Origin of the sequence: Devosia neptuniae (assembly GCF_025452235.1) — a bacterium.
Lineage (GTDB): Bacteria > Pseudomonadota > Alphaproteobacteria > Rhizobiales > Devosiaceae > Devosia.
On the sequence record NZ_CP104965.1, the window covers coordinates 1,127,765 to 1,182,762 of the forward strand.

At 63.5% G+C, this 54,998-nt stretch carries 55 protein-coding genes, 2 tRNA genes and 3 pseudogenes (1 of these 60 cut by a window edge); 26 read left to right on the forward strand and 34 right to left on the reverse strand.

What is annotated here, in order from left to right; genetic code table 11:
- On the reverse strand, positions 1-270 hold the beginning of the coding sequence (locus N8A98_RS08160) for a hypothetical protein (protein ID WP_262170558.1). Its footprint begins 1,455 nt before the window's first position; 270 of the gene's 1,725 nt are visible here — the first part of the coding sequence; it begins with the start codon at positions 268-270; its stop codon lies off the left edge, out of view.
- Between the two features lie 87 nt (positions 271-357).
- On the opposite strand from N8A98_RS08160, the gene N8A98_RS08165 reads away from it, so the two are divergent.
- Genes N8A98_RS08165 through N8A98_RS08180 form a run of 4 tightly spaced genes read left to right on the forward strand, consistent with a single transcriptional unit; the run spans position 358 to position 3,765 of the window.
- Positions 358-1,461: an inositol-3-phosphate synthase gene (locus N8A98_RS08165; protein WP_262170560.1), complete on the forward strand. Its 1,104-nt coding sequence runs from the start codon at positions 358-360 to the stop codon at positions 1,459-1,461.
- On the forward strand, positions 1,458-2,057 hold the full coding sequence (locus N8A98_RS08170; RefSeq protein ID WP_262170561.1) for a histidine phosphatase family protein: 600 nt from the start codon (positions 1,458-1,460) through the stop codon (positions 2,055-2,057). The genes N8A98_RS08165 and N8A98_RS08170 overlap by 4 nt, the downstream gene beginning before the upstream one ends.
- A 17-nt stretch (positions 2,058-2,074) precedes the next feature.
- The gene (locus tag N8A98_RS08175; RefSeq protein ID WP_262170563.1) at positions 2,075-2,833 is read left to right on the forward strand and encodes a TIGR04290 family methyltransferase; all 759 of its coding nucleotides are present in this window, start codon (positions 2,075-2,077) and stop codon (positions 2,831-2,833) included.
- The gene (locus N8A98_RS08180; protein WP_262170565.1) at positions 2,830-3,765 is read left to right on the forward strand and encodes a glycoside hydrolase 5 family protein; all 936 of its coding nucleotides are present in this window, start codon (positions 2,830-2,832) and stop codon (positions 3,763-3,765) included. Before N8A98_RS08175 ends, N8A98_RS08180 begins: the two co-directional genes overlap by 4 nt.
- On the opposite strand, the gene N8A98_RS08185 is transcribed toward N8A98_RS08180, so the two are convergent.
- The 6 genes from N8A98_RS08185 to N8A98_RS08210 are packed head-to-tail and all read right to left on the reverse strand — an operon-like array spanning position 3,762 to position 9,823.
- The gene (locus N8A98_RS08185) at positions 3,762-5,135 is read right to left on the reverse strand and encodes a Coenzyme F420 hydrogenase/dehydrogenase, beta subunit C-terminal domain (RefSeq protein ID WP_262170566.1); all 1,374 of its coding nucleotides are present in this window, start codon (positions 5,133-5,135) and stop codon (positions 3,762-3,764) included. The two genes, N8A98_RS08180 and N8A98_RS08185, sit on opposite strands and share 4 nt — an antisense overlap.
- On the reverse strand, positions 5,119-6,168 hold the full coding sequence (locus tag N8A98_RS08190) for a polysaccharide pyruvyl transferase family protein (protein WP_262170568.1): 1,050 nt from the start codon (positions 6,166-6,168) through the stop codon (positions 5,119-5,121). Before N8A98_RS08190 ends, N8A98_RS08185 begins: the two co-directional genes overlap by 17 nt.
- Before the next feature lie 5 nt (positions 6,169-6,173).
- Complete coding sequence (locus N8A98_RS08195; protein WP_449240170.1) at positions 6,174-7,187, reverse strand: Gfo/Idh/MocA family protein; 1,014 nt, start codon at positions 7,185-7,187, stop codon at positions 6,174-6,176.
- Positions 7,184-8,170 carry an MDR/zinc-dependent alcohol dehydrogenase-like family protein gene (locus N8A98_RS08200; protein ID WP_262170569.1) on the reverse strand — a complete coding sequence of 329 codons (987 nt, stop codon included), beginning with the start codon at positions 8,168-8,170 and terminating at the stop codon, positions 7,184-7,186. Before N8A98_RS08200 ends, N8A98_RS08195 begins: the two co-directional genes overlap by 4 nt.
- Before the next feature lie 11 nt (positions 8,171-8,181).
- Positions 8,182-8,445: a hypothetical protein gene (locus tag N8A98_RS08205; RefSeq protein ID WP_262170571.1), complete on the reverse strand. Its 264-nt coding sequence runs from the start codon at positions 8,443-8,445 to the stop codon at positions 8,182-8,184.
- 16 nt (positions 8,446-8,461) lie between these two features.
- Positions 8,462-9,823 (reverse strand): UDP-glucose dehydrogenase family protein, encoded by a 1,362-nt coding sequence (locus N8A98_RS08210; RefSeq protein WP_262170572.1) that lies wholly within the window; start codon positions 9,821-9,823, stop codon positions 8,462-8,464.
- 404 nt (positions 9,824-10,227) lie between these two features.
- Between N8A98_RS08210 and N8A98_RS08215 the strand changes: the two genes are divergently transcribed.
- From N8A98_RS08215 to N8A98_RS08250, 8 genes and pseudogenes are all read left to right on the forward strand, one after another.
- On the forward strand, positions 10,228-11,334 hold the full coding sequence (locus tag N8A98_RS08215; RefSeq protein ID WP_262170574.1) for an NAD-dependent epimerase/dehydratase family protein: 1,107 nt from the start codon (positions 10,228-10,230) through the stop codon (positions 11,332-11,334).
- A 5-nt stretch (positions 11,335-11,339) separates the two neighbouring features.
- Positions 11,340-12,404 (forward strand): annotated as a pseudogene (locus N8A98_RS08220) (NAD-dependent epimerase/dehydratase family protein); the annotation flags it as partial.
- Positions 12,401-13,519: a glycosyltransferase family 4 protein gene (locus tag N8A98_RS08225; protein ID WP_262170575.1), complete on the forward strand. Its 1,119-nt coding sequence runs from the start codon at positions 12,401-12,403 to the stop codon at positions 13,517-13,519. The pseudogene N8A98_RS08220 and the gene N8A98_RS08225, both read left to right, overlap by 4 nt.
- Positions 13,520-13,521: 2 nt before the next feature.
- On the forward strand, positions 13,522-14,652 hold the full coding sequence (locus N8A98_RS08230) for a CgeB family protein (RefSeq protein ID WP_262170577.1): 1,131 nt from the start codon (positions 13,522-13,524) through the stop codon (positions 14,650-14,652).
- The gene (locus N8A98_RS08235) at positions 14,649-15,740 is read left to right on the forward strand and encodes a CgeB family protein (protein WP_262170578.1); all 1,092 of its coding nucleotides are present in this window, start codon (positions 14,649-14,651) and stop codon (positions 15,738-15,740) included. Before N8A98_RS08230 ends, N8A98_RS08235 begins: the two co-directional genes overlap by 4 nt.
- On the forward strand, positions 15,737-16,819 hold the full coding sequence (locus tag N8A98_RS08240) for a CgeB family protein (protein WP_262170579.1): 1,083 nt from the start codon (positions 15,737-15,739) through the stop codon (positions 16,817-16,819). The genes N8A98_RS08235 and N8A98_RS08240 overlap by 4 nt, the downstream gene beginning before the upstream one ends.
- Before the next feature lie 12 nt (positions 16,820-16,831).
- Entirely contained in the window at positions 16,832-17,845 is a 1,014-nt protein-coding gene (locus tag N8A98_RS08245; protein ID WP_262170581.1) for a UDP-glucuronic acid decarboxylase family protein, read from the forward strand.
- A 7-nt stretch (positions 17,846-17,852) separates the two neighbouring features.
- On the forward strand, positions 17,853-18,368 hold the full coding sequence (locus tag N8A98_RS08250) for a DUF1003 domain-containing protein (RefSeq protein WP_113120984.1): 516 nt from the start codon (positions 17,853-17,855) through the stop codon (positions 18,366-18,368).
- A gap of 45 nt (positions 18,369-18,413) precedes the next feature.
- On the opposite strand, the gene N8A98_RS08255 is transcribed toward N8A98_RS08250, so the two are convergent.
- Positions 18,414-18,503 (reverse strand) — tRNA-Ser (locus tag N8A98_RS08255).
- Between the two features lie 243 nt (positions 18,504-18,746).
- Here N8A98_RS08255 and N8A98_RS08260 point away from each other — a divergent pair.
- The 3 genes and pseudogenes from N8A98_RS08260 to N8A98_RS08270 all read left to right on the forward strand — a co-directional run bounded on the left by N8A98_RS08260 (position 18,747) and on the right by N8A98_RS08270 (position 20,215).
- On the forward strand, positions 18,747-19,070 hold the full coding sequence (locus tag N8A98_RS08260) for a hypothetical protein (RefSeq protein ID WP_262170582.1): 324 nt from the start codon (positions 18,747-18,749) through the stop codon (positions 19,068-19,070).
- Positions 19,071-19,107: 37 nt separating this feature from the next.
- A pseudogene (msrA, locus tag N8A98_RS08265) lies at positions 19,108-19,769 on the forward strand (peptide-methionine (S)-S-oxide reductase MsrA).
- A gap of 77 nt (positions 19,770-19,846) precedes the next feature.
- On the forward strand, positions 19,847-20,215 hold the full coding sequence (locus N8A98_RS08270; RefSeq protein ID WP_262170584.1) for an MmcQ/YjbR family DNA-binding protein: 369 nt from the start codon (positions 19,847-19,849) through the stop codon (positions 20,213-20,215).
- Between the two features lie 88 nt (positions 20,216-20,303).
- On the opposite strand, the gene N8A98_RS08275 is transcribed toward N8A98_RS08270, so the two are convergent.
- The 11 genes from N8A98_RS08275 to N8A98_RS08330 form a co-directional block, all read right to left on the reverse strand.
- Positions 20,304-20,939: a peroxiredoxin gene (locus tag N8A98_RS08275; RefSeq protein ID WP_262170585.1), complete on the reverse strand. Its 636-nt coding sequence runs from the start codon at positions 20,937-20,939 to the stop codon at positions 20,304-20,306.
- A gap of 455 nt (positions 20,940-21,394) precedes the next feature.
- Entirely contained in the window at positions 21,395-21,919 is a 525-nt protein-coding gene (locus N8A98_RS08280; RefSeq protein WP_262170587.1) for a CreA family protein, read from the reverse strand.
- Positions 21,920-22,077: 158 nt separating this feature from the next.
- On the reverse strand, positions 22,078-22,878 hold the full coding sequence (locus N8A98_RS08285; protein ID WP_262170588.1) for an amino acid ABC transporter permease: 801 nt from the start codon (positions 22,876-22,878) through the stop codon (positions 22,078-22,080).
- Between the two features lie 288 nt (positions 22,879-23,166).
- Positions 23,167-23,970, reverse strand: a complete 804-nt coding sequence (locus tag N8A98_RS08290) for a transporter substrate-binding domain-containing protein (protein ID WP_262170590.1) — start codon at positions 23,968-23,970, stop codon at positions 23,167-23,169.
- A gap of 250 nt (positions 23,971-24,220) precedes the next feature.
- The gene (locus N8A98_RS23375) at positions 24,221-24,589 is read right to left on the reverse strand and encodes a YegP family protein (RefSeq protein ID WP_390888814.1); all 369 of its coding nucleotides are present in this window, start codon (positions 24,587-24,589) and stop codon (positions 24,221-24,223) included.
- Positions 24,590-24,679: 90 nt separating this feature from the next.
- Complete coding sequence (locus N8A98_RS08305) at positions 24,680-24,967, reverse strand: Rdx family protein (protein WP_262170591.1); 288 nt, start codon at positions 24,965-24,967, stop codon at positions 24,680-24,682.
- Entirely contained in the window at positions 24,964-25,425 is a 462-nt protein-coding gene (locus N8A98_RS08310; protein ID WP_113121898.1) for a Crp/Fnr family transcriptional regulator, read from the reverse strand. The genes N8A98_RS08305 and N8A98_RS08310 overlap by 4 nt, the downstream gene beginning before the upstream one ends.
- A 159-nt stretch (positions 25,426-25,584) precedes the next feature.
- Positions 25,585-26,223 (reverse strand): DUF1236 domain-containing protein, encoded by a 639-nt coding sequence (locus N8A98_RS08315; protein WP_262170592.1) that lies wholly within the window; start codon positions 26,221-26,223, stop codon positions 25,585-25,587.
- A 179-nt stretch (positions 26,224-26,402) separates the two neighbouring features.
- Positions 26,403-26,822, reverse strand: coding sequence for a GFA family protein (locus N8A98_RS08320; RefSeq protein ID WP_262170593.1), 420 nt, complete (start codon positions 26,820-26,822; stop codon positions 26,403-26,405).
- A gap of 11 nt (positions 26,823-26,833) precedes the next feature.
- Positions 26,834-27,298, reverse strand: coding sequence for an SRPBCC family protein (locus tag N8A98_RS08325; protein WP_262170594.1), 465 nt, complete (start codon positions 27,296-27,298; stop codon positions 26,834-26,836).
- A complete protein-coding gene (locus N8A98_RS08330) occupies positions 27,282-27,629 on the reverse strand; it encodes an ArsR/SmtB family transcription factor (RefSeq protein ID WP_262170595.1) in 348 nt (115 codons plus the stop codon). Before N8A98_RS08330 ends, N8A98_RS08325 begins: the two co-directional genes overlap by 17 nt.
- 130 nt (positions 27,630-27,759) lie before the next feature.
- Here N8A98_RS08330 and N8A98_RS08335 point away from each other — a divergent pair, with 130 nt between their 5' ends.
- The gene (locus N8A98_RS08335; RefSeq protein ID WP_262170596.1) at positions 27,760-28,863 is read left to right on the forward strand and encodes an NAD(P)-binding domain-containing protein; all 1,104 of its coding nucleotides are present in this window, start codon (positions 27,760-27,762) and stop codon (positions 28,861-28,863) included.
- A gap of 248 nt (positions 28,864-29,111) precedes the next feature.
- Here the strand turns inward: N8A98_RS08335 and N8A98_RS08340 are convergent, their stop codons facing one another.
- Positions 29,112-29,387: a hypothetical protein gene (locus N8A98_RS08340; protein ID WP_052153617.1), complete on the reverse strand. Its 276-nt coding sequence runs from the start codon at positions 29,385-29,387 to the stop codon at positions 29,112-29,114.
- A 147-nt stretch (positions 29,388-29,534) separates the two neighbouring features.
- A tRNA-Gly gene (locus N8A98_RS08345) sits at positions 29,535-29,609 on the reverse strand.
- Between the two features lie 207 nt (positions 29,610-29,816).
- Here N8A98_RS08345 and trxA point away from each other — a divergent pair.
- From trxA to N8A98_RS08360, 3 genes are read left to right on the forward strand one after another with little or no spacing between them, the layout of a single operon-like run.
- Complete coding sequence (gene trxA, locus N8A98_RS08350; RefSeq protein ID WP_262170600.1) at positions 29,817-30,767, forward strand: thioredoxin; 951 nt, start codon at positions 29,817-29,819, stop codon at positions 30,765-30,767.
- Positions 30,768-30,780: 13 nt separating this feature from the next.
- Positions 30,781-31,446, forward strand: coding sequence for an LON peptidase substrate-binding domain-containing protein (locus tag N8A98_RS08355; protein ID WP_113121905.1), 666 nt, complete (start codon positions 30,781-30,783; stop codon positions 31,444-31,446).
- Complete coding sequence (locus tag N8A98_RS08360; protein WP_200877212.1) at positions 31,446-31,676, forward strand: Trm112 family protein; 231 nt, start codon at positions 31,446-31,448, stop codon at positions 31,674-31,676. Before N8A98_RS08355 ends, N8A98_RS08360 begins: the two co-directional genes overlap by 1 nt.
- On the opposite strand, the gene N8A98_RS08365 is transcribed toward N8A98_RS08360, so the two are convergent.
- A complete protein-coding gene (locus N8A98_RS08365) occupies positions 31,673-32,896 on the reverse strand; it encodes an FAD-dependent monooxygenase (RefSeq protein ID WP_262170603.1) in 1,224 nt (407 codons plus the stop codon). The genes N8A98_RS08360 and N8A98_RS08365 overlap by 4 nt on opposite strands.
- A 263-nt stretch (positions 32,897-33,159) precedes the next feature.
- Between N8A98_RS08365 and N8A98_RS08370 the strand changes: the two genes are divergently transcribed.
- The 3 genes from N8A98_RS08370 to N8A98_RS08380 all read left to right on the forward strand — a co-directional run bounded on the left by N8A98_RS08370 (position 33,160) and on the right by N8A98_RS08380 (position 38,162).
- Positions 33,160-33,498 carry a P-II family nitrogen regulator gene (locus N8A98_RS08370; protein ID WP_035101987.1) on the forward strand — a complete coding sequence of 113 codons (339 nt, stop codon included), beginning with the start codon at positions 33,160-33,162 and terminating at the stop codon, positions 33,496-33,498.
- Positions 33,499-33,520: 22 nt separating this feature from the next.
- Entirely contained in the window at positions 33,521-34,885 is a 1,365-nt protein-coding gene (locus N8A98_RS08375; RefSeq protein ID WP_262170605.1) for an ammonium transporter, read from the forward strand.
- Between the two features lie 658 nt (positions 34,886-35,543).
- On the forward strand, positions 35,544-38,162 hold the full coding sequence (locus N8A98_RS08380) for a DNA translocase FtsK (protein WP_262170607.1): 2,619 nt from the start codon (positions 35,544-35,546) through the stop codon (positions 38,160-38,162).
- A gap of 228 nt (positions 38,163-38,390) precedes the next feature.
- Here the strand turns inward: N8A98_RS08380 and N8A98_RS08385 are convergent, their stop codons facing one another.
- On the reverse strand, positions 38,391-38,696 hold the full coding sequence (locus N8A98_RS08385; protein ID WP_262170609.1) for a hypothetical protein: 306 nt from the start codon (positions 38,694-38,696) through the stop codon (positions 38,391-38,393).
- 127 nt (positions 38,697-38,823) lie between these two features.
- Between N8A98_RS08385 and N8A98_RS08390 the strand changes: the two genes are divergently transcribed.
- The 4 genes from N8A98_RS08390 to N8A98_RS08405 all read left to right on the forward strand — a co-directional run bounded on the left by N8A98_RS08390 (position 38,824) and on the right by N8A98_RS08405 (position 41,231).
- A complete protein-coding gene (locus tag N8A98_RS08390; protein WP_262170610.1) occupies positions 38,824-39,456 on the forward strand; it encodes a LolA family protein in 633 nt (210 codons plus the stop codon).
- A 135-nt stretch (positions 39,457-39,591) separates the two neighbouring features.
- Positions 39,592-39,942 carry a hypothetical protein gene (locus N8A98_RS08395; protein ID WP_262170612.1) on the forward strand — a complete coding sequence of 117 codons (351 nt, stop codon included), beginning with the start codon at positions 39,592-39,594 and terminating at the stop codon, positions 39,940-39,942.
- 101 nt (positions 39,943-40,043) lie between these two features.
- On the forward strand, positions 40,044-40,739 hold the full coding sequence (locus N8A98_RS08400) for a L,D-transpeptidase (RefSeq protein ID WP_262170613.1): 696 nt from the start codon (positions 40,044-40,046) through the stop codon (positions 40,737-40,739).
- 96 nt (positions 40,740-40,835) lie between these two features.
- Positions 40,836-41,231, forward strand: a complete 396-nt coding sequence (locus N8A98_RS08405; protein WP_262170615.1) for an ester cyclase — start codon at positions 40,836-40,838, stop codon at positions 41,229-41,231.
- A gap of 59 nt (positions 41,232-41,290) precedes the next feature.
- On the opposite strand, the gene N8A98_RS08410 is transcribed toward N8A98_RS08405, so the two are convergent.
- The 11 genes and pseudogenes from N8A98_RS08410 to rpsT form a co-directional block, all read right to left on the reverse strand.
- A complete protein-coding gene (locus N8A98_RS08410; protein ID WP_262170616.1) occupies positions 41,291-43,831 on the reverse strand; it encodes a transglycosylase domain-containing protein in 2,541 nt (846 codons plus the stop codon).
- A gap of 267 nt (positions 43,832-44,098) precedes the next feature.
- Entirely contained in the window at positions 44,099-44,392 is a 294-nt protein-coding gene (locus tag N8A98_RS08415; RefSeq protein ID WP_262170618.1) for a type II toxin-antitoxin system HicB family antitoxin, read from the reverse strand.
- Positions 44,379-44,582, reverse strand: a complete 204-nt coding sequence (locus N8A98_RS08420; protein ID WP_315974537.1) for a type II toxin-antitoxin system HicA family toxin — start codon at positions 44,580-44,582, stop codon at positions 44,379-44,381. Before N8A98_RS08420 ends, N8A98_RS08415 begins: the two co-directional genes overlap by 14 nt.
- Positions 44,583-44,629: 47 nt before the next feature.
- Positions 44,630-45,652, reverse strand: a complete 1,023-nt coding sequence (locus N8A98_RS08425; protein WP_262170619.1) for an LLM class flavin-dependent oxidoreductase — start codon at positions 45,650-45,652, stop codon at positions 44,630-44,632.
- A 129-nt stretch (positions 45,653-45,781) separates the two neighbouring features.
- Positions 45,782-46,165, reverse strand: coding sequence for a nuclear transport factor 2 family protein (locus N8A98_RS08430; RefSeq protein WP_262170620.1), 384 nt, complete (start codon positions 46,163-46,165; stop codon positions 45,782-45,784).
- A gap of 66 nt (positions 46,166-46,231) precedes the next feature.
- Complete coding sequence (locus tag N8A98_RS08435; RefSeq protein ID WP_262170622.1) at positions 46,232-46,729, reverse strand: GNAT family N-acetyltransferase; 498 nt, start codon at positions 46,727-46,729, stop codon at positions 46,232-46,234.
- 17 nt (positions 46,730-46,746) lie between these two features.
- A pseudogene (gyrB, locus tag N8A98_RS08440) lies at positions 46,747-49,172 on the reverse strand (DNA topoisomerase (ATP-hydrolyzing) subunit B).
- A 249-nt stretch (positions 49,173-49,421) separates the two neighbouring features.
- Positions 49,422-50,534: a DNA replication/repair protein RecF gene (recF, locus tag N8A98_RS08445; RefSeq protein ID WP_262170624.1), complete on the reverse strand. Its 1,113-nt coding sequence runs from the start codon at positions 50,532-50,534 to the stop codon at positions 49,422-49,424.
- Between the two features lie 217 nt (positions 50,535-50,751).
- A complete protein-coding gene (dnaN, locus tag N8A98_RS08450; RefSeq protein WP_262170625.1) occupies positions 50,752-51,873 on the reverse strand; it encodes a DNA polymerase III subunit beta in 1,122 nt (373 codons plus the stop codon).
- Positions 51,874-52,187: 314 nt separating this feature from the next.
- The gene (gene dnaA / locus N8A98_RS08455) at positions 52,188-53,639 is read right to left on the reverse strand and encodes a chromosomal replication initiator protein DnaA (protein WP_262170627.1); all 1,452 of its coding nucleotides are present in this window, start codon (positions 53,637-53,639) and stop codon (positions 52,188-52,190) included.
- 920 nt (positions 53,640-54,559) lie between these two features.
- Positions 54,560-54,823, reverse strand: a complete 264-nt coding sequence (gene rpsT, locus N8A98_RS08460; RefSeq protein WP_113121929.1) for a 30S ribosomal protein S20 — start codon at positions 54,821-54,823, stop codon at positions 54,560-54,562.
- Between the last annotated feature and the right edge of the window lie 175 nt (positions 54,824-54,998).

Sequence of the window (54,998 nt, forward strand, 5' to 3'; positions counted from 1 at the left end):
ATCCCACGATTCCAGCACCATCTGCGCCAGACCGAGAAGCAGCGCGGCGCCTATCTGCCGAGATTGACTGATCTCGTCGGCAGCTAGGGCGGCGAATTCGGCGTCGGCCATGCCCTGCACCAGTTCGCTGGCACGAATGAAAGCCGCAACCAAGGCCTGATGCCGTTCCAGCCCGGCCGGCATGGCCGCATAGGCTGCAAGCCGAGCGCGAATGTCGGCAACCAGCGCTCCGGCGTTCTCGCTCCGCTCGCTATCGCCATAAACCAACATGGATTCCGTCCCGCTCAATGTGTGCGCAGGAACAAAGCTTGGCAGGTGCCGTTGGCCTCATCAGCAAGGTTTGAGCGGAGCATGGCAATGACAGGACGGAAAGTGCGCATCGGGGTGGTCGGCGTGGGAAACTGCGCATCTTCGCTGGTTCAAGGCCTGACCTATTACCGTGATGCCGACGGCAATGAACCCGTGCCCGGGTTGATGCATGTTAATCTGGGCGGCTATCATGTTTCCGACATTGAAGTTGTCGCCGCTTTCGATATTGCCAGCACCAAGGTCGGCCGCGACGTGGCCGAGGCGATCTATGCCGCGCCCAACAATACCAAACGCTTCGCCGATGTGCCGCCCACCGGGGTGATCGTGCAGCGCGGCAATACGCTTGATGGCATCGGCAAGTACCTCAAAGACGAAATCACGGAGGCCGATGCGCCAGTAGCCGATGTGGCAGCCGAATTGCGCGATGCGGAAGTGGATGTGCTGGTTTCCTACCTGCCCGTCGGCTCGGAAATGGCTAGCCAGTTTTACGCCGAAGAGGCGCTCAAGGCCGGTTGCGGCTTCGTCAATTGCATCCCCGCCTTCATCGCCTCCAAGCCGGAATGGGAGCAGCGCTTTGCTGCCGCCGGCCTGCCGATCGTGGGCGACGACATCAAGAGCCAGGTGGGTGCCACCATCATCCACCGCATGCTGGCCAATCTGTTCCGCGACCGTGGCGTGCGGCTCGACCACACCTACCAACTCAATTTCGGCGGCAATACCGACTTCCTCAACATGCTGGAGCGCGAGCGGCTGCAATCCAAGAAGATCAGCAAGACCCAGGCGGTCACCAGCCAATTCGATGTGCCGCTGCCGGCCGATGATGTGCATGTTGGCCCCAGCGATCATGTGCCGTGGCTGACCGACCGCAAATGGGCCTATATCCGGCTCGAGGGCACGACCTTCGGCGGCGTGCCGCTCAATGCCGAGCTCAAGCTCGAGGTCTGGGATTCGCCCAATTCGGCCGGCGTGGTGATCGATGCGGTGCGCTGTGCCAAGCTGGCGCTGGACCGTGGCATTGGCGGCGCGCTGGTCGGGCCCTCGAGCTATTTCATGAAATCGCCGCCCCGCCAGTTTACCGATGACGAGGCCCGCCGGCGCACCGAGGATTTCATTGCCGGGGCGGACGAACCCTTGCTCGGAGCCGCCGAGTGACCAGCACGATCTATCTGCTGCGTCACGCCGCCCATGACCAGGTGGCCAATTATCTGGCCGGCCGCGCACCGGGTGTGCAGCTCGGGCCCGACGGATTGGCGCAGGCCGAGCGGTTGGGTACGCGGCTGGCGCGGGAGCCCTTCGACGCGCTCTTTGCCAGCCCGCGCGAGCGCGCCCAGCAGACCGCTGCCGCCGTGGCAGCAGCGCGGGGCAATTTGCCAATCGAGACGGTGGAAGCGCTGGACGAGGTTAATTTCGGCTCCTGGTCGGGCTGCACCTTTACCGAACTGGGCAAGCGCGAAGACTGGCGCCGCTGGAACGCCTTGCGCAGCATGGCCGAGACGCCAGCCGGGGAAACCATGCTGGATGTGCAGCGCCGCGCCATCGGTTTTATCCGGCACATCACCACCCGCCCCGGCGATGCCCGCTTGGCGCTGGTGAGCCATGCCGACGTGATCCGCGCCATTGTCGGCCACGTACTTGGCCTGCCCATCGATGCCTGGCAGCGCTTCGATATTGCGCCCGCCTCGATCACCACACTGGCGATCGGCGAATGGGGCGCCAAGCTTTTGACGCTCAACGAAATCACCCCGTGATCCCGAAAGGCAATTCCATGACACTGTCCGCTGCCGAAATACGCCAGCAGGTCGAGGCGCTTGGCCCATGGTTCCACAATATCGAGCTGGGTGGTGTGCGCACCGCCCCCGAGCATTTCCTGGGCGATTACCCCAACATGAAGTGGCAGAAATTCGCCCATGCCATTCCGGCTGACCTGAGCGGCAAGAGCGTGCTCGATATCGGCTGCAATGCCGGGTTCTATTCGATCGAAATGAAAAAGCGCGGTGCCGAAAGGGTGCTGGGCGTGGACTTTGACGATGTCTATCTGGAGCAGGCGCGCTTTGCCGCCCAGGTGGCCGAAGCTGACATCGAATTCCGCAAGCTGTCGGTCTACGATGTCGGGGCGCTGGGCGAAAAATTCGACGTCGTGATCTTCATGGGCGTGCTGTATCACCTGCGCCATCCGCTACTGGCGCTGGACCTGATCCGCGAGCATGTCGCGGGTGACCTGCTGGTGTTCCAGTCCATGCAACGCGGCAGTTCCGAGATCTTGCCGCTGGCGGAAAACTATCCGTTTTCGGATGCGGCGCTGTTCGACGAGCCGGGCTTTCCCAAGCTGCATTTCATCGAAAACCGCTATGCCGACGATCCCACCAATTGGTTTGTGCCCAACGCGGCCTGCGCCGAAGCCATGCTGCGCAGTGCCGGTTTCGAGATCACCGCGCATCCCGAAGCCGAGGTCTATATCTGCCGCACGACGGAGCGGCCGGCCCAGGCGTTTCCAATTTATCCAAGCCAGGGAGGCCGGGCATGATCGAAGCGGCAATGATCTGGAACGAGCCCAACAACAAATCGCATTGGGACCCTGAAATCGACCCGGACTGGATGCGCTTCGGCCAGATGGTCAACCTGGCCGCCGAGGCGATTGCCGAGGCCAATCCGGGCGTGACGCGCGTGCTGGGCGGCATTTCCCCGATCGATCCCGGCTTTATGACCCGGATGAAGAGTTATGGCGTGCTGGACCGCGTCAATGCGGTGGCGGTGCATGGCTTTCCGCTCGACTGGAATTTGTGGCAGATTCACGATTGGCCGCAAAAGCTGGAGGAAATCCGCGGCGTGACCGATTTACCGATCTGGGTGAGCGAGGTGGGTGTCTCCACTTTCGGCGCCGAGGAGGTGCAAGTGTGGGGGCTCAGGCGCACGGCCGAATTGCTCAGAGGCAATGCCGCCCGCATCCAGTGGTACAGCCTTTACGACCTGCCGCGCGAATGGGAGGCGACCACCCGCCATCGCGAGGCCGAGGGCTCCTCCTATTACCGGCACTTCTACATGGGGCTGTTGCGCGAGGACGGCACGCCCAAGCCGGCGCTGGAGGAATTTGCCAGGCACGTACCGGAAATGGGCCTCGTGCAATGGTTTCACTACCAGGATCATCGGCTCGACGATGCGGTGGCCTGGATGAAGCGGTTGGGCGTGACGCATCTGCGCACGGGCCTGTCTTGGGCCGACAGTTTCCGGCCGGACGCGCTGGATTGGTTCGACCGGCAAATGCAGGCGCTCGAAGACTTCGACGTCACGGTGACATTCTGCTTCACGCCGGAACATCGCGGCGTCGCCCCGCACCATACCAGCGCGCCGCAAGTGCCCGAGGAATTTGCGGCTTTCTGCGCGCAGATGATCGAGCGCTATGCCCCGGCAACGGCCGTTCGGACATCCCCGCCGGTCGAGACGGGACTGCGGCTCTAGTCGTTGCGGGTGGTCAGCCGCAACCAGCGCGCCACGGCGCCCATTCTGCCCCGGCCATAGGCGAGGCCGTGATAGAGGCGCAAGGCGGCGCGAGCCCAGCTCAGGTAAATCACGGGCGCATGCTGCCAGCGCGCCAGCCGAAACATGGAATGGCTCCAAGCGCTGATGGCGTAGCGCAGCCGGTAGATCAGCTTGCGGCGGAAGGGAAGAGCGTTGCTTGGCGCCACACGTCTGCGCGGCCTTCGGCCTCGGCGGCGCCAGGTCAGGCGATAGGCCAGACCTTCGCGGCGCTGGCGCAGGCCGGCCGCCTGCGTGGCGGCGACATAGTCCGCATCAACCCGGCTCAGCTCCAGCCTGCCTTGGGCAATGCCGGCTTGCACGATGTCGTGCAGTTCGGGCGTGCGAACTACGACCACATTGGTGCCGCGCCAATCCGATGAATAGGGCTCCACCCAGGCATCGCCGAAAGAGATATCGGCGGTTTCCGCCATGACATCGTCGCACCAATTGCAGGCGGAGTTCTGGAAGAAGCCGGCGCCCCAATCGCCGTCGGCAAGGTTAAACCAATCCTGCTGTCGCACTTCGCCATCCCTCAGGGTCAGTTGCGCCGTATACCAATTGGCGGGCCGCTCCGGCCCCTTGAGCCGGAATTCGGGCCGGGCCACCGCTTCGGACACGGTGTGCATCTGCCAGGCAAAGCTCTCCACCAGCCTTGCGCTCTTCATGTGGCCGCAGAACAGGCCCAACGTATAGGCGATGCGCTCGCGCAGGACCGCATCTTCCGCCCGCAGCAGATGGACCGCCTTGATGAAGCAGGGAATGCCGACAATGGCATAGCGCCCCGGCACGGTCCGGATTTCAGCAAGAATGCCCGAGAGCTCGACGGGGTAGTAGCGGGATTTGGCCCCGGCAAGGATATCGTCGGCGGTGCGGGATATCGCATAGCGGAAATGTGGGCCGTCCGTGGCGGGTCGCACATGCGCCACGCCGTCGATCAGGCCGCGCCGCAGCAATTCGGCGGCGACCCAGCTGACCATGCCGCCCGAACTGCCGTGTTGACGGTAACCGCCCTCCGCCACCGCGCCAACATAGGCGGCGGTGAAATGGCCGAGGCGAGCATCGACTTGCGGGGTGGCGGCAAAACGCCGGGAAGCCAACTCATCCTCATTGGACGCAGCAGGCGAAAAGGGGCAAATCCGGCCGAATGCCGCGCTGCGATCCCGTGTGCCGGGCCCAGCGGGCTTGAACTGGCCATAGGCGTCCAGCGTCATGTGAGCGTTCGATCCCGCCGCACAGGCGCCGCAGCCGATGCACATGCCAGACGCGATAATCTGGCGCGGACTGATCGCGATTTCAGGCGAGGACGGCATCTAGATAGGCCTCCGACTCGGCCCGCAGCGAGGCAATGCGGCGCGCGATAAGCGGATCGAGAGGCTGCGTCAGGATATGGTCATAGCGACACTCATCGGCGCTTTCCGACACCATATGCGCCTCGGCCCCCAAAGCCGCGACGAGATCGCGCACCTTGTTGAAACGATAGTCCGAGGGCGCGGTGGCAAAGGGCTTGCCGTTGATCACCGCGAAGACGCAGCCGTGGAAAAAGTTGGTGATGACCGCCGCAGCACCGGCCATCAGGGCAGCGAATTCAAGCGGGCCGGCATCGATGCGCTGCATGTCGGCCCAGGGATTGTCATAGCCCACGCTGAGCAGCTGCAGATCGCGCCGCTGCGCCCAGCCCGTCACCGCCCGTATCAGCCAATCCGGAAAACCATGACCATAGACGAGCGCATAGGGCCGCGCGTCCACAGCCGCCTTCGGCACGAGATGGGCGAACTGCAGAACGGGATCGAGCACGAGGGGCGGCCGCATGCCGAGCGCGGTTTCGACAATGTCCTGCGAATTGCGGTCCCGCACCGATATCGCGTCGAACCGGCTCAATTGCGCGGACCAGTATGGGTCCAACGCGCCCGACTGACTGCCAAAACTTGCCGCATAGGCGGCGAGCCGGCCGGCCCTGAGGCCTTCGCCATAGAACAGCGCCTTGCCCCCATACCAGGGGTGGCTGAGATTCCACACTTCGTCGCTACCCACCAGCACCAGATCGTATGGCTCGCTCTGTTCCGGCCCCTGCAACGGAAAAGGCGGCGACAGCGGCAGCGCCTCGAACGCGGCAAAGAACTTCCGGGTTTTGGCCCGATAGCGGGCGTCCCGCGGCGCCTCGGGAACGGGCCGCAGGGCGCAGCGCCATTCGGCCAGGTTGATGCGGCTCGACTGGTGATCGAGCAGCACTGCGTCATGGCCGCGTTCGCGCAGGCCTTCAACGAGACATCTTGCCTGCCAATAGGAGCCGTAATTGATGCAGCGGTGAAAAGTCAGCACGCCGATGCGCTGGGGCGGGGTCATGCGGATTACCGCGCATAGATGCGGTCGAGCACATCGGCCACGATGGTGAAATCCTCGGCCGCCGCGTCGAAGCGGCCACCAGCACGGAGCTGGCTTGCCCAGGCCGTTGCCGCCCGGCCGGGCCAGGCATCAGGCGGTTCGGATAGCGCCACGCTGCTCGTGCCGCTATGGTGATAGGCGGAAAAATCTAGGAAGGAACCACGCACATTGGCTATGCTGGCGCCGCCTTTGGTGCCGTAAAAATCGGCGCCGATGACCGCGTCGCGGCCCGCATGCAAATGCCATGAGCAGGAGATGCGCACCACCGTCCCGGTCGCCAGGGTAAGCGTGGCGGTGGCGAAATCCTCGACCGTATCGCCGTCACGGGCGATCGGTGCGCCCCGGCTGAACAGGTGGCCGGTGACCGAAGTCACGTCTGGAAAGCCCAGGGTCCACAAAGCCAGATCGACCAGATGCACGCCCAGATCCATGACGCAACCGCCGCCGGACAGCGCCTTGTCGAAGAACCACGGCTTGTCCGGTCCATAGGCGTTGTGGAACACCAGATCGGCCGCGAAGACCTCTCCCAGCGCGCCGGATTGAACCAGATCGCGGATCCGTCGCATGCCCTCGGTATGGCGGTAGGAGAGGTCCACCCCCAATACCCGATTGGCCTGACGCGCGGCAGCCACCACTGACGCCACCTCTGACTGCGTGCGACCGAGCGGCTTCTGGCAGAAGACCGCAAGGCCACGCTCCAGCGCCCGGATAGATTGCTCGGCATGCAGTGCGCTGGGCGTGGCGATGACCAGCCCATCGAGATCATGTTCCAGCATCTCGTCTAGCGACGCCGCGACCAGTGCATCCGGCGCCAGCGCCCGGGCCGCGTCGACCATGGCGGGCGACGGATCGGAAATCATTGCCGGAACGACCAGGCCGTCTTCCACCAGCGAGCGCATGCGGATCAGGCCGATGCGGCCGGTGCCGAGAAAGCCCACACGCGGCGCGCTGGCGCGCATAGAATCTGCAGCCGGCATCATGGATAAAGCACCAGCGCCTTGAGGAAGCCATCGGGCCGGTCCCGCGTGGCATTGAGCGCTGCATCGAGTTGGTCCAGCCCATAACGGTGGGTATAGAGCGGCATCGGATCGATCCGGCCATCGACCACCGCGGCAATCGCCTCGTGCACGCCCTGGGCGTAGATTGCCGGATCGCGTTCATGCGCATTGATCACATCCAGGCCCCGCCAGTTCCACAGCTGCATATTGACCTGGCGCGGACCATCCTGGTGATAGCCGGCAATGACCAGCCGGCCGCGTTCGCGTGTGAGTTCGGCGGCAAGATCGAGTGGCCATTGCTTGCCGGTGGCCTCGATGACCCGGTCGCAGAACTGCCCGCCGGTCAGCTCCTTGACCTGTTCGATGATCTGCCAGTGATCCTGCATGGCAATGGTGTGCTCGGCGCCCAGTCTGTCGGCCAGATCCAGCGCGAACGGCCGGCGGGCAATGGCAATGACGCGGGCGCCGGCAGCAATTGCCAATTGCGTCAGCAGCGCGCCCAAAAAGCCGATGCCGACAATAGCCACGGTCTGGCCGGGGGAAATTCCGGCGCGCTTGAAGATATTCATCGCGCAGCCCAGCGGCTCGCCGGGAAACGGCATATCGTCCAGCTCGGGCGGCAGTTTGACCACGGCATCGGCCTCGGCAATGTCGTGGCTGGCATAGCTGTGATAAGACAGCGTGGCGACGCGATCGCCGATAGCCAGATCAGTCACGCCCGCTCCCACGGCGTCGATAATGCCCCAGCCTTCGTGACCCAGCCCGCCCGGTTCGGTGGGAAATTTCATCCAGTCCGGTCCTGCCCATGGGGTGAGATTGGACGCGCAAACGCCACAGCCTTCGAGCCGGATGCGAACCTGGTCAGGCCCCGGCAGGGGCAGGTCATGGGTCTCGATCCGGAACAGGCCTGGTCCGGTCACCACGGCGGCCTGCAGCTGTTCGGCGGGGAAAATGGCACGGTTCATGGCGCCGCCCCTCAATCGCGGTTGACAAATTTATTGAAGCGGCTCTTGCCGCCGTCGCTGGTCTGGTCCTGGTAGAGAAAGGCCAGCTTGTTCTCGTCGAAAATCTGAAAGAATTCGTCCCAGGAGATTTCTTCCAGATTATCTTCGGGCTCGCCAAAATCGATGCGCAGGATGCCGCCCTTGCCACCGGTATCCACCTTGGCCGGGTGGCCGTCGCGCGCTTCGGCCCATTTGCGGATCTCGTCGTGGCTGGTCGTGGTGTTGGAACTGCTCATGATAATGCTCCTTCGGTCATGCGGGTGAGGCGGCGACGCGCAGGCTGCCTGCGGCGCCCTGCCCGCGCCTGATCTGGGCGGATGGCGCCGCGGGAAGGCCAAGGCCCTGGTAATCCAGCCCCGCGCGGGCGGCCTCCTGCGCTACAACGATATTGCGGAAATCGAGCAGCAACCGGCCGCGCATCGCCCGGGCAAGCTGCGTCAGATCGAGCGTGCGGTATTCGTCCCATTCGGTGAGGATCACCGCGACATCGGCGTCGCGGGTCGCGGCCAGCGCAGTATCATGCCAATGGGCAGCGGCCAGCAGGCGCTTGGCGGCCCCAGGTTGGGGATCGTGGGCATGTACCTCCAATCCCGCCTCGATCAGTCGCGGCACGATGGTCAGCGCCGCTGCCTCACGGACATCGTCGGTATTCGCCTTGAAACTGGTGCCCAGAATAGCCACGCGGCCATGCCGGGGCGCGGCGTGGATGATCCTTTGGGCCAACGCACCCTTGCGCGCTTCATTGCCTTCGATAAGCGCTTCGATCAGGGGCTGGGGCCGGCCATATCGCCGCCCGGTGCTGGCAAAGGCGCGGGTATCCTTGGGAAAGCACGAACCGCCAAAACCGGGGCCGGCGGCCAGAAAGGCGGTGCCGATCCGGTGATCGCGGCCGATACCGTCGGCCACGGCCTTTACATCCCCGCCCAGCGCCTCGCACAGGTCGGCCACGTCATTGATGAAGCCGATCTTGAGCGCTAGCATGGCGTTGGCGGCATATTTGATCAGTTCGGCATTGACGGTGCGCGTGGCCAGCAATGGCACCCCGGCCCGGGTCAGGGGGCGATAGAGCGTGCGCAGCAATGCCTCGGACTGCGCATCATCGACGCCGATAATGATGCGGTCGGCATGCAGGAAATCCTCGATGGCCGAGCCTTCGCGCAGGAATTCGGGATTGGAGGCCACCGCAATATCGTCACGGCCGCGCCGCGTATCGACCAGTCGTTTCAGCCGCTGCGCCGTTCCGGCGACCACGGTGGATTTGACCACAAGGACCGCACCCTCCGGCAGGTAAGGCGCAATCTCGGTAGCGGCGGCCTCGACATAGGAGAGATCGATATCGCCATCTTCGCTCGAGGGCGTGCCTACCGCGAGGAACACCGCGTTTGCCGTGCCGACCGCCTGTTTGGCGTCGCATGCAAAGGCCAACCTTCCGGCCTGCATCTGGGCCTTGATGAGATCGCCCAAGCCCGGCTCGTAGATCGGGGTTTCGGCGCGGTTCAGCGCGGCCACCCGGCCGGCATCGATATCGCAACACGTCACCTGATGGCCGAGTTCGGCCAGACAGGCACTGGTGGTCAAACCGACATAACCCGCGCCCAAAATTACGATTTTCATAGGTATCGCCTTCGATCCAGTCTGTGACAAACGCCTGGAGCAGCAATTCACCACGCGAAAGCTTTGTTCCTTGGCGCGGCGGGCAGGAACACTGGCTGATCGGACAAGCAGAGGCAGCGATTTTGCCATGGGGCCACACAGCAAGGGACTCCATGGCCGGCGGAGGTGGTTTGCGCCCTGAGCGGGGAGCAGGGTGCGGTTTAACTCAGGATAAAACCCCGCCCGCTGCGGCTTTGCGCCTGCCGATTGCCGGCAAACAGCCATGAGAAGGGGCGGGCAACGGATTCACTGCGCTTTGCGGCGATTGCTGGCGCCGGGGCCGGGCTGCAGCGCCGGGCCGAGCCGGAACCCTGCTCCCGCACGCAAGCTTACTACCGCAGCTACTTACCTTTGCAGTGGGCATCATGAAACAGATTTTGATCACCGGCGGCTGCGGTTTTATCGGGCGCCATGTCACAGAAGAATTGCGCGAACGGGGCTATGGCGTTCGCATTCTCGATAGCCTGATTGACCAGGTACACAGCGATGCCGCCGCCGCAGCGCCCGAGGGTGTCGACCTCATCCGCGCCGATGTCCGGGACAAGGCGGCGCTGGTCGAGGCGCTGGAGGGCATTGATGGCGTGATCCATCTGGCGGCCGAAGTCGGGGTCGGCCAATCCATGTACGAGATCGCCCGCTATGTCGGGGGCAATGATCTGGGCACTGCCGTCCTGCTCGAAGCCATGATCGACATGCCTGTGCGTCGCATCGTGGTTGCCTCCTCGATGAGCGTTTACGGCGAGGGGCTCTATCACACCAGCGCCGGCGACAGCATCGACTCCGTGCGGCGGCGCAGCGTCGATATCAAGGCGGGCCGCTGGGATCCGGTGGGGCCCGATGGATCTGGGCTGGTTCCCGCGCCTACCGACGAGCAAAAGTCGGTCGATCTCGCCTCCATCTACGCGCTTACCAAATATGCGCAGGAGCGCGCGGTGCTGATCTTCGGGGAGGCCTATGGCGTGGACGCCGTAGCGCTGCGCCTGTTCAACGTCTTCGGCCCCGGCCAGGCGCTCTCCAATCCCTATACCGGCGTGCTGGCCAATTTCGCCTCCCGGCTGATCAACGGCCAGCGGCCGATGATCTTCGAGGACGGCAGGCAAAGGCGAGATTTCGTGCATGTCCGCGACGTGGCCCGCGCCTTCCGGCTGGCGCTGGAACAACGCGAGGCGGCCGGGCATGTCATCAATATCGGCAGCGGCAATGCCTATGCCATTGCCGACGTGGCCACCATGCTGGCCCGCGCCATGGGCGTACCCCAGCTCGAGCCCGACATCATGGGCAAGGCGCGATCTGGCGATATCCGCAACTGCTTTGCCGACATTTCCAAGGCGCGCGACCTGTTGGGGTTCGAGCCGCGCTTCCGCCTCGAAGACTGCCTGGACGAGCTGGCCGATTGGGTGCGACAGGCGCAGGCAGTGGATCGCGGTGCGGAGATGAAGCGGCAACTCGAAGAGCGAGGCCTGGTTTCATGACCAAAGCAACACCAACAAAATTCGACGGTCCGATCGTCATCACCGGCGGCGCGGGCTTTATCGGCAGCAATTTGGCCGATGCGCTGCTCAGCGATGGCGACGCGGTGACGGTGCTCGACAATTTGAGCCGTGCCGGGGTCAGCGAGAACCTGGATTGGTTGCGCCGCCGGCACGGCGATCGCGTGCAGGTGGCCATTGCCGATATCCGCGATCCAGCGGCCATCGATCCAGTGCTTGCCGGTGCCAGCGCGGTTTTTCATCTGGCAGCGCAGACTGCCGTGACCACCAGCCTGCACGACCCGATTGAGGATTTCGACGTCAATGCGCGGGGCACGCTCAATGTACTCGAAGCGGTTCGCAAGGCCGGAAGGCACGCGCCGGTGATCTTTTCGAGCACCAACAAGGTCTATGGCGGGTTGGACGATCTGCGCCTGTTCGAGCTGGATGGGCGGCATGCTCCGGCCGACGAATTGATCCGCGTGCGCGGCATCAATGAGGACCGGCGCCTCGAGCTGTGCACGCCCTATGGCTGCTCCAAGGGCGTCGCCGACCAATATGTGCTCGATTACCAGCGCTCCTACGGCATTCCCACCGCGGTGCTAAGGATGAGCTGCATCTATGGGCCGCGCCAGTTCGGCACCGAGGACCAGGGCTGGGTGGCGCATTTTCTCATCCGCGCGCTGCGGGGCGAACCGATCACCATTTACGGCGACGGCAAGCAGGTGCGCGATATCCTGCATGTCAGCGACGCGGTGGCCGCCTATCGCGCGGTGTTGGCCAGCATCGCCAAGGTGCATGGCCGCGCCTTCAACCTGGGCGGCGGTCCGCGCAATGCGGTCAGCCTCAATATGGTGCTGGCCGAAATCCAGCAGCTTACCGGCACGCCGCTGACGCTGCACCACGAGGCCTGGCGCGAGGGCGACCAGCTTTATTTCGTGGCTGAAACCAGCCGGCTAAAGGCCGAACTGGGCTGGCGGCAGCGCATCGGCTGGCGCGATGGGCTGCGCGATCTCGCCGCTTGGCTCGGCCACCGCGAAGGGCGCCCGACGGCGCAACAGGTGCGGGCATGAGCGCGGCCCTGTCTCCCGCCGTATCGGCGACGCCGCCGCATATCCTGATGACCCTCGATGCCGTTGGCGGCGTGTGGCGCTATGCGATGGACCTTGCCGCAGGCATGGTGCGGCACGGTTTTACCTTCACCTTTGCCGGCCTGGGCCCCGCGCCCACGCCAGCCCAGCGCGCCGAAGCGGAGCGGATCGGTCAATTGATCTGGCTCGACGCGCCGCTCGATTGGCTGGCCGAGACGGAGGCTCAGCTCGACCGCATCCCGGACGTGCTGGCCGCCCTGGTCGAGCAGCAGCGCATCGATCTCGTTCATCTCAACCTGCCCTCGCAAGCCTGTGGGCTGGCGCTGCCGGTACCCACAATCGTCGTGTCGCATTCCTGCGTCGTCACCTGGTTTGCGGCCGTGCGGCAAGTCCCCCTGCCCGCCGATTGGCAATGGCAATTGCGCCGCAATCGGGCCGGCTTTGACGCCGCCGATATGGTGCTGGCGCCCAGCCAGGCCCATGCCGACCTATTGAGCCTGAGCTATGGCCCGATCGAGAACCTGTCCGTCGTCCACAATGCTTCGCGCGCGAGCATTGCGCCCACCCGCAAGCACGCAAAGATCTTTGCCGCCGGCCGCTGGTGGGACGAGGGCAAGAATGGCGCATTGCTCGACAAGGCGGCGCGCTGCTCGGTATGGCCGGTCGCCATGGCGGGCGCCTGCGCCGGTCCCAATGGCCAACAATTCCATCCCCGCAATGCGCGTAGTTTGGGCGAGTTGCCCCATGCGGCGGTAGCGCAAGCCATGGCCGAGGCGGCGATCGTTGCCTCGCCATCGCGCTACGAACCCTTCGGGCTGGCGGCGCTTGAAGGCGCCAAGGCTGGTGCGGCGCTGGTCCTTGCCGATATTCCGACCTATCGCGAATTGTGGGACGGGGCGGCGCTGTTTGCCGCGCCGGATGATGCCGCAGGCTTTGCCCATGCACTCAATCGGCTGGCGGGCGACGATGCGCTGCGGCACGAATTTGCGGCGCTGGCTCGCCAGCGATCAGCCCGTTTCGCCCCCGAGGCGCAATGCGCCGCCATGCGCGCGGTCTATGGGCGCCTGTTGCAATCACCCTCGGCATTGGAGGCGTGAATATGCATTTCGTGTTCTATACCCATTCGCTGGTCTCGGACTGGAACCATGGCAATGCCCATTTCCTGCGCGGCGTCATGCGCGACCTGTTGCGGCGCGGCCATTCGGCCATTGCCCTCGAGCCGGCGGATGCGTGGAGCCGACAGAACCTGGTCGAAAGCCAGGGGCGCCAGGCCGTGGAGCGGTTCGCCGCAGACTTTCCGGGCCTGCAATCGCAACAATATGGCGCGGACTTCGACCATGCCGCCGTGATCGGCGACGCCGATGTGGTCATCGTCCACGAATGGACCGATCCGGCGCTGGTGGCCCGCCTGGGACAGATCCGCCGTAACGGCGCCCGCTTCACCCTGCTGTTCCACGATACCCATCACCGAGCCGTCTCGGCCCGGCAGGACATAGCGGGCCTGATGCTGCAAGATTACGATGGCGTGCTGGCCTTCGGGGAAACGCTGCGGCAGCGCTATCGCGAGGCCGGCTGGGGCCGCCAGGTGTTTACCTGGCACGAGGCGGCGGATGATGCGCTGTTCCATCCCCTCCCCGATATCGAGCGGACCAAAGACCTGATCTGGATCGGCAATTGGGGCGATGGCGAGCGCAGTGCCGAGATCGATGAATTCCTGATCCGGCCGGCGGCGGCGCTTGGCCTGTCCGGTACGGTGCGCGGCGTGCGTTATCCCGACCATGCCCTGGCGGCCGTGCGGAAGGCGGGCCTCAACTATGGCGGCTGGATCGCCAATGCCGATGTGCCGCCGGCCTTTGCGCGGCACAGGGTGACCCTCCATATCCCGCGCCGGCCCTATGTGGAATCGCTGCCTGGCATTCCCACCATCAGGGTATTCGAGGCGCTGGCCGCCGGCATTCCCCTGCTCTCGGCGCCCTGGGACGATGCCGAGGGCCTGTTCCGTCCGGGCCAGGACTTCCTCTTCGCCAGAACCGGGTGGCAGATGCAGGACCTGCTGCGAGAGGTCATTTCCGACCCCAGCCTGGGCCGTCAACTCGCCGCCAATGGGCTCGAAACCATTCGTGCCCGCCATACCTGCCGGCACCGCGTCGATCAATTGCTGGCCATTCTCACCCGGACCGGCAGTGCCCGCACCGTCAGCAAGGCCGGCGCCCTGGAGACCATGTCATGAAAATCGCATTCTATGGATCGAGCCTTCTTTCGGCCTATTGGAACGGCGCTGCCACCTATTATCGTGGCATGCTGCGGGCACTGGCCGAGAAGGGTTACGACATCACCTTCTACGAGCCCGATGTCTATGAACGGCAGCAGAACCGCGATATCGAGCCGCCCGATTGGTGCCGCGTCGTGGTCTACCAAGGTAATGTCGAGGCCCTGATGCAGGTGACCGCCGAAGCGCGGCAGGCCGATATCGTCATCAAGGCCAGCGGCGTCGGCTTCGAGGATGACCTGTTGCTCGAACTGGTGCTGCAGCACGCCGCGCCGGACGCGCTACGCATTTTCTGGGACGTGGACGCGCCGGCCACCCTGGCCGAATTGCGCAGCGATCCCAACCATCCCCTGCGCCAGGCGCTGCAATCGATCGACCTGGTGCTCACCTATGGCGGCGGCGAGCCGGTGATTGCCGCCTATCGCGAAATGGGGGCACAGGATTGCGTGCCGATCTACAATGGTCTCGATCCACACACCCATCACCCCGTCGCGGCTGATCCGCGCTTTGCCGGCGATCTGGGATTTCTGGGCAATCGCCTGCCCGATCGCGAAGCGCGGGTGGAGGAATTCTTCCTTATCCCCGCGGTGCGCATGCCCTCGCAGCGCTTCCTGCTGGGCGGATCGGGCTGGGCCGACAAGGCCATGCCCACCAATATCACCTATCTCGGCCATGTCGGCACGGCCGAGCACAATGCCTTCAACGTCTCGCCCAAGGCGGTGCTCAACATTTCGCGCGCCAGCATGGCCGAAACGGGTTTTTCTCCGGCCACCAGGGTGTTCGAGGCAGCCGGGGCCGGGGCCTGCATCATCACCGATTATTGGGAGGGGATCGAATTGTTCCTCTCGCCCGATGACGAGATCCTGGTGGCGCGCGACGGGCAGGATGTCAGCGCGATCCTGGGCGAACTCACGCCAGAGCGGGCCCGCCAGATCGGCGCAGCGGCCATGGAGCGGGTGCTGCGCGAACACACCTACGCCCATCGTGCCGAGGAGGTGGACCGCGTGTTCCGCTCGGCCGCGCGCCGGCAGGTGGAGGCGGCCGAATGAGTGCGCGCTATGACATCGTCATTATCGGGCTGTCGCTGTCCTCGTCCTGGGGCAATGGGCATGCCACCACCTATCGCGCCTTGATACGTGGGCTGCGCGCCCATGGCAAAAGCGTGCTGTTCGTCGAACGCGACGTGCCTTGGTACGCCAATAATCGCGACCTGCCCGACCCCGATTTCTGCGACCTGGCCTATTATGACAGCGTCCAGGACTTGCTGGCGCGCTACACGCCACAGCTGAAAAATGCGGGCGCGGTCATTGTGGGTTCCTATGTACCCGAGGGCATTGCGGTGATCGACGCTCTGAACAAGATGGCGCTGACCAATTGGCATTTCTACGACATCGACACGCCAGTGACGCTGGCCAGGCTTGCCCGCGGCGAGGAGGAATATCTGGCCACCCGGCAGATTCCGCTATTCACCAGCTATATGTCGTTTTCCGGCGGGCCGACGCTGGATCGGCTCGAACAGCAATTCGGCGCCCGCTCGGCGCAGGCGCTCTATTGCTCGGTGGATGCAGATCGCTATGGGCCGACGGGGGAACCCCAGCACTGGGACCTGGGCTATCTGGGCACCTATAGCCCTGATCGCCAGCCGGTACTCGAGCGGCTGCTGATCGAGCCGGCAAGGCAATTGCCCGACAGGCGTTTCGTGGTGGCCGGGGCGCAGTTTCCGCCTGATATCGAATGGCCCGCCAATGTAGAGCGCATCGAGCACGTGCCGCCATCCGAGCACTCTTCGTTCTATAACCGGCAGCGTTTCACGCTCAATGTCACCCGCGCCGACATGGTCGCCGCCGGCTGGTCGCCCAGTGTCCGCCTGTTCGAGGCCGGCGCCTGCGGCACCCCCGTGATCAGCGATATCTGGCCCGGCCTCGATCACTTGTTTCCTGCCGAGACCATTGTCCTCGCCAGCGACAGCGCCGATGTGGTTCGCGCCCTGCGCCAGACCACCGCGTCCCAGCGCCAAGCCATGGCCACCGCCGCGCGTCGCCACGTGCTGGCGCGGCACAGCGCCACCGCCCGCGCCGGCGAATTGCTCGCCATGCTCGGCGCGAGCGCTATCCGTTCATCCGCCTGAAAGGCTCGTCCGATGCACATTTCCAAACCCAATATGACCATTCTGGTCGCCGGCGGCGCCGGCTTTGTCGGCTCCCATCTCTGCGATGCCCTGCTGGCGCAAGGTCATCGCGTCATCTGCGTCGACAATTTCCAGACCGGCTCGATTGCCAATGTGCAGCCGCTGCACAATCATCCGGGCTTCCGGCTGATCGAGGCCGATATCTGCGATCCGTTCGTTGCCGACGAGCCGATCGACCAGGTCTATAACCTGGCCTGCCCGGCCTCGCCGCCGCAATATCAGGCCGATCCGATGCATACGATGATGACCAGCGTGGTGGGCACGGGCAATCTGCTGCGCCTGGCCGAGCGGCATGGCGCCGGCTTCCTGCAGGCTTCGACCAGCGAGGTCTATGGCGATCCCGAGGAGCATCCCCAGCGCGAGGATTATTGGGGCCATGTCAATTGCACCGGTCCACGCGCCTGCTATGACGAAGGCAAGCGCGCCGCCGAAACGCTGTGCTTCGACATGCTGCGCGCCGGCCGCGTCGATGCCCGCGTGGTGCGGATCTTCAATACCTATGGGCCGCGCATGAGCCCCAATGATGGGCGGATCGTCTCCAACCTGATCGTGCAGGCGGTGCGCGGGCAACCGCTGACCATTTATGGCTCGGGCGAGCAGACCCGTTCCTTCTGCTATGTCAGCGACTTGGTGGCTGGCCTGATCGCTTTGATGAATGTCGACCCCAATCCGGGCCTTCCCGTGAACATCGGCAATCCGGGCGAATTCACCATTAGCGAGCTGGCCGAGCTGGTCCTCGAGATGACCGGCAGCAGGTCCAAAATCGTGCATCGCCCCCTCCCCGAGGACGATCCGCAGCGCCGCCGTCCCGATATCGAGCGGGCCAGGCAAGTGCTGGGCTGGGAGCCGCGGCTGCCGCTCACCGAAGGCCTTGCCTTGACCATTCCCTGGTTTGCCGAACGGCTGCGGGAAACACCGCCCGCGCGGCGCGGCACGAGACAGTCCGTCGCTGCGGCGCCATGGTGAGGCTGCGATGGCCGATGACATTCCCGAGCCGGTGGCGCGCAATATAGCATCGATCCGGCAATGGCAGGCCGAGCGGCAGGCCAAGCGCGGTACCAGCGACAAGATTGCCGATGCGATTAGCCGATTTGCCGGCAGCATGCCCTTTGTCTACCTGCATCTGGTGATTTTCGGGTGCTGGGTGATTGCCAATCTGGGCTGGGTTCCGGGCGTGCCGCGCTGGGACCCTACGCTGGTGGTGCTGGCCATGGTTGCCTCGGTCGAAGCGATCTTTCTGACCAGCTTCGTGCTGATCAACCAGAACCAGATGACACTGGAAGCCGACGAAAAAGCTGAATTGGATCTGCAGGTTGGCCTGTTGAACGAGGGCGAAACCACACGGCTGCTCGCCATCACCCAGGCCATCGCCGAACATCTGGGCGTCACCAGCGGGGTCGAGCATGAGCTGGACGAATTGCGCAAGGAAACTCAGCCTGGCGTCATTCTGGACGCGGTCAAGCATGGCTCCGGCAAACCTGATGCGTGAAGCGCAGCTTGCCAAAATTACAATAATTTCAAGTCGTTAAAGATATGGCGGAGAGAAAGGGATTCGAACCCTTGAGACGGTTCCCCGCCTACACACTTTCCAGGCGTGCGCCTTCGACCACTCGGCCATCTCTCCGCATCGCCTTATCCCCGGGCTGGAATCGCCGGAGGGGCCGGCTGGTGGGCCGACGCGAGCGAGGCGCAATATACTTATCAGCGGCCTGGGCGCAAGGGATCACGTCAAAGAGATGACGATTGTTTTTCCCCGGGGCATTCCCATCTTGTAGGCAGACCCGTGGGCATGGCAAAAGAATACTTGTGCACGGGAGGAACGGGTAAGCCGGCTACACCTTATCCCCGTCCAGCACAGGGAACGGGAATGCGGCTGATCTTGAGAATTGCCGGCACCTGGCTGATCGGCCTGGCGCTGGTTCTATTGGTTATCGATGGCACCCGCTCGCTGGGCGCCAATGCCGTGATGTTCACCAGCCTTGCCGATGCCTGGACCAGCCTGCATGAACCGAGCCTTGGCGTGGTACGGGCGTTCCTCGATAGCCGGTTCTTTGCCGAACTGCTGGAGCGGACGCTCGATGCGCTGCTGACCTATCCGGCTTTTGCCGTGTTCGGCATACCCGGCATCGTATTGGCGCTGGCCGGGCGGACGCCAAGGCGCGAGCGCTTCGTGCGGCAAGACCAGATCTGACCCCGTTGGCCTATCTGGCATGAAAGGAAAGCATTCCATGTTCTTCAAATCCAAGCCGACGACCATCCCCTCCGCCGCCGAGGCCCTGCCGGGCCGCATCACGCAAATGCCTGTGGCCGCTGAGCATTATGTCAATGGCGCAGCGCTCAAGGGCCCCTATCCCGCCGGCGCCGAGACCATCTATTTCGGGCTGGGTTGCTTTTGGGGCGCCGAGCGGCTGTTCTGGCAATTGCCGGGCGTGATCGTGACCGCGGTAGGCTATCAGGGGGCTCGACCCCCAACCCGAGCTATGAAGAAGTGTGCTCGGGCCAGACTGGACATACAGAGGCGGTCAAGGTGGTGTATGACCCCAAGGCGATCAGCCTCGACAGGCTGCTCAAGACCTTCTGGGAGGAGCATAACCCGACCGAAGGCATGCGGCAGGGCAATGATGTGGGTACGCAATATCGCTCGGCCATCTATACCACGACGCCCGAACAGGCGGCCGTGGTCGCGGCCAGCAAGCAGGCCTATCAGGATGCCTTGCGGGCCAAGGGCCTAGGCACCATCACCACCGAGATATCCCCGGCCGGTGAATTCTATTATGCGGAAACTTATCACCAGCAATATCTGGCCAAGAATCCGAACGGTTATTGCGGGTTGCAGGGCACCGGAGTGTCCTGTCCGATCGGGACGGGCGTTACAGCCGCCGCCGAATAAGGCGACGGTTCTTAGGGGCAAAAAAGAGCGCCGATCCGGGTCACCGGATCGGCGTTTTGGTTAACGGACTGTTAGCATTGAGCATCACCATTCCTGCCATTCTGCAGCGCGCCCCTTTCGAGGCGTTCATTTTGAGCCTGCCCGGCACAAATCTGGTGCGGCAATGGGGCAATGCCTCGGTGGGCAAGGTCGGCGGCAAGATCTTTGCGCTGCTCAATACCGAGCCCGGCGCGGTGTCGCTCAAGGTGTCGGACATGGCCTATGAGCTGCTGACCGAGCTGGAGGGGATCCAGCCGGCGCCTTATCTGGCGCGCGCGGGGTGGGTGGCGATCAGTGCCAGCTCGCCGCTGAGCGAGGATGAAATCAGGGCCTATATCACCGAGGCGCATCGGCTGGTCGCATCGCGACTGACGCGGAAACTGCGGGCGGAATTGGGACTGGGGTGAAGCCCCCAAAGAAAAGGGCGGCAGGTTGGTGCCGCCCAGTTATCAGGGAGAAAACGAGCGCGCGCTTTAGCGCGCGAGGCAACCCGCGCTACGCGCGAGGCTGGGGAACAATGCGCAGATAGGGCTTCAGTTCCTTCCAGCCGTCGGGGTATTTGGCCTTGGCAGCTTCATTGGAAACGGCGGGAACGATGATGACATCCTCGCCCTGCTTCCAATTGACCGGGGTGGCGACCTGGTGCTTGGCGGTAAGCTGGAGGCTATCGATGACGCGCAGCACTTCATCGAAATTGCGGCCGGTGGAGGCCGGGTATTCGATCTTGAGCTTGACCTTCTTGTCCGGCCCGATGACGAACAGGCTGCGCACGGTCAGCGTATTGTCGGCATTGGGATGGATCATGTCGTAAAGCCGGGCGACTTCGCCCTTGGTATCGGCCAGCAGCGGGAAATTGAGCGCGGTGCCCTGGGTTTCCTCGATATCCTTGGCCCAGCCGGCATGATCCTCGAGCTTGTCGACGGAAAGGCCCAGCGCCTTGACGCCGCGCTTTTCAAATTCGGGCTTGAGCTTGGCGGTATAGCCCAGCTCGGTGGTGCAGACCGGGGTGAAATTCTTGGGATGGCTGAACAGCACGGCCCAGGAGCCATCGATGTAATCGTGGAAATGGATATTGCCCTCGGTGGATTCGAGGGTGAAATCGGGGGCGGTATCGCCAATCAGAATGGCCATCGTTGATCCTTGTGCGCCTGAACGGGTGATCGTCTGGTTAGGCAAAGAGTATCGTATTGCGGGCCGCCGATAGAAGCGGAGCGGCGCGAAATCTTTTTATGTTGTCGGCTGGCGGAACGCCATGGCGTTCCAATGGGATGGCATGGGACAGGATGGGGGCGGGAAACCTCGATCCGCCTCCCTCCCCCTTGAGGGGGAGTATTTACTCGGGACTCGCCCCACCCACGGTGTCACCCCGGCGCAGGCCGGGGCCCATCCCGAGATGCTGCGGCGACCGCAAGGTGTGTGGGCGGGGCGCCGGAATGGTGCTTATCAGGCGATCTGGCGGCGGGTTCGGACAGCTCAGGATGGGTCCCGGCCTGCGCCGGGATGACACCGCGTTCTTGAAGGCGTCCAAAGTAAACACTCCCTCCCGCAGGGGGAGGGAGGGCAGGAGCCTCAAGATCGACGCCAGTCTACTGCGTATTGACGGTGGCCGGGGTGGAGGCGGGGGTCGGGGCGCCATTGGTCCAGGTGACGGCCTCGCCGTTGAGCGGGATGACCGAGAGGCTCATCTTGCCCGAGCCCTGCTGCAATTCGCGGGCATGGCCGAGATAGATCAGGGAATTGTTGGCGGCATCATAAATGCGGGTGACGCGCAGCGACTTCCAGATCAGCGAACGCCCTTCGCGGAAGATTTCCTCGCCGCCGGGGCGCAGGGAAATATTGCCGATGGTGAGCGGGCCGACCACCGAGCAATCGAGCGCGGAATAGGAGGGGTCTTCGAACCAATTGCCCTGGCTGATGCGATCGATGAAGGAGCGGTTGAAATAGGCCAGGTGGCAGACCACGCCCTCTACCCCCGGATCGGCCAGCGCATCGATGGCAATGTCATTGCCGGTCCAATCGACGCCGACCGAGCCCACGGTGCGGTTATCACCACAGGCGGCAAGGGAGACTGCGGCGAAAGCGGCGATGGCGAGGGCGGCAAGACGGTTCATGCGCAGGGTCTCCGTGGGTTGCGGGGTATAAGTGGGGCCGGAAAAGACGCAGCGCAATAGTAGACCTCATCCTGAGCCCGTCGAAGGACGAAGTCGTGGCAAGATGGGTGGCACGACCTCGTGGTTCGACAAGCTCACCATGAGGTCTACTGAACAGTTCAGCGCCGCTCATTGCGCAGGCGATTTTCCAGCAGGCGGACCAGCAGGGACAGGGAAATGGTCATGGTGAGATAGAGGAAGGCCACGACGTTGTAGGTCTCGAAGAACAGGAAGGTGCTGGAGGAATAGACTTTGCCCAATTGGGTAATGTCCTGCACGCCCAAAGCCGAGACCAGGGCCGAATCCTTGACCATGGAGACGAAGTCATTGCCCAGCGGGGGCAGGATGGTGCGCAGGGCCTGCGGGGCGATGATGAAGCGGAAGCAATGCCAGCGCGAGAGGCCCAGCGCGCGCGCCGCTTCGACCTGGCCGGAATTGACCGCTTCGATGCCGGCCCGGAAGATTTCGGCGATGAAGGCGGAATAGCAGATGGTGAGCGCGACGATGGCGCGCCAGGCGAAATCGAACTGGCGGATGGTGATCGTGCCACCTGTCGGCTGCAGCAGCCAATTGATGGCAGCGACCATACCGGGCGCGCCGACAAAGGCGACGTAGAACAGAAAGACCAGCACGGGAATGCCGCGAATAATCTCGACATAGAAGGTGGCCAGTTCGCGCAGCACGCGATTGGTCGAGGTGCGGGCGAGCGCGATCAGCAAGCCCAGCATAGTAGCCGCGGTGAAGGCGACGCCAGTGACCCAGAGCGTGGTGGTGATGCCGCCCGAGAGCGCACGGAAGATGACGGCATAGCCGGCATTGGCCGTCATGGCCCATAGGCCAAGCACGAAAAGCAAGGCAATGGCGAGCAGCCACCAGGGCGTGCGGGCGAGGATGGAGGGGCGGCGGGGGATGTAGGTCATGGTGTCTTCATGGTGGCAGCCGCAGACTCAGGGCTGCACCGGGGAGAGTATCTAGATTTGGCGCCTGTGACTCACCCCCACCCTTGATCCCTCCCCACAAGGGGGAGGGAGACGATAGAGCCGAGAGTGCAGTTCCTGCGCCTCCCTCCCCTTGATGGGGAGGGAATGCGGGTGGTCGGGGAGCCACGATGTGGGGCAGAGCTGCGGAGCAAGGCCCCCTCATCCGGCGCGGTGCGCCGACCTCTCCCCCCAAGGGAGAGGTGAAGGAAGGCGGGGTTGCCACGCCGCTTACTGGGCCGCGTTGTATTCGTAGAACCACTTCTGCTGGAATTTTTCCATGGTGCCGTCGGCCTTGATGGCGGCGATAGCGGCGTTGATGGGGTCGAGCAGGTCGGAGCCCTGGGTGAGGATGAAGCCGAAATCCTCGGCGCCGAGCGGACCGCCAATGACTTTGAAGGCGCCCGGATTGGCCCCGATATAGCCATTGGCCGAGGTCTGGTCCATCAGGACGGTATCGACGTCGCCGGCCTGCAGCGCCGAAACCGAGGTGCCGAAGGTGTCGAACAGCTTGATGCGCGGATTGCTCTCTTCGCCATCGAGCACATTATAGACCGCGACATAGAAATTGGTGGTGCCGGCCTGGGCGCCGATCAGCAGGTTGGGGTCGCCGGCAAAGCTCTCCGCATCGGTGAAGCGGGTCTCGTCGGCGCGCACCAGCATGAATTGCTCGCTGGTCAGGTAGGGATCGGAAAAATCGATCAGCTCGGCGCGTTCCTCATTGATGGTGATGCCGTCCATGCCCACTTCGAACTGGCCATCGCGCACCGCCTGGATCATCACGTCCCAGCTGGAAAGCTGCCAATCGACCTTGGCATTGAGGCGCTTGGCGATTTCGTTGAACAGATCATATTCGAGGCCAATGCCCTCGCCGGTCTTCGGATCGGCGAAATTGAGCGGCACATAGGCATTTTCGGTGACCGCGACGATGGTGCGGCCGCCCAGATCCGGCAGGGCATCCTGGGCCTGAACGGAAACGGCGCCGAAGGCCAGCGAGGCCACGGCGGTGGCGAGCAGCTTGAGGATGGATGACATGAGGCGGCATTCTCCCGGAACGATTTGCCGGCAAGACTAGACCGGCTGGCCGGGGCTTGGGAATGGGTTTGGTGCGGCGAGAGGCGGGCCGGCGGGAAGAATTTGTTTTTGCCGTGCCCGTTCCACACACGGCGTCTTCCTCGGGCTTGACCCGAGGATCACTTGCAACACGTGCCATATCAAAGTGGCCCTCGGGTCAGGCCCGAGGGAGAACAGCGATTGATTGCAGCATTGTGGCTAGAGCCGCGCCTTACGCCTCGTCGATGGTTTCCGCCTTGGGGCCGCGTTCCTGCACCGATTTGATGCAGTTCTTGGCGCTGGATTTGGATTTGTAGGTTTCCGAGCGCACCATGGGTTCGCCATTGGCGGCGACGAAGCGCACGAAGGTCTGGCCATCCTTGGAGGCGGCGAGTTCGAAGCGGTAGCCCTTGCCCTCTTCGCCCTTGGTCAGATCGACAATGGCGGCGCCGGGCGCGTTCTTCTTGATGGAATCGATGCAATTCTGCGCGCTGGCCTTGGACTTGTAAGTTTCCGACCAGACCATGATTTCGCTATTGTAGACGAACTTGGCGACGAACTCGCCATTCTTGGCAGCAGTGATCTTGAACTTATGCGCCATAACCCCAGGCTCTCCCTCAAGGAGCGACGCGACGGCGCGTCGCTTTGCAATGAGCGAGATTAACCCAAGATATAAGAAAAGAAAGAGGGATCAGCCCGTATGGGAGCGATCGATATGGCCCAGATCGCGGTCGGGGTCGATGCGGTCGCGCACCATTTGCTTGAGCTGCTTGACGTCAGGGAAGCCGCCATCGCGCTTGCGCTCCCAGATCAATTCACCATCGAGGCTGATCTCGAAAATGCCACCCGTGCCGGGGACCAGCGTCACCGCCCCCATTTCGAGGCTGAAGGTGGAGAGCACTTCGGAGGCCATCCAGGCCGAGCGGAGCAGCCAATTGCACTGGGTGCAATAGGTGATGGTGAGGGCGGGTTTGTTCATCGTGCGGCTTTGCTCTTGCGATCGGCGGGTTCGACCAGGGTGGCCAGGATCTGATCGACCAGATCGAGATCCCGTCGCTTGCCGGCGGCCTGCTGCTGCAGATCGACCAGATAAGAGGTGGTGTAATAAAGCCGCCGCGCCAGCATGGTGGCGATATGCAGGGAAAATTCGGGGCGGCTATCGAGAAAGGTCAGCGCGTCGGGAATTTCATAGGCGGTGACGGCGGAGAGCGCCTTGACGCTGGCCGAATGGGGCATGTCGAGCAGCACGGCCATTTCCCCGAAAATCGAGCCAGGCTCGTCGACATGAGTGACCTGGGTGCGTTCGCGGATCACTTCCACCTGGCCCGAGACCAGCACATAGAGCCGGCCCAGCCGCTCGCCCTCGGGCAGCATGAGCTGGCCGGGTTTGAAGCTGACCTGCTTGAGCCCCACACAATAATCCAGAATATCGGCCATGCGCCCCTCCGATTTTCGTGCGGCTATATTGCCCAAACTCGGCAGGCGGTCAAAGCAAAGCCGCCCGGAGTGAACCGGACGGCTTCGGGGCGGGCGTGACTACGGAACTTCCACCCCATCCCGCCCTCGAGAGGGAGGAATAGTTGTGCGGCGCCGGGACTAGTTGATCCAGACCACGGCGCGGCTGGTGCTTTCGACCAGGGCCGGGCGGCCCTCGATATAGACATAGGAATAGCTCGATTGCGGCACCGGAGTCAGTGCGACATCGGGCGGCACCACATAGCCCACGACCACATCGCCTTGCAGGGGTACCGGAGCGATTGGGTTGGCGATGGCGTAATCGAGATAGTTCTGGGTGACCAGATAGCCCGGCGACTGCACCAGGGCGCGGCTTTGCAGATCGACGATCCAGACGCGGTCATTGGCATAGATATAGCCATAGGAGGGGTTGGTCTCGACCGGGTAGATCACCACGTCGGGCGGCAGCACATAGCCGATATCGAGCGCGCTATCGAGATAGACCGGCTCGACCGGATGGGCGCCGGCATAATCGACCACCGAGGTTTCGATGCCCGCCTCGGCGCCCAGCGTGGCCCCGGCAAAGCCGCCGATGGCAGCGCCCAGCGGGCCGGCCACTACTGCACCAACGGTCGCGCCGGCGATGCCGCCACCACCCGCGCCAATGGTGGCGCCGGCTTGCACATCATCTTCGGTGCCGATCAGCGTATCCTGGGCGAAGGCCGGCATGGCCATGCCAAGCGCCAACGCGGCCACACCAGCCAAAAGAAGCTGTTTCATTGCTCTGATCCTTTCAAGGGAGTGGACAGGCCACTCACTGCGGAAGCGCGAGACTGGGAGGTCTCGCGCGGTTACCGCCCCGTGCTGGATTAACGAGGGCCTGAAAGACTGGTTCCTGGTGGGGAATGGGGATGGCGGGCAGCTGTGGCGCATCGGCCACAGGGGACCCGGCAGGACGCTCAGAGGTAGGACGTCACCGCGGGCGGCTCCATCTGCTTGTCCTGGATGCCGTTTTCATAGGTGATCGGCACTCTGGCGAAATCCTGCGGCGACAGGCCGTCGAGCACCGCGATGTTGAGCGCGTGGAACCAGCCGCCCATCTGCTCGAGAAAGCCGCGCGAATAGAGCTGCACGCCGCAGGTTTTGCAGAAATGGTGGTGAATGTGATCGGGCGGCCAGAGCGAGTCCGGGGCGCGATAATCGGCCAGGTTATCGGCGCCGGTCAGCAGGCGGATGTCGTCGACGCCGACAAAGCTCTTCCAATAGCGGGTCTTGGCGCAATAGGTGCAGTTGCAACGGCGGGACTCAGCGCTGAGATCGACATCGGCTTCGAAGCTGACGGCGCCGCAATGGCAGGAGCCGTGATGGGTCTGTCGCATGTTTGCTCTCCTCAGGCGGGATTGTCGCGCAGGTAATTCACCTGCTTGTCGAGGCATTCGGTCCAACCGCTGAGATGGCTGTCGCGCTCGGCGATCGAGGCGAAGGGGGCCTGGTGGAAGCGCTGGCTGGTGACGCCATCGGCCTCGTCGAGGGTGATGGTGATATCGGTGAGATCGGTCTGGCCCGCACCCTGTTCCCAGGCAAAGCTCATGACGATCTTTCGATTGGGCACGATCTCTTTAAACGTGCCGCCGAACCAGCCATCGGGATAATCAGCCGAGCGGATCACGCCGCGATAGGCGCCGCCGACGCGGAAATCGAGCGTATAGCTGGGGCAGGTGAAATCCTTTGGACCGAACCAGCGCTTGAGCAATTCCGCGTCGCTCCAGAGGCGGAACACCAATGCGGCCGGCGCGGCGAAGGTGCGGTCGATGAAGAGTTCGTTTGCGGCCATGGCTTCAGTTTTTGGGAGCATCGGGCTGTCCTTTGGTGAGATCCTTGAGGAGGGCGTCCATCTTGTCGAAGCCCTCGTCCCAGAATTTGCGATAGTGTTCGAGCCAGCTGGCCAGCTCGCGCAGGGGCGCGCCTTCGAGGCGAACGGGGCGCCATTGGGCGGTGCGGCCGCGCGAGACGAGCCCCGCGTGTTCGAGCACCTTGAGATGGCGGGAAATGGCCGGCAGGCTGATAGCGAAGGGCTCGGCCAGTTCATTGACATTGGCCTCGCCCTCTCCCAGCCGGGCCAGAATGGCGCGGCGGGTCGGGTCGGCCAAAGCGGCCAGCGTGAGGCTTAGCGGGTCGGTCTGCATTTAACGTATCCGTTAATTAACATATGCGTTAAATAGATCGAACGTAGATGGGAGTCAAGAGGGCGGATCCAGCGCGCTTGCTCCCATGGCTTGCCGCCCCTAAATATGGGCCCTCCCCGGGAGCCCGCCTTTGTCAGATCCATCCCCTGCCTTGCGCGTTGTGCTTAAAACCCGCGTCGTCGTGATTGGCGCGGGGCAGGCGGGCCTGTCCTCGGCCTATCACCTCAAGCAAATGGGCCTCATGCCCGGCCGCGACTTCATCGTGCTCGACCAAGCCCCTGCGCCGGGCGGCGCCTGGCAATATCGCTGGCCTTCGCTGACGCTGAGCACGGTCAATCGCGTGCATGACCTGCCGGGCCTGTCCTTTGCCGAACTGGGGGGAGGCGATGATTCGGTGCAGGCCGCCGTGGCGGTGCCCCGCTATTTCGCGGCTTATGAGGAGCGCTTCGGGCTCAATGTGCTGCGCCCCGCCGCGGTCAGCGTGGTGTGCGACCGGGGAGCACGACTGCGGGTCGAGAGCGATCGCGGGGTGTCTTCCGCCGAGGGGCTGATCAATGCCACCGGCACCTGGGAAAAGCCGTTCATCCCGGACTATCCCGGCAAGGACCTGTTCACCGGCCGCCAGCTGCATACCCGCGACTATAGAAATGCCGCCGAATTCGCCGGCCAGCATGTGCTGGTGGTCGGCGGGGGTATTTCGGCCATCCAGCTGCTCGATGAAATCTCGCAGGTGACGCAGACCAGCTGGGTCACCCGCACGCCGCCGCGCTTTCGCGATGGTCCGTTTGATGCTGATGCCGGCCGAGCCGCTGTGGCTTTGGTGGAAGAGCGCGTGCGCCAGGGCCTGCCGCCGGGTTCGGTGGTGTCGGTCACCGGCCTGCCCGTCACCCCGGCGATCGAGGCAGCCCGCGCGCGGGGCGTATTGAACCGCCAGCCCATGTTCGATGAGATCACGCCAACAGGGGTGCGCTGGGCCGATGGCAAGACGCTCGATGTCGATGTGATTTTATGGTGCACCGGTTTTCGCAGCGCGCTCGATCATCTGGCGCCACTGCAATTGCGCGAGCCCTCAGGCGGCATCGTGATGAGCGGGCGGCTGGCCACGCAGGTCGAGCGCGACAAGCGCATCCATCTGGTCGGTTACGGCCCCTCGGCCTCCACCATCGGCGCCAACCGCGCCGGCAGCGCCGCTGCCAAGGAACTGATGGCGTTTCTTGATTCGGGAAGTGGCTGACAGCCGGCGCTCGGCTCAAGCGCTCAGCGCTGCCGCACCCACGGTGTCACCCCGGCGCAGGCCGGGGCCCAGCTCGAGATAGCTCCGCTGCCGCAAGGTGTGCGAGCGTTTTCCCTCGAACGATCTGGCGGCGTGGCCCACGATCTCAGGATGGGCCCCGGCCTGCGCCGGGGTGACACCGTGGGTGGGGGCATGTCTTGCGCGATGGCCAGAGTGACACCGTGGGTGGGGTGATATCTACGCAGAAGTTAACGCCGCGGGCGGCGCCCTACCGGCTCGATCAGGTCGTCTTCGACTTCGGTCTGAGGCCGGTCGTCGCCGCGGGCCAGTTCTTCATGCCAGCGGCCTTCGGCGTCCTGATAGCCGATGGCCTGGGTCTGCCCGGCGGCTTGCTGGCGGTCGGCGGCGGCGATGGCCGCGTCCAAGGCCGCGCGATGGGTCGGAAAGCTCTCCGAAAACACGTCCCCGACCTTATAGGCAAAGCCGCCGTCATGCTCGACGACCTCGTAGCGTACATGTGCCATGGCGCAAGTCTCCCTGTTCTGCCGGCAGGAGAACTATCGGCGCCCGTTTCGGTTGCTGGAAAAACGCTGGGCCGGACACAAACCGGGAAAAACAAAAAGGGTCCCGAAGGACCCTTTGTCACCAAAGCCATGCCGGACTTTGGTATTTGGAGCGGGCGATGGGATTCGAACCCACGACCCTAACCTTGGCAAGGTTATGCTCTACCCCTGAGCTACACCCGCACTCCATATCGTCGTCACCGCCTTGGCAGTGCCCCGATGCGCGCCTATATGCCCAATCACCTGCCTGATTGCAACCCACATTTTGACCGCTTCGTCATCTTCCGGTCGCCTTGTGGATAGAAGGGCTTGTCACACCACGGTTTGCGGGCGCAAGAAGAGCCCAGAACCGACCCAGATTTCGAAAAACGCCAAGGGCCCGTCACGCCGATGTCCACTCCGTTTAACGTTGCAACACCGACTTCTCCCGCTGCTGCGCCTGTTGGCGCGCTGATCAAGGATTCGACCGATCAGGCTTTCAAGGCCGACGTGATCGACGCTTCGCTCGATACACCCGTGCTGGTCGATTTCTGGGCGCCTTGGTGCGGCCCCTGCCGCCAGCTCACGCCGGCGCTGGAAAAAGTGGTCAATGAAAAGGCAGGCAAGATCCGCCTGATCAAGATCAATATCGACGAAAACCCCCAGATTGCCGGCCAGCTCGGCATTCAATCGATTCCCGCCGTGTTCGCCTTTTCCGGCGGCCGCCCGGTCGATGGCTTTATGGGCGCCATGCCCGAGGGCGAAGTGCGCCGCTTTGCCGATAAGGTGATTGCCGGCGCCCCCGAGCCGGCGCCGGCCGAAGGGTCGATGGAAGCCCAGATCACCGAAGCCCTCGCCGCCGCCGAAGAAGCGCTGACCGCTGGGGATCTCGGCCGTGCTGCGCAGATTTTCGGCATGGTAGTGCAGCATGTCCCCGACCATGCAGTGGCCTTGATCGGCCTCACCAAGGTGTATCTGGCCGCTGGCGAGACCGAGCAGGCCCAGGCCACGCTCGACATGATGCCCGAAGCCGAGCGCAAGGGCGAGGCCTATACCAGCCTTGCCAATTCGATTCGCCTCCTGGGTGAAGCCGCTGACCTGTCGGAAACCTCGGCGCTCGAAGCCGCGCTTGCCGCCAATCCCGATGATCACCAGGCCCGTTTCGATCTGGCCGTAGTGCTCAATGCCGAAGGCAAACGCGTCGAGGCCGCCGAGGCGCTGGTTGCCATCTTCAAGCGCGATCGCACCTGGAACGAAGACGGCGCGCGCAAGAAACTGCTCGAATTCTTCGATGCCTGGGGGCCAAAAGACCCCGCCACGCTCAAAGGCCGTCGGCTGCTGTCGGCCGCCTTGTTTTCCTGAGCCGGGAGATTCTATGCCTAAACGCCCTACCTCGCCCGCCGAGCTGCCCAAATCCGTCCCGGTCTTTCCCTTGACCGGGGCACTGCTGCTGCCCTTTTCGCATCGCCCGCTCAATATCTTTGAGCCGCGCTATATCGAGATGGTGGATGCGGCCCTGCGCGGCGACCGGCTGATCGGGCTGATCCAGCCCGAGGACACGTCCGAGGAAAGCCCGCGCGGCCGCAGTCCACTGCAGCAAATCGGCTGCCTGGGCCGGATCACCCATTTCGAGGAAAGCGGGGAGGGGCGCTATTTCATCATTCTGGAAGGCGTCACCCGCTTCCGGCTCGCCCATGAGCTGACGGTGATGACGCCCTATCGCCAGGGCGTGATCGCTGCCGAGGACTTTGCCACCGACTTCACCCGCGATTTCGGCGAGGACGCGGTGGATCGCGAGCGCTTCATCAAGATGATGCGCGACTATGCCGAATTTGCCAATATCGACCTCAATTTCGAGGAGATCGAGCGCACCGGGACGGCTGACCTCGTCAATTTCTGCTGCATGGTCTCCCCCTATGGCGCCGCCGAAAAGCAGGTGCTGCTGGAAGCCCAGACGCTGGAGCAGCGCGCCGAAACCCTGATCGCCATGACCGAATTTGAAATGGCGCGCGGCGGCAATGACCGCCCCCCGCTCAACTGATGCCCTCCGGCGTCGATCCGCGCCATGTGCTGGATGTGCGCACGCTCGAAATGCTGGTCTGCCCGCTGACCAAGACGCGGCTGATCCTGTCGGGGGACCATACCGAGCTGATCTCGGTCGCGGCGCGCTTGGCCTTCCCCATCAACAAGGGCGTGCCGCTGCTCAGCCTCGATGAAGCGCGGAGCGTCGAGCCGGATGAGATCAAGACGCTGACGCGGGGCCAGAACTAGATCGGCAGCCCGCTGAGCAGTTTTGGTCCATTGCCCGAGACACCTGCCGCGGTGCGGATCATGGCGGCCTTGATGGGGCCGGCGCGGTCGACCAGGCCCAGGCCGAAATCGCGCACGGCGCGGATCGGGGCGGCGTCATTGGAGAATAGCCGGTTCATGCCGTCGGTCACCATGGCCATGGCCGAGGTGTCGAGCCGGCGCCAGCTCTGGTAGCGGGCCAGCGCGTCATCCCCGCCATGATCGAGCCCGAGGCGAATGGTGTCGATCACGACTTCCGCCAAAGCCGCCACATCCTTGAGCCCCAGATTGAGCCCCTGCCCGGCGATCGGATGCACCACATGGGCGGCGTCGCCCACCAGAGCCAGCCGTGGCGCGACGAAATCGCGGGCGATGCGCATGCGGAGCGGGAAGCCTGCCAGATCGTCTTCGACCGTGACAGCGCCCAGCGTCGAGCCCATCACCGCCTCGATTTCGAGCGCCAGGGCGGCTTTGTCCATGGCGAGGAAGCGCGGCGCTTCGGCGCCGGATTCGGTCCAAACCAGTGACGAGCGATTGCCCGTAAGCGGCAGGCTGGCAAAGGGGCCGGCGGGGCGGAAATGCTCATAGGCGACGCCGTCATGGGGCAATTCATGGCTGATCGTGGTGACCAGGCCGGTCTGGCGGTAATCGTGTTCGACGACGCCAATGCCGGCCATCTGCCGCAGTGCCGATTGCGCGCCGTCGGCCGCCACCACCAAGGGCGCCACGAGCACGCGGCCATCGGCCAGCACCAGTTGGGCGGACCGGGCATCGCTCTCCCAGGCAGTGATCTCGGCCGGCGCGATCACCTCGATCTGCTGGCCGACCGCATCGAGCAGCACCTGCCCGCTGATGCGATTGGGCACCATATGGGCAAAGGCCTCGCCCGGCGCCACATCGCCCTCAAAACTGAGAAACAGCGGCCGCGAAATATCGCCCACGCCCGAATCGGTAATGCGCATGGCGGTGATCGGCTGCGATTGGGCGGCCATGGCGGGCCACACGCCCAAAGCCTCGAAGACGCGGCGCACGCCAGCAGCGATAGCCGAGGCGCGATTGTCGCCCGGCACCGATAGCGGCCGCCGATCGACCAGCCCGACACGGATGCCGCGCGCCGATTGCACCAGGGCAAGCGCCAGCGTCAGCCCCACCGGACCGCCGCCGACGATCAGCACATCATGGGTTTGTGCAGCGCTGGCCATGTCAGTTCTCCTTTCCTCTATTGAGCGCCTGCACGCCCTGGGTGCAAGAGGCGCAAGGTCGCGGCAGGCTTGCCGTAATTTTGCCCAATTCGCTGCAGTTTTGCACATTTTTTGTGCATTTGGCGGCGGGTGCGGCGCCGTGAATCGTTTATGAATTACTAATGCATTGTTTTTGCTGATGATTTTCGCGCCATTCGGAGTTGGCACGGCGCTTGAGTCTAGTTGGGCATTCCAGACCAGCGCCAAGTCGCAAAGGGGCTCACATGAAACTGGTGATTGCAATTATCAAGCCATCACGCCTCGAAGAGGTTCGCCAGGCTCTCAACTCGCTCGACGTGCACGGCATGACCGTGACCGAGGTGAAGGGTTACGGCCGCCAGAAGGGGCATTCGGAAATCTATCGCGGTACCGAATACGCCGTGCACTTCCTGCCCAAGCTCAAAGTTGAAATCGCCGTTGATGACGCCCTAGCCGATGCCGTGTCCACGGCCATCCGCGACAGCGCCCAGACCGGCCGTATCGGCGATGGCAAGATCTTCGTGCTCGATCTTCTGGCCGTCACCCGTATCCGCACCGGTGAAACCGGCGCTTCTGCCCTCTAAGCGTCATCGGGAGAACAACAAGATGAAGATGTCAAAAGTTTTGGGGAGTGCTGCAATCGCCTCCCTGCTGCTGGCGCTGCCGGCATTTGCGCAGGACGCTGCGGCGCCGGCAGCCGAGGCGGCCGCTGAAGTGACTGCCGTCGTCGACAAGGGCGACGTGGCCTGGATGCTGGTATCCACCATGGTCGTCATCGTCATGACCATTCCGGGCCTGGCCCTGTTCTATGGCGGCCTGGTGCGCGCCAAGAATATCCTCTCCGTGCTGACCCAGGTGTTCCTCGGCTTCTCGATGATCGCCATTCTGTGGGTAGCCTATGGCTATTCGCTGGCTTTCGCCGGCCCGACCGAAGGGGGCCTGTCGGCTTTCGTCGGCGACTTCTCCAAATTCTTCCTCTCGGGCGTCACCCTTGATTCTCGCGCCGCGACCTTCTCGGCCGGGTTCGAATTGCCCGAAATGGTCTTTGTGGTCTTCCAGCTGACCTTTGCCTGCATCACCTCGACCCTCATCGTCGGCGGTATCGCCGAACGCATGAAGTTCGGCGCGCTGATGGCGTTCCTGGCCATCTGGTTCACCTTCTCCTATATCCCGATGGCCCACATGGTCTGGTCGGGCCCCGGCCTGCTGTTCGGCATGGGCGCCTATGACTTTGCCGGCGGCACCGTGGTTCACATCAATTCCGGTGTGGCCGCGCTCGTTGCTGCCATCGTGCTCGGGCCGCGCCTGGGCTACATGAAGGAGCCGATCGCTCCGCACAATCTGGTCCTCACCTATATCGGTGCCGGCCTGCTGTGGTTCGGCTGGTTCGGCTTCAATGCCGGCTCCAATCTCGAAGCCAATGCCCTGACTGCCGTTGCCCTGATCAACACCGTGCTGGCTCCGGCCGCTGCGGCTCTGGCCTGGGCCATCGGCGAAAAGGTTACCCGTGGCCATGCTTCGGCCCTGGGTGCGGTCTCGGGTGCCGTTGCCGGCCTCGTCGCGATCACCCCCGCGGCCGGCTTTGCCGGTGTCGGCGGCGCCATCGTGCTGGGTGCGGTTGCCGGTTTCGTCTGCCTGTGGGCGGTCGTCAACCTCAAGCCGATGCTCAAATATGACGATAGCCTCGATGTGTTCGGCATCCACGGCGTCGGCGGCATTGTCGGCGCCCTGGGCACCGCCATCGTCGCCAATCCCGGCTTCGGCGGCTACCCGCTGGACGGCTATGAAATGGGCGCCCAGTTCATGGTCCAGCTCACCGGCGTGATCATCGCCATCGTCTGGTCCGGTGTCGTGGCCCTGGTCGCCATGCTCATCGTCAAGGCAATCTTCGGTGGCGCCCGCGTCTCCGAATCGAGCGAAAGCGATGGCCTGGATCTGTCGAGCCACGGCGAGCGCGCCTACAACTCGTAATAGCAACTTCACCCGGCGGCGCCCTCCGCCGCCGGGTCTCTACCAGACAAAAAATTGATCGCGGCGTGCGGCTCGTGTCCCTCTTGGCCCGCCACAGAGGCTTCCCACTCGCAAACTGCACGGGCTGCACACCACGATCAATTGCTTCCCCCTTCGTTCTCCCTCCCTGGACGATTGCGGCGACCTGGCCCGCCCCTCGTGGCGGGCCTTTTCTTTTTTGCCCGCATCCATCCTCCTCTATCCCCGATCTATCCCTCATCGCCACCGATCTACCCACCAACCGCTTTCCCTCGGGCTCGACCCGAGGGCCTCTCGTCATTTGTGCCGAGCTGAGGGTGGCCCTCGGGTCAGGCCCGAGGGAGAACCGTGGGCGGGGGAGCGTCGGTGATAGATGGAGAGCGGTAGGTGGCGGGATCACCGCCCGCTCCCCTTCACCCAAATGCCCATCCCCGTCCCCATGGTTAGCCTTGGGTTAACCCGGTCCCGCTAGCATGAGTTCAATTGGGCCCGGTCAATTCCGGGCAGTATTGAGTTTGCTCCATGCCCAGCCATCCCGCACCAGTGCTCGACGAAATCCGATCCCTGCCGCAGCGCGGCACACGCAGCGGGGCCAAGGCCATGCCGGCGCCGCCGCCTGCTTTGTCGATCTCGCATTCCCATGCGGCTGGTCGGCTTCGTGCTGCTCGGTCTCGTCGCGATCTGCCTTGCTGCGCTCGCGTCCTGGTCGGTGGACGATCCCAGTTTCTCCTATGCCACGAGCAAGCCGGCGGCCAATTGGCTGGGCTTTCCCGGTTCGGCCATTGCCGACATCCTGTTCCAGACCCTGGGCCTTGCCGCCCTGGTGCTGATGGTGCCGCCCGCGCTCTGGGGCTGGGCCATGGTGCGCCGCCGCGTGCCCACCCATATGGGCCTGCGCCTGATCGGCTGGCTGGGCGCCACGATCCTGGCCACCGGCGTCTTTTCCTTCGTTGCCATGCCCGAAACCTGGCCGCTGCCCACCGGGCTCGGTGGCCTCGTCGGCACCGGCTTCATGACCCTTGCCACCATGATCACCGGCGCCCAGCCGCAGGCGGTCACGTCGGCGCTGTTCGCCATCATCATTTCGGCCCCCGCTTTGGCGCTGTTCTGGATCGGCATGGGCCTCGGCAGCACCGTTTCCACCGCGCCGCGCAAGGCGCAAGCCGCCGCTGCCGGCCGCAAATCCACCGCCGCCCCGGTTGAAGCCGATGACGAGCCGGAAACCAACCCGATCGTCGACATTGCCCTCGGCGCCATGGTGCACATGGGCTATTCGCTGCGCACCGCCTTCCGCCGCGCCCGCGCCAGCCATGCCGAAAAGCGCGCTGCCGATGCCGCGCCCTGGCGTGATGATGATCTGGAGCCCAGCCTTGATGGCCGCGCCCCTGTCGTCTCTCCGCGTGGCGAGCCCTCCTTCGATGCTCCGCAGCGTCGCATCCATTCGCCCAGCGCGCCGCAGGTCGAGCCGGGATTTGCCGCGCCCGGCGATGTCTCGCCCCGCATCAATGCGCGGCCCAGCTATGACGATACCGAAGTCGATTATCCCGACGAGCCCGATGAGGATTCCATTCCCTTCGTGCCCGATGCGCCGCTGCCGCCGTCGGTCGTCAACCACCGCCAGCAGGGGGATTCCCGCTTCCACCCGGCTGATCCGACCAAGCCGCGCGTCACTGCGCCTGCGCCGCGTCCCGTGCCGGGCAATCGCATGGCGCGCGAAGCGCAAAGCTCCTTCCTCGACGAGCCCGGCGGGTTTGAACTGCCGCCGCTGAGCCTGCTGGCCGAGCCGCGTCACAAGGGCCCCTCGCCCGAGCATGCGCCCGAGCGCCTGGAAGAAATGGCCCGCCAGCTCGAAGGCGTGCTGGAAGATTTCGGCGTCAAGGGCGACATCATCAATGTCCGCCCGGGTCCCGTCGTGACCCTGTTTGAACTCGAACCCGCGCCGGGCATCAAATCGAGCCGCGTCATTTCGCTGGCCGACGATATTGCCCGCTCCATGTCAGCGATCTCCGCCCGCGTCGCCGTGGTCCCGGGCCGCAATGCCATTGGTATCGAGCTGCCCAACCAGAACCGCGAAACCGTCTATTTCCGCGAAATGCTGGCCAGCTCCGATTTCGAGAAGATGAAGGGCAAGCTGCCCATCTGCCTCGGAAAAACCATTGGCGGCGAGCCGGTGATTGCCGATCTAGCGCGTATGCCGCATCTGCTCATCGCCGGCACCACCGGCTCGGGCAAGTCGGTGGGTATCAATACCTTCATTTTGAGCCTGCTCTACCAGATGACGCCCGAGCAGTGCCGCATGATCATGATCGATCCCAAGATGCTGGAACTGAGCATCTATGACGGCATTCCCCATCTGCTGACCCCCGTCGTCACCGACCCGCAAAAAGCGGTGGTGGCGCTCAAATGGGCGGTGCGCGAGATGGAAGATCGCTATCGCAAGATGAGCAAGATCGGCGTGCGCAATATCGACGGCTTCAACCAGCGCGTCAGTGAAGCCGCCGCCGAGGGCAAGGTCATCACCCGTACGGTACAAACCGGCTTTGACCGCGAAACCGGGGAAGCCATTTTCGAGAGCGAGGAATTCAACCTCGAAGTGCTGCCCTATATCGTGGTGATCGTCGACGAAATGGCCGACCTGATGATGGTGGCCGGCAAGGATATCGAGGGGGCCATCCAGCGCCTCGCCCAGATGGCTCGCGCCGCCGGCATCCACATCATCACCGCCACCCAGCGCCCCTCGGTCGACGTCATTACTGGCACGATCAAGGCCAATTTCCCCACGCGTATCTCGTTCATGGTCACGTCCAAGATCGATTCGCGTACCATTCTGGGCGAGCAGGGCGCCGAGCAGCTGCTGGGCAATGGCGACATGCTCTATATGGCCTCGGGCGGCCGCACCAAGCGCCTGCACGGCCCGTTCGTATCGGATGCGGAAGTGGAAGCCGTGGTCGCCCACCTCAAGAGCCAGGGCACGCCCGATTATCTCGATTCCATCACTGCCGATGACGAAGAAGGCGGCGAATTCGGCGGCGACAGCGATGGCGGCGGCGACGATTACGCCGGCTCGGGCGACGAGCTCTACGACAAGGCCGTCCATATCGTGCTGAGCGACAAGAAGGCCTCCACCTCCTATATCCAGCGGCGCCTGGCCATCGGCTATAACAAGGCGGCGACCCTAATCGAACGCATGGAACGCGAAGGCGTCATCAGCCAAGCCAACCATGCCGGCAAGCGCGAGATTTTGGTGGGATCAGACTAGGCTCCAAGTGAGCCCCGATCCCCGCTTTTTCGCGTTCGCAAAAAAGCTGACCTCCCTCCCCCTTGAGGGGAGGGATTGAGGGTGGGGGTTCTGAACTCCCCACCCGCATGGCGTTTGTGAATGCCGCAGAACCCCCATCCCCGCTTTTCGCTAGCGAAAAGCTGACCTCCCTCCCCCTTGAGGGGAGGAGACTGGATCGGGGCTATCCTTGTCCGAATGCCAAAAAACTCACTTGCAGACGGGTTCACCCACCTCGAGCGCAAATTCCCTTGGGCCGGCCCAGCCGTCGCCGTGGCTATTAGGCACATCGAGGATTTTGACCTCGAGCGTGCAGCTCCCGCCGGTCACCCGATAGAGATCGGGCGCGACGAATTCCACCGCCCCAATGCCGTCAAACCCGAAGGCATCGACCACCGCCGCATCGGCGATGATCGCCTGCAATTCCTTTTGCCGCTGATATTGCGGCGGCAGCGCCGCCAGGGCCGGCAAGGCGGTCATCGCCGCAAACCCCAGTGCAATCGACAAGCGCAGCATTCCATCTCTCCCAAGGCGTCCGCCTGGCATGGTGGATGAACGCTCCGTGAATGCAACCTTCCAGCTGTTGCCGCAATTGTTTTCTAGGTTAGGGTCACCTCACCCTCAGCCAGGAACAGAGATTTTCATGATTCGCCGCGATGCCCTGCTGCTCGGTCTGTCCACTGCCCTTGCCCTGAGCCTGCCCGCCTTTGCGCTTGATCGGGCGCTGAGTGCCGAGGAGCAGCAGCTCATTGCCAATATCAATCAGCACAATTCGGCGATCCGCTCCATGGCGGGCCGGTTCCTGCAGATCGACACCAATGGCGGGCGCACCGAGGGCACCTTCTTTCTCGAGCGCCCAGACAAGGTGCGGTTCCGCTACAACCCGCCCAGCCGCGAGGAAATCGTCTCAGTGGGCCGCGGCTTTTATGTGCTCAATCGCAAGGACGAGACCTATTACGCCTATCCCCAGGATACGATCCCGCTGCGCCAGTTCCTCGGCGACAAGATCGACCTGCTCACCGCCAATGTGGTCAATGTCACCAATTCGGACGGCTATATGTCGATCACCGTGGTCGACCAGACCGTGGCCGGCACGGTGCAGGTGTCGCTGATTTTCGACACCACGACCTTCGATCTGGCGCAATGGAGCCTGGTGGAGCCCAGCGGGGCCGAGCTGACCTTCTCGCTCTATGATGTGGAAAAAGACGTGCAGATCCCGCGCGCCTATTTCTCGATTCCGGCGACCTATAAGGGTGTCGATCCTTCGACGCGATAGGCCCACAAGCCCCGACGCGCCTCCCTCCTCTCAAGGGGAGGGGATCGCATCGGCTCTCCGGCTATCACGCCCAAGCCAGGTCACACCTGCGTGACCTCGGTGGATCGCCTGCCCTGCGCCCCCTATAGAACGGCCATGCAGCGCTTTTTGCCTGTCATTGCCGTGCTTTTTACGCTCGCCTCGGTCTGGGGCGGGGCGAGTGGCTATGCCATGGCCTATTCGAGCGATGTGCCCAGCGTGGCGATCACAGCCGCGGATGATGTTTGCTTTGCGCCAGCCGCCGAGAGCGATCCGGTGGTGTCGTTCAAGGTCTGCGGCAAGAAGCAGACCGGGATTGTCATGCCCTGCAATGGGCATCCCGGCATTCTGGCGGATGCCTGCGTCGCGCCATTTGACGATGCCAGCGATGAATATACCAGCCAAATCGAGCAGTTCACCGCGTCGCGGCTGATCCTCGAACAGCTCAAGCCACCCATAGCGGGCTAGGTCCCGGCGCGTTTGCGCCTTTCTCACCCGCGCTTTTCGCTCGCGAAAAGCTGACCTCTCCTCCAAGCGGCCCGCATTGCGGCCGCCGAAAGACATTTTTCATGACCCTTTCTGTTCTCACCCCGTCGCTGACGCGGCGGCAATTGCTGGCGGGTGGCGCAAGCTTTGCTGCGCTCGCGCTCGCCGGTTGCACCACGACGACACCCACTCAGCGCCCCGTCGTTCCGTCCGGGCCAATAACCTATGACGTGACGCCCGAAGCGCTGGCCATGTATGGCCCGCTGCCGGATGAGCAATTCCCCATTCCGGCCGCGCGAGTGGAACTGCTCAATCCGATCTACCGGCGCCAGGAAGTGGCAAATGAGACTGGCGAAGCGCCGGGCACGATCATTGTCGATACGGCCAACCGCTTCCTCTATTGGACGCTACCGAATGGCCGCGCCATGCGCTATGGCGTGGGGATCGGGCGGGCCGGCTTTGCCTGGGAAGGACGTGCGCATATGGCCTATAAGCGCAAATGGCCGGTGTGGACGCCGCCTGCGGACATGATCGTCCGGCAGCCGGAACTGGAAATCTATCGCCATGGCCAGCCGCCGGGGCTGGAGAACGCGCTGGGGCCGCGGGCGCTCTATATCCATCAGGGCAATACGGACACGCTCTATCGCATCCATGGCAATATGGATGTGCTGTCCATCGGGCAGGCCGTGTCGAGCGGCTGCGTGCGCTTGCTGTTTCAGGATGTGATCGACTTGTATGATCGGGTGCCGTCGGGCGCGCCGATCGTGGTGCTGCAATAGGACAAACGGGATCGCCCAAGGCGGTCCCGTTTTTTGTTGAGCCGCGGGCCGGGCGGGTTCAGCATGGCCCCGCGATCGAATGAGCATGGTGCCTTCATGACCAATACAATCCTCGCCGATATCTACCGGGGCTATATTGCCTGTCTCAACAGTCAGGATTGGCCGCGACTGGGGCAGTTCGTTGCCCAGGACGTTCACTACAATGGCGAGCGGATCGGGCTATCAGGATATCGCAGCATGCTGGAGGAGGATTTTCGGGCGATTCCCGATCTTCATTTCGATATCGAGCTGCTGGTGTCCGAGCCGCCGCGGATCGCGAGCCGGCTGCAATTCAACTGCACGCCCAAGGGCATGCTCTTTGGTCTTGCGGTCAATGGCAGGCGCGTCTCGTTCAGCGAGAATGTCTTTTACCAATTTACCGGCGAGCGGATCGCGGCCGTCTGGTCGGTGATCGACAAGGCCGCTATTGCGGCCCAGCTCACCCTGAAATGACAACACCCAGCCCGGCGGAGCCGAGCTGGGTGCAGATTGCGTTGGCCTGACAGGCGGCCCTAATTCCCGAAGATCAGGTCCATCAGCGTGCGCTGCTGTGGCTGTTCGGGCTCCTGGTAGATGACCTGGTCGCCGCCGACCGGCTGGGGCGGGGCGAATTGGCCCTGTTGCTGCTGCTGGGCCGGGGCCGAGGGGACCCAGACCTGCTGGCCGGTGGAGGGATCGACCACCAGCACCATGGGCATGCCGGTATCGGGATCGATCGGCGCGGTGGTGCCGACACCGACCGCAGGACCTTGCTGGAAACCCCCACCCTGCTGCATGGGCATTCCCGTGGCCGGATCGATGGCCTGGGCATTAGGATCGACGACCTGCTGGCCTACCGGCAAGCCGGTCATGGGATCGACCATCTGGCCGGTCTGGATTGGCTGGTTGGATGGCGGCGCCACCGGCTGGCCGGTCTGGGCATCGACATGCTGGACCATGGGCTGGCCGGTCGCGGGATCGATGACCTGCTGGCCGGTGGCCGGATCGACAACAGGCTGCGCCACGGTCTGGCTATTGTCATAGGAGCCGTGCGGGATCTGGGCGATCTGCTTGCCGGCATGGGCCTTGGTCATGAACTCAGACCAGATGACGGCCGGCACGTTACCGCCCGACAGGGTCGTCTTGGTGTCATTGTCGTTGCCCAGCCAGACGCCGGTGACCATGGCGGCGGTATAGCCGACAAACAGCGCATCGCGGGCATTCTGCGAGGTGCCGGTCTTGCCGCCGAACTGCCAGCCATTGAGATTGGCGCCCTTGCCGGTGCCCACTTCGACTGCGGTTTCCAACATGTCGTTCATTTCGTCGAGCACATTGGGGGCGATGACGCGGCCGGGGCCGGCATCGGAGGCTTCGTAAAGCGGCTTGCCGTCCTTGGTCTCGATCTTGGTGATGACATTGGGAATGACGCCCATGCCGCCATTGGCGAAGGGAGCGTAGGCGCCGGTCAATTCGAGCAGGTTCACTTCCTGGGTGCCCAAAGCAATGGAGGGCACGGCAGTCAGGTGGCTGGAAATGCCCATGCGGGTGGCCACGTCGACCACGGCCTGGGGCGTGACGTCGATGGCGAGGCGCGCCGCAATGGTATTGAGCGAATAGGCCAGGCCCTGCCGCAACGTCACCGTGCCGGCATATTTGCCCGAGGCATTGCGCGGGCTCCAGCCATTATATTCGAACTGGGCATCTTCGGCCAAAGTGTCGGGCGTATAGCCCTTTTCCATGGCCGCCAGATACACGAAAGGCTTGAAGGTCGAGCCGGGCTGGCGCTTGGCGGTGACGGCGCGGTTATATTGGCTGGCCTGATAATCGACGCCACCCACCATGGCGCGCACCGTGCCATCGACATCCATGGCCACCAAGGCACCCTGATTGAAGCCGCGCTTGGGGCCTTCGGACGCCACCAATTCCTTGACGATGAACTCGGCGTCCTTCTGCATTTTCCAGTCGATGGTGGTCTGCACCACCACATCGGTATCGATCTCGCCAATATAGGCGGTCATCAGGCTTTCGACCCAGTCGGCGACATAGGATTCCGAACCCGCAACGCGGGTGCGCACGGATTGGTTGGGATCGATCTGGGCGGCGGTGGCTTCCTCGCGGGTGATATAGCCTTCCTCGGCCATGGAATTGAGCGTCAGGCGCTGGCGTTCCTTGGCGCGTTTCGGATTGGATTTTGGATTATAGGCCGAGGGCGCGGGCAGAATGCCGGCCAGCATGGCGGCCTGGCCGAGCGAGAGGTTGCGCGCGGAAACGCCGAAATAGGTCTGCGCAGCGGCCTCGATGCCGGTGGCGCCGGCGCCGAAATAGACGCGGTTCATATAGAGTTCGAGAATTTCTTCCTTGGTGAAATTCTGCTCCAGCCATACGGCCAGGATCATTTCCTGGATCTTGCGGCCCAGGGTCTGGTCGGGGGTGAGGAAGAGGTTTTTCGCCACCTGCTGGGTGATGGTGGAGGCGCCACGGGTGACCCCGCGCGCCCGCACGCTTTCGGCGGCCACGGCGAGCAGGCCAATGGGGTCGACGCCGAAATGGCTCATGAAGCGGCGGTCTTCGCTGGCGATGATGGCCGCGGGCACATAATAGGGCAATTCGCGATAGGTGATCGCTTCGCCGCCGGTCTGGCCGCGATTGGAAATCAAGCTCCCGTCAGCCGCCAGAATGCGGATATTGGGCGGGCGATCGGGAATGGCCCAGGTGTTGGACGAGGGCAATTGCGCGCCGTAATAGACCACGACGCCGATGACAGCGATGCCGGCCCACAGGCAAAGCACGAAGCCCCAATAGAAAATGCCCATGAGGAAGCCGCCGGTGCGCGAGCGGCGTTTTTTTGGCTTTTTCTCGCGGGCGACCGAGGCTTTGCCGCGGCGGGGTTGCTTGGGCGGCTTGCCCTTGGGATTGGGGGAGGCGCCGCCGGAGCGTTCGTCATCGACAAAAACGCCGACCGCCTTGCCCATGGAGGGCTCGACGCGCTCGCCGCCCTTGGCGCGGCTGGCCGCAGCCGGCTTGCCCTTGGGCTGGGCGCCAACGCGATCATCGGCGGAAATGCGAAAATCCATCAATCGAACCCGAAATAGAAAGAGCCTGAGCCTTGCCTTCTACTCTCATAAGCCATGATGGCAAACAAAGAGGTTAGCAAACCCTAAAGGCGACCAAGCCGTCCGCTGGCGCATCATTCCCGTGCTGATTGACAAGGGGGCGCTTCCTGCGCGGCTACAGCAGCGTTCTCATGGGAAATTGTGGCCGGTTTATGTGAGGATTTCCCGGTTATGCGGCCCCTGTTGCCGGTGGGCAACAAGGGGGCGATCACATTGCGGTGGGCGGGGTTATTCGGCGGCGTGATAATATTCGCGCGACGGGCGTACAGCGGCAATCACGGCATCCTCGGCCATGGCCTGGAATTGAGCGTCCCCGCGCAGAGTTTCCAGACTCCGCGCGACCGGCAGGGGACCGGACCAGTCTTCAAACGCGAAAGCCAAAGCCGCAGCGGCTTCGGCAATGGCTTCGTCCAGCGTGTCGGCAACGGCAATGACGCCCGCGACATCGGGAAAGGACACGCCATAACCGGAATCGGCGTCCTTGTGGATCAGGGCGATATAATGGGCGTCATGCATCGTCATTCTCGCTCCAACCGGCCTGACGGTAGATCGAACGGACCGTACCGGCCGGAATATCCTTGCGCGGATGCGGCAGGATAACGGTCCTGCCGCTCGCGGGATGCCTATACTTATGGTGCGAACCACGGGTCGAAACAAGCAGAAGCCATCCGCAGTCAACCGGCGAACAATGTCGCGGCTGTCGCGCAACCACTTCCCGCTGTTTGCCAAACCAGCCTCCCGGGCTTGTTGCTATGCCGTTCAGCGCCAGCCCAGCGCCGGGGCCACCAGCTTCAAAATCGACTCGATGACATGGGCATTGTATTCGACGCCGAGCTGGTTGGGCACGGTGAGCAGCAGGGTATCGGCTTCGGCAATGGCTTCGTCGGCCGCCAGTTCCTTGATCAGCACATCGGGTTCGGCGGCATAGCCGCGGCCGAACACGGCGCGCTTTTCCGGCTCGATATAGCCAAAACTATCCTCTTCGCGGCCGCCGCCGCCGAAATAGGCGCGGTCGGTGTCGTTGACCAGGGCAAAGATCGAGCGGCTGACCGAGACGCGCGGCTCATGGGCGTGGCCGGCCTCTTTCCAGGCGGCGCGAAAGGCGCGGATCTGTTCGGCCTGCTGGATATGGAAGGGCTTGCCGCTTTCGTCGAATTTCAGTGTCGAGCTTTGCAGATGCATGCCCAGCTTGGCCGCCCAGATGGCGGTGGCGTCGGTCGCGGCGCCCCACCAGATGCGCTGGCGCAGGCCCTCGGAAAACGGTTCGAGCCGCAGCTTGCCGGGCGGATTGGGAAACATCGGGCGCGGATTGGGCTCGGCAAAGCCGTGGCCCTTGAGCACTTCAAGCAGCACCTCGGTCTGGCTGCGGGCCATATCGGCGTCGGTCTGGCCTTCGGCCGGGGCATAGCCGAAATAGCGCCAGCCATCGATGACCTGTTCGGGGGAGCCGCGGCTGATGCCCAATTGCAACCGGCCGCCGGCGATCAGATCGGCCGCGCCGGCATCCTCTGCCATGTAGAGCGGGTTTTCGTAGCGCATATCGATGACCGCGGTGCCGATCTCGATGGTTTTGGTCCGGGCGCCGATGGCAGCGAGGAGCGGGAAGGGCGAGGCCAGCTGGCGGGCGAAATGATGCACGCGGAAATAGGCGCCATCGGCCCCCAATTCCTCGGCGGCGACCGCCAGATCGATCGACTGCAGCAGTGCATCGCCCGCCGTACGGGTGCCGGACTGTGGCGAGGGCGACCAATGGCCGAAGGACAGAAAACCGATCTTTTTCATGGCGGGGACCCGTGTGCTTGGCCCCAATGGCGGGGCCTTTGCTAGATATGTCGCCGCTGGCGCGGGAAAAAGCCAGATGGCAAGAACGCATTGTTCAGGGCGCGGCTCCTGCGGCGCGGCGATTGCCCGCTAGGGCAGCTGATAAGGCCGATATTGTTCCCGTTCGGTTTTGTATTCGTGCAGCTCGGCGATCAGGCCATCACGTAGCAGATAAAGGCTGGAGCCCAGGAAGCCGCCGGTTTTGCCTTCGTATTCGCACTCGAAATCCCACTCGCAAAATACCGCCGAGCGCTCGGCGTCGAAATAGGACCGCCCCAGATCCCATCGCGTCACGCGACCGAGATTGGGGGCCTCGTGCCAGGCCTTGAACCAGGCCATGCATTCGGCATGGCCACGATAGACCGGGCCGTAGCTTTCGACGACCAGCACATCTGGGGCCAGCAGACTGAGAAACAGCGCCTCGTCCCGGGCGAGCCAGGCTTGCATATAGGTTTGGGCGATTGTGGTGCTCATGGTGTCGCTCGCGTTGGTGCGCTGCACCGTAGCTTGATTCTGCGCTGATGGCGGAAGCGGTTTGGACTACAGCGCTATCCAATACAGACGCTTGGCGGGATCGGTGGGTGAATGCCCGCCAAAGACACCGCCCTGGCTTTCGATCACGCGCCGCGAGCTGGCATTGCTCTCGTTGCAGGTGAGCAGGACGCGCTCAATGCCGAGGTCGCGGGCGAGGATAAGGGCCTGGCGCAGGATTTCGGAGGCGTGGCCTCGGCGGCGGTGTGAGCGCAAGATGCCAAAGCCGATATGGCCGCCATTGGTGCGCAATTGATCATTGAGCGCGTGGCGCAGCGACAGGCGGCCGACGATTTGGCCGTCGACTTCGGCGAGGAGGAAGGTTTCGGGTACCGCGCCCGCTGTCAGGCCCCGCCCGTGCCGCCGGGCATCGAGACGGGCCACGTAGTCGGCAAACGAGCTTGCCGCGTCGAGACCGAGGGCGAAAGTGAAACCCTCTTCGGCCAGTTCGCGGGTCGCAGCGCGGACCGCAGCCTCGTCGCCAAGGGCGACTGGCCGCAGCCGCAATGCCCCGGCCTAACCCATCAGACGTCCAGATTGCTCACGCTGAGGGCGTTGTCCTGGATGAAGTCGCGGCGGGGTTCGACCAGATCGCCCATCAGGGCGGTGAAGATGGCGTCGGCTTCGGTGGTTTCGTTGATTTCCACCTTGAGCAGGGTGCGGGCATTGGGGTCGAGCGTGGTTTCCCAGAGCTGGGACGCGTTCATTTCGCCCAGGCCCTTGTAGCGCTGCAGCGACACGCCCTTGCGGCCCGCATCGGTGACGGCTTTGAAGAGGCTCGATGGTCCGAAAATCTGGATGGTTTCGCCCTTGCGGGTCAAAGTCGGCACGCCGCCATAGATCTCGTCGAGGCGCTCGGCCAATTGGCGCAGCTTGCGCGCGTCGGCGCTTTGCAACAGGGCCTTGTCGAGCTGGTGGGTTTCGGCGACGCCGCGCACGGTGCGCGAGAAGGCCAGGCCCTCTTCATCGGTGATGACGCCCGACCAGCCGCGTTCCAGCTCGTCCGAGATGCGGTCGAGCCGGTTGGCGATACGGTCCATGGTGCCGCTGATGCGGCTCGGATCGTTCAGGCCCTCGGGATCGAGCCCGCCGACAATGGCGGCCTGTTCAACCAGGCTGCGATTGTAGCGCGTGTTGAGATTGTTGATGGCGCCCACAATGTTGCGCGCCTGCTGCACGATGGCTTGCAGGTCCGCGCCCGCATGCTGGTGGCCGTCGCGCGTGGTGAACACGGCTTCGTCCAGCCCCGCCTCGATCAGATAATCGTTGAGGGCGTCCTCGTCCTTCAAATACTGCTCGGACTTGCCGCGCATGGCTTTGTAGAGCGGGGGCTGGGCGATGTAGATATGGCCGCGCTCCAGCAGCTCGGGCGTCTGCCGATAAAAGAAGGTGAGTAGCAGCGTGCGGATATGGGCGCCGTCCACGTCGGCGTCGGTCATGATGATGATCTTGTGGTAGCGCAGCTTATCGGCGTTGAACTCTTCGCGGCCAATGCCGGTGCCCAGCGCGGTGATCAGCGTGCCGACCTGGTCGGAGGAGATCATGCGATCAAACCGGGCGCGTTCCACATTGAGGATCTTGCCGCGCAGCGGCAGCACGGCCTGATTGGAACGGTCGCGCCCCTGCTTGGCGGAGCCACCGGCCGAGTCGCCCTCGACGATGAAGATTTCGGACTTGGCGGGATCGCGTTCCTGGCAATCGGCGAGCTTGCCGGGCAGGGAGGAAATTTCCAGCGCCCCCTTGCGGCGGGTCAGTTCACGCGCCTTGCGGGCGGCTTCACGGGCGGCGGCGGCTTCAGCCACCTTGCCGACGATGATCTTGGCCTCGTTGGGATGTTCCTCGAACCACTGGCCCAGCTTTTCGTTGACGATGTTTTCAACGACGGGGCGCACTTCGGAGGAGACCAGCTTGTCCTTGGTCTGCGAGGAGAATTTCGGATCGGGGACCTTTACCGACAGCACGCAGGTCAGGCCCTCGCGCGTGTCATCGCCGGTGACTGAGACCTTTTCCTTTTTGGAAATGCCCGAGCTTTCGGCATAGCCGACCACCTGGCGCGTCAGGGCGCCGCGCAGGCCGGCAAGGTGCGTGCCGCCATCGCGCTGGGGGATGTTGTTGGTGAAGCAGAGCACGTTTTCGTGGTAGCTGTCGTTCCACTGCAGCGCCACTTCGACGGTGATGCCGTCCTTTTCCGATATCATGGTGATCGGGCGATCGATGACGGCCTGCTTGGACTTGTCGAGATAATTGACGAAGGCTTCCAGCCCCCCTCATAGAACAGGTCGATCTCGACCGGCTCGGGGTGGCGGCGATCGGCGAGCAGGATATGCACCCCCGAATTGAGGAAGGCCAGCTCGCGCAGGCGATGTTCGAGCGTCTTGAAATCGAAGTCGATCATGGTGAAGGTGTCGGACGAGGGCATGAAGCTGACCTCGGTGCCGTTGCGCCCTTCATAGGTGCCGGTGACCTTGAGCGGCGCATCGGCATTGCCATGGGTGAAGCTCATCTCGTGGATCTGGCCGCCGCTGCGGATCTTGAGCTTGAGCCAGACCGAGAGCGCGTTCACCACGGACACGCCCACGCCATGGAGGCCCCCCGAAACCTTATAGGAATTCTGGTCGAACTTACCGCCGGCATGCAGCTGGGTCATGATGACCTCGGCCGCCGAAACGCCCTCTTCCTTGTGGATACCCACCGGAATGCCGCGGCCATTATCAGTCACCGTGACCGAGCCATCGGCATTCAGCGTCACCGTCACGAGGTCGGCATGGCCCGCCAGGGCCTCGTCGATGGCGTTGTCGACCACCTCATAGACCATGTGATGCAGGCCCGATCCGTCATCGGTATCCCCGATATACATGCCGGGGCGCTTGCGCACGGCATCGAGCCCTTTGAGCACTTTAATGCTGTCGGCATCATATTCGGTCGGGACGGGAATTTCGCTATCGGTCATGGGGTCCGAATCAGGTCGTTTCAGAGTGAATTAGTTCTAACGGAAGCGGGGTCTATCCCCAAGCAAAATGGCCTTTTTAGGGGCTTTTGACCGGGGATGCCCGTCGGTTTTGAGGGCAGGCGCAAAAGTCCCCGCAGTAGACCTCATCCTGAGCCTGTCGAAGGACGAGGGCGTGGCACGATGCCGGCCTCGGCGGCACGACCTCGTGGTTCGACAAGCTCACCATGAGGTCTACTGTGACGGCCCCCTTCAATCCTTATAGAGCCGTCCGTCGCGCACCGTGATGGTCTGGGCGCGGGGGCCGAGGGCCTCGAACAGGAGCCGATCGGTGCCGGTGAGGAAACATTGCGTCCCCAGCCCGTCGAGGGCGGAAAACAGGGCCCGGCGGCGGTCCGGATCGAGATGGGCGGCGATTTCGTCGAGCAGCAGGAATGGGGTGATCGCAGTGCGCAATTTGACCAATCTGGCATGGGCCAGGATCAGCCCGATCAGCAAGGCTTTCTGCTCGCCGGTCGAGCCCAGGGCGGCCGGCATGCCCTTTTGGGCATAGGTCACTTCGAGATCAACACGGTGTGGTCCAGATATGGTGCGTCCGGCGGCGCGATCAAGGGCGCGCGAGCCCTGCCACGTCTCGATCAGCGCCGTTTCGAGCGCCGCCGAGGAACTGGGCTCCGCCTCGTTTTCAAACAATGGCGTCAGCGCCAGATGGGCGGCGGGAAAACTCGAGTCATCCAGGCTTTGTTCGATCAGCGCCTGCAAATGCGTGAGGCTATCGGTGCGGGCCAGATGGATGGAGGCGCCGAGTTCGGCGAGCTGGACTTCGATGGCTGAGAGCCAACGGGCGTCGCCGCCCTCCTCAAGCAGGCGATTGCGCTGGCGCATGGCCTTGTCATAGTCGGAAACCGACGAGGAATGGCTGGGGATGAGCGTGGTGACCAGGCGGTCCAAAAAGCGGCGACGGTCGCTGGCGGGGCCGGAGAAGAGGCCGTCCATGGCCGGGGTGAGCCAGAGCACGCGCAGATAATCGCTCATCGCCTCGATGGAGCGGGCATTGGCGCCATTGATGCGCACGCGGCGGCCGCCGTCCGGCGTGGTGCCGGTGCCGATATCGGCGGGGCCGTCATCGGTTTCGACGGTTGCCGCGACCGCCCAGCCGATATCGCTGCCCTGGGCCTGGACGGTGTCGAGGCTGGCGCGGCGCAGGCCGCGGCCGGGCGAGAGCAGGCTCACCGCTTCAAGCAGATTGGTCTTGCCGGCGCCATTGGGGCCAGTGAGGACCAGATGGCGATCATCGAGGTCCAAAGCCGCCGCCGTATAATTGCGGAAGGCGGTGAGGCGGAGGCGGGAGAGGTGGCGGGTCAATATGGGCCTATCCCGGCACATGCGCCCATGATTGGCCGCCGGAGCCGCACGGCGTTCGGAGCCTTCCCTCTCCCCTTGAGGGAGAGGGTGGATCGGCGCAGCCGAGACGGGTGAGGGGTTGTTGCAGTCAGCATTGCAGGACCCCTCATCCGCCCTTCGGGCACCTTCTCCCTCAAGGGGAGAAGGGAGGCATCGCGTTTGCGGCTCGATCTGTCGATCAAACCCGCATCGGCATCAGGACATACAGCGCCTTGGTCTCGCCTTCGTCCTTGACCAGCGTGGGAGAGCCGGCGTCGTTGAACATGAAGATGGCGCTTTCGCTGCGGATCTGGCCGATAATGTCGAGCAGGTAGCGCGCGTTGAAGCCGATCTCGAACCCATCGGTGTCGAATTCGACGGCGAGTTCTTCGCTGGCCGTGCCGTGGTCGGGATTGGTGACCGAGAGTTCGAGCAGGCCATCCTTGGCGGAGAGCTTGACGGCCTTGCCACCGCGATCCGAGGCAATGGTGGAGACGCGATCAACAGCGGTAGCAAAGCTCGCCCGGTCGACATTCATCTGCTTGTCGTTGTTCTTGGGGGTCACCCGATCGTAATCGGGGAAGGTACCTTCGATGAGTTTGGAGAGCAGCACCACGGGGCCGACGGTGAAACGGATCTTGGTGTCGGAAACCTCGACCTTGACCTCGCCTTCGGCGCCATCGAGGAGCTTTTGCACTTCGCCGACGGTCTTTTTCGGCACGATAATGCCGGGCATGCCCTTGGCGCCGGTCGGCGCTTCGATTTCGGCGCGGGCCATGCGGTGGCCATCGGTAGCGACGGCGCGCAGCACGGTGCCGGTGGCGGAGTTTTCCACGGCATGGAAATAGATGCCGTTGAGATAATAGCGTGTCTCTTCGTTGGAGATGGCGAATTGGGTGCGCTCGATCAGCTCGCGCAGGGCGGAGGCGGCAATGGCGAATTCATGGCCGAAGCTGCCGGATTTCAGATCTGGGAAACTGTCGGGGCTGAGGCAGGCCAGGTTGAAGCGCGAGCGGCCGGAGGTGAGCACCATGTTCTCGCCGCCATCGGTTTCCAAGCGCACTTCGGCGCCATCGCTGAGCTTGCGCACGATTTCGTAGAGCGTGTGGGCGGGCACGGTGGTGGTGCCGGGGGTGGAGACCATGGCCGGCACGGCCTCGGTCACTTCGATATCGAGATCGGTGGCGCGCAGCTCCACCCGGTCCTCGCTGGCCTTGAACAGCACGTTGGCGAGAATGGGGTAGGTATTACGCCGCTCGACCACGCGATGCACATGGCTCAGCGACTTGAGCAGATGATTGCGTTCGAGCGTGACTTTCATTGACGATCAATCCTTGGCACTACGCGAGCCGCCCTTGGGAGCGACAAAAAACCCCGGCAAGCCGGGGTTGGACATTTACAATTTGTGACCGCAAAGGCAAGGGCAGCAGGCGGTTTGCCGCAGGGATTCCACAAAGAGAGATTTTTTGCTCCCTTCCTTCTCCCCTTGTGGGAGAAGGTGCCCCGCAGGGGCGGATGAGGGGTCCAGCGCCCGCAACGAGCAGCAAAGCATGGGAGGGCGCAGCACCCTCACCCGGATCATTCTGCTGAACGCAGAATGATCGTCCCTCTCCCTCAAGGGGAGAGGGGAAGAACCTATTCTTCCAGCATGCGCTTGAGCAATTCGATCTCCTGGCAGAGCTCGATGTCGTCCTTCATCATCGATTCCACCTTGCGCACCGAATGGAGGACCGTGGTGTGATCGCGTCCGCCGAAGCGGCGGCCGATTTCGGGGAGCGAGCGGGAAGTCAGCGCCTTGGCGAGGAACATGGCGATCTGGCGCGGGCGCACCACGTCGCGGCTGCGGCGGGCCGAGAGCAATTCGTTGCGCGGCACTTTGTAATGGCGCGAGACGATCTTGAGGATGTCCTCGATGCGGACGCGCTTGGCGTCGCGGGCGCGGATCAGGTCGGCCAGGGTCTTTTCGGCCAAGGGCACGGTGATCAATTCGCCGGTCAGCTGGTTGGCAGCGACGAGGCGATTGACGGCGCCATCGAGATCACGGCCATGGCTGACCACGGCGCGCGAAACGTAATCGATGACCGGGGTGGGGAAATGCATGCCGTAGCGGGCACTGGCCTGGTCGGCGCGGCGCTGCACGATGGCGCGGCGCAATTCCATGTCAAAGCCGGTGATCGGCACGACCAGCCCACCCGAGAGGCGCGAGCGGATGCGCTCGTCGATCATTTCGAGATCCCGCGGCGGCGCGTCACCGGCCACGACGACCTGTTTGGCGCCGGTGAGCAGGGTGCCCAGCGTATGGCCGAATTCGGTGGCGGATTTGCCCTGCAGGAATTGCATGTCATCGATCAGCAGCAGATCGACCCGGCGCAGCCATTCCTTGAAGCCGAGCGCGGACTGGCGCTGCACGGCGGTGATGAAATGGTACATGAAATGGTCGGCGGTCAGATAGACGATGTTCTTGGATGCATCGGCCGATTGCACGGCATGGGCGATGGCGTTGAGCAGGTGGGATTTGCCCAGGCCGACCGTGGAATGAATATAGACCGGATTGAAGGTCACCGAATTGTTGGCGGCAGCGTGGGCGATCTGCTTGGCGACGCCGAAGGCCATTTCATTGGCCGCGCCGGGCACAAAGGTTTCAAACGTCATGCGCTGATCGATGGCGCTGCCGGCCAGGGCATCGCCCTTGGAAGCGCTATTGTCACGCACGAGACGCGGCGTGGCGGGCATCTGGGGCGCAGCGGCGACGGCGGTGGGGGCAGTCGCATCGCCGCTGGGCGCGATCTCGGCGGCGGGCGCCAGCTTCTTGGTGGCCTGGCCATTGACGCGCAGGGTTACCTGGAGGCGCGTGACGACATCGACGTCCTGGCGGAAGGATTCGATGATGCGATCGGCATAATTGGACTGCACCCAGGAGCACAGGAACCGCGTGGGCGCCGACAGATGCACCAGATCGTCGACGATTTCTTCCAGCTCAAGCCGGGCGAACCAGGAGGTGAACACATCTTCGCCAACGCCGGCCTTGAGGCGGGCGCGCACCCGGTTGAAGAGGTCGCGCTGTGCTTCGGAGCCGGATGTGATCATGACAGACATTTCGCCTTTAGGTGTCGGAGTGGTGGAGGACGGCTGGGGACTTCCCCAATCATCCTTTCCGGCGGTCTGCATCATCATCGTGAGTGCCCCATGTGCTGTTGTTTCGACCGGTCCGCAAAGCCCGGCCAAGTGACTGTCCAAGCCGGGTAGCGAAAGCGCCGGCCCCTTGGTTCTTCGTTCTCGCCACCCCGCTTGGACTTGCCCGTCCAATGGCCATAGCTTCGCCGGGGCGCCCGATGACCCGGACGCAAAACTCCAGCTCCGATGGGAACGCCACCGTTAGCCTGCATTACTCTTTGACGTGAAGCCGGACCGAAACGGCCGGCGCTCTACTGAACCCAATTTGCCCGGATTACCGGAAAAACCGCCCCGGCATTGCTGCCGAAACGCGCCCAAAACAAACGCCCCGAATATGACCCCATCCGCTCGCTGAGAAGGTCCTTGATGGCCCCCGTTTTCGAGCTGACCAGGACATAGTAGTGGGTCGATTTTAGGGGGGCAATGCCCCTTTTCCGAAAATGGGGGCTTGACTCTGACTATGTCTTTTCCGCCACCCGGCCCCGGTAAAACCTGGCTCCGGCAAGGCTCTGTGACTCCATGCAGATTCTTGTCACAAGGGCTGCGACTTAACCAAAATTATATTTCCATAAACCACGGCCTGGAGTGGTTCCAACGGCTTCGTGACAATTGCAAAAACCCCGGATGGGCTCACAAATCCTTGCGCGCGCTGAGCATTTTGCAAGGATGGGTGAAACGACCGTTATGTCGCAATCGCGTCATCCCGATGACATCAAACCGTCAAGGCGGAAAATCCTTGCCACGATTCCGGCAGACGGAAGGGCAAAGAAAATGGGCCCCCGAGGGAGCCCATCATCATCCTGCCGCAGCCACGCTGCGCAGGGCTCAACCGATCAGGCGAGAGCCTTGACGCGGTGATTGAGGCGGCTGACCTTGCGGGCCGCCAGATTGGCATGAACGATGCCCTTGGTGGCTGCACGGTGAATTTCGGGCTCGGCAGCCTTGAGGGCAGCAAAGGCCACGGCATGATCGCCGGCCACGATGGCTTCTTCAACCTTGCGGATGAAGGTGCGGACGCGCGAGCGGCGCGACTTGTTGACCGCGGTGCGGGCTTCGATCTTGCGGGTAGCCTTTTTGGCTGACGGCGTATTGGCCATAACGGTCCTCTTGGCGTCCAACCGGCCGAAGGCGCCTTGGCAGCGCACCGTCCGGGATGAAATGAAAGCGGCGGCCTTACGTCAAGCCGCCAAGTGGGGCGGTCTATAGGGGAAAGGGGGGAAGCGTCAACTGGATTCAGGGGGCGCATGGGGATGCATGCTTGCCATGTTGGAC

Excerpts from the sequence above, each read along its gene's own strand:
- N8A98_RS08165 (WP_262170560.1), top strand. The coding sequence starts at position 358 with ATGACAGGACGGAAAGTGCGCATCGGGGTGGTCGGCGTGGGAAACTGC.
- N8A98_RS08175 (WP_262170563.1), top strand. The coding sequence starts at position 2,075 with ATGACACTGTCCGCTGCCGAAATACGCCAGCAGGTCGAGGCGCTTGGC.
- N8A98_RS08180 (WP_262170565.1), top strand. The coding sequence starts at position 2,830 with ATGATCGAAGCGGCAATGATCTGGAACGAGCCCAACAACAAATCGCAT.
- N8A98_RS08185 (WP_262170566.1), bottom strand. The coding sequence starts at position 5,135 with ATGCCGTCCTCGCCTGAAATCGCGATCAGTCCGCGCCAGATTATCGCG.
- N8A98_RS08190 (WP_262170568.1), bottom strand. The coding sequence starts at position 6,168 with ATGACCCCGCCCCAGCGCATCGGCGTGCTGACTTTTCACCGCTGCATC.
- N8A98_RS08195 (WP_449240170.1), bottom strand. The coding sequence starts at position 7,187 with ATGATGCCGGCTGCAGATTCTATGCGCGCCAGCGCGCCGCGTGTGGGC.
- N8A98_RS08200 (WP_262170569.1), bottom strand. The coding sequence starts at position 8,170 with ATGAACCGTGCCATTTTCCCCGCCGAACAGCTGCAGGCCGCCGTGGTG.
- N8A98_RS08205 (WP_262170571.1), bottom strand. The coding sequence starts at position 8,445 with ATGAGCAGTTCCAACACCACGACCAGCCACGACGAGATCCGCAAATGG.
- N8A98_RS08210 (WP_262170572.1), bottom strand. The coding sequence starts at position 9,823 with ATGAAAATCGTAATTTTGGGCGCGGGTTATGTCGGTTTGACCACCAGT.
- N8A98_RS08215 (WP_262170574.1), top strand. The coding sequence starts at position 10,228 with ATGAAACAGATTTTGATCACCGGCGGCTGCGGTTTTATCGGGCGCCAT.
- N8A98_RS08225 (WP_262170575.1), top strand. The coding sequence starts at position 12,401 with ATGAGCGCGGCCCTGTCTCCCGCCGTATCGGCGACGCCGCCGCATATC.
- N8A98_RS08230 (WP_262170577.1), top strand. The coding sequence starts at position 13,522 with ATGCATTTCGTGTTCTATACCCATTCGCTGGTCTCGGACTGGAACCAT.
- N8A98_RS08235 (WP_262170578.1), top strand. The coding sequence starts at position 14,649 with ATGAAAATCGCATTCTATGGATCGAGCCTTCTTTCGGCCTATTGGAAC.
- N8A98_RS08240 (WP_262170579.1), top strand. The coding sequence starts at position 15,737 with ATGAGTGCGCGCTATGACATCGTCATTATCGGGCTGTCGCTGTCCTCG.
- N8A98_RS08245 (WP_262170581.1), top strand. The coding sequence starts at position 16,832 with ATGCACATTTCCAAACCCAATATGACCATTCTGGTCGCCGGCGGCGCC.
- N8A98_RS08250 (WP_113120984.1), top strand. The coding sequence starts at position 17,853 with ATGGCCGATGACATTCCCGAGCCGGTGGCGCGCAATATAGCATCGATC.
- N8A98_RS08260 (WP_262170582.1), top strand. The coding sequence starts at position 18,747 with ATGCGGCTGATCTTGAGAATTGCCGGCACCTGGCTGATCGGCCTGGCG.
- N8A98_RS08275 (WP_262170585.1), bottom strand. The coding sequence starts at position 20,939 with ATGGCCATTCTGATTGGCGATACCGCCCCCGATTTCACCCTCGAATCC.
- N8A98_RS08280 (WP_262170587.1), bottom strand. The coding sequence starts at position 21,919 with ATGAACCGTCTTGCCGCCCTCGCCATCGCCGCTTTCGCCGCAGTCTCC.
- N8A98_RS08285 (WP_262170588.1), bottom strand. The coding sequence starts at position 22,878 with ATGACCTACATCCCCCGCCGCCCCTCCATCCTCGCCCGCACGCCCTGG.
- N8A98_RS08290 (WP_262170590.1), bottom strand. The coding sequence starts at position 23,970 with ATGTCATCCATCCTCAAGCTGCTCGCCACCGCCGTGGCCTCGCTGGCC.
- N8A98_RS23375 (WP_390888814.1), bottom strand. The coding sequence starts at position 24,589 with ATGGCGCATAAGTTCAAGATCACTGCTGCCAAGAATGGCGAGTTCGTC.
- N8A98_RS08305 (WP_262170591.1), bottom strand. The coding sequence starts at position 24,967 with ATGAACAAACCCGCCCTCACCATCACCTATTGCACCCAGTGCAATTGG.
- N8A98_RS08310 (WP_113121898.1), bottom strand. The coding sequence starts at position 25,425 with ATGGCCGATATTCTGGATTATTGTGTGGGGCTCAAGCAGGTCAGCTTC.
- N8A98_RS08315 (WP_262170592.1), bottom strand. The coding sequence starts at position 26,223 with ATGAAACAGCTTCTTTTGGCTGGTGTGGCCGCGTTGGCGCTTGGCATG.
- N8A98_RS08320 (WP_262170593.1), bottom strand. The coding sequence starts at position 26,822 with ATGCGACAGACCCATCACGGCTCCTGCCATTGCGGCGCCGTCAGCTTC.
- N8A98_RS08325 (WP_262170594.1), bottom strand. The coding sequence starts at position 27,298 with ATGCTCCCAAAAACTGAAGCCATGGCCGCAAACGAACTCTTCATCGAC.
- N8A98_RS08330 (WP_262170595.1), bottom strand. The coding sequence starts at position 27,629 with ATGCAGACCGACCCGCTAAGCCTCACGCTGGCCGCTTTGGCCGACCCG.
- N8A98_RS08340 (WP_052153617.1), bottom strand. The coding sequence starts at position 29,387 with ATGGCACATGTACGCTACGAGGTCGTCGAGCATGACGGCGGCTTTGCC.
- trxA (WP_262170600.1), top strand. The coding sequence starts at position 29,817 with ATGTCCACTCCGTTTAACGTTGCAACACCGACTTCTCCCGCTGCTGCG.
- N8A98_RS08355 (WP_113121905.1), top strand. The coding sequence starts at position 30,781 with ATGCCTAAACGCCCTACCTCGCCCGCCGAGCTGCCCAAATCCGTCCCG.
- N8A98_RS08360 (WP_200877212.1), top strand. The coding sequence starts at position 31,446 with ATGCCCTCCGGCGTCGATCCGCGCCATGTGCTGGATGTGCGCACGCTC.
- N8A98_RS08365 (WP_262170603.1), bottom strand. The coding sequence starts at position 32,896 with ATGGCCAGCGCTGCACAAACCCATGATGTGCTGATCGTCGGCGGCGGT.
- N8A98_RS08370 (WP_035101987.1), top strand. The coding sequence starts at position 33,160 with ATGAAACTGGTGATTGCAATTATCAAGCCATCACGCCTCGAAGAGGTT.
- N8A98_RS08375 (WP_262170605.1), top strand. The coding sequence starts at position 33,521 with ATGAAGATGTCAAAAGTTTTGGGGAGTGCTGCAATCGCCTCCCTGCTG.
- N8A98_RS08380 (WP_262170607.1), top strand. The coding sequence starts at position 35,544 with ATGCGGCTGGTCGGCTTCGTGCTGCTCGGTCTCGTCGCGATCTGCCTT.
- N8A98_RS08385 (WP_262170609.1), bottom strand. The coding sequence starts at position 38,696 with ATGCTGCGCTTGTCGATTGCACTGGGGTTTGCGGCGATGACCGCCTTG.
- N8A98_RS08390 (WP_262170610.1), top strand. The coding sequence starts at position 38,824 with ATGATTCGCCGCGATGCCCTGCTGCTCGGTCTGTCCACTGCCCTTGCC.
- N8A98_RS08395 (WP_262170612.1), top strand. The coding sequence starts at position 39,592 with ATGCAGCGCTTTTTGCCTGTCATTGCCGTGCTTTTTACGCTCGCCTCG.
- N8A98_RS08400 (WP_262170613.1), top strand. The coding sequence starts at position 40,044 with ATGACCCTTTCTGTTCTCACCCCGTCGCTGACGCGGCGGCAATTGCTG.
- N8A98_RS08405 (WP_262170615.1), top strand. The coding sequence starts at position 40,836 with ATGACCAATACAATCCTCGCCGATATCTACCGGGGCTATATTGCCTGT.
- N8A98_RS08410 (WP_262170616.1), bottom strand. The coding sequence starts at position 43,831 with ATGGATTTTCGCATTTCCGCCGATGATCGCGTTGGCGCCCAGCCCAAG.
- N8A98_RS08415 (WP_262170618.1), bottom strand. The coding sequence starts at position 44,392 with ATGACGATGCATGACGCCCATTATATCGCCCTGATCCACAAGGACGCC.
- N8A98_RS08425 (WP_262170619.1), bottom strand. The coding sequence starts at position 45,652 with ATGAAAAAGATCGGTTTTCTGTCCTTCGGCCATTGGTCGCCCTCGCCA.
- N8A98_RS08430 (WP_262170620.1), bottom strand. The coding sequence starts at position 46,165 with ATGAGCACCACAATCGCCCAAACCTATATGCAAGCCTGGCTCGCCCGG.
- dnaN (WP_262170625.1), bottom strand. The coding sequence starts at position 51,873 with ATGAAAGTCACGCTCGAACGCAATCATCTGCTCAAGTCGCTGAGCCAT.
- dnaA (WP_262170627.1), bottom strand. The coding sequence starts at position 53,639 with ATGATCACATCCGGCTCCGAAGCACAGCGCGACCTCTTCAACCGGGTG.
- rpsT (WP_113121929.1), bottom strand. The coding sequence starts at position 54,823 with ATGGCCAATACGCCGTCAGCCAAAAAGGCTACCCGCAAGATCGAAGCC.